The organism is Neobacillus niacini, assembly GCF_031456445.1.
Classification (GTDB): domain Bacteria; phylum Bacillota; class Bacilli; order Bacillales; family Cytobacillaceae; genus Neobacillus; species Neobacillus niacini_I.
In genome coordinates this window covers 1-42,504 of the sequence record NZ_JAVDUQ010000044.1, presented here as the reverse complement: position 1 = coordinate 42,504, position 42,504 = coordinate 1, and the positions used below count along the sequence as shown (strand labels likewise).

The following is a 42,504-nucleotide window of genomic DNA, read 5'->3' as shown; positions in this document are numbered from 1 at the left end:
GAGACATTAACGCAGGAATCAACCTTAAAAATGAAGCTATAAGACTTCTAACCGCAGGGACTGCGGGGATAGCCTAATCAATAACTGGTGGATACGCCGGTGTTCTTAGGAATCTCCTTCTTCAAACAACCAGTAAGGGTGTTAAAGAGGAGTGGTTCAAGGGGGAACAAAGTGATTATTCTACACGTCAAATCCTAGATATCAAGAGATTGCGTTTTATTTTTATATGAAAAGAATTAGCTTGGAGTTAAAAAACTTGTGGTTTGTCATTTTAAGTCGGAGAAAAAATTAACACTTTATTTTAAGAAATTTTAAAGGTAACATTACACATATCGTTATTTTTATACAAAGAGGGTTATATTTATGAAGGATCAATTAAAAAAAGAATTAGATTCGATACAGCATAGATTATGGGAAATTAGTGATCATTTATACCATCATCCGGAATTAGGAGATCAAGAGTTTGAATCAATGGAGCTCTTAGTCCGATTTCTGGAAGAGCATGGCTTTACCATTGAAAAAGGGATTGTAGGCCGTCCTACAGCCTTTAAAGCGGTGTATGACAGCAAAAAGTCTGGTCCCTCCATCGCCTATTTGTCTGAATATGATGCATTGCCAGGGATCGGACATGGATGCGGCCACAATATGATCGGAACGATGAGCGCGGGGGCTGGCGTTCTTTTAAGTAAAGTGGTCGATGAAATTGGCGGTCGCGTGGTTGTGCTCGGAACACCAGCGGAAGAAACGAACGGGGCAAAGGTTCCAATGGCTGAACAAGGAATATTCGCAGATATAGATGCAGCCATGATCCTCCACCCTGCAGATGAATCGTATGAAAGCGGGAACTCGTTGGCAATGGATGCAATCCAATTTGATTTCCGAGGAAAATCAAGCCATGCTGCGGCATCTCCGGAAAAAGGGATTAATGCCCTTGATGCGGTCATTCAATTATTTAATGGAATCAATGCCCTTCGCCAGCATGTGACTTCTGATGTGCGGATTCACGGGATTATTAAAGAAGGCGGCGTTGCGGCCAACATCGTGCCGGATAAAGCGGTAGCCCAATTCTATGTGCGTGCGGGCAACCGCAGCTATTTAAATGAAGTCGTGGAAAAGGTGAAAAATATCGCTAAGGGTGCTGCGCTAATGACGGGTGCGGAAGTCCATATCGATCATTATGAATTAAGCTATGATAATATGGTCACCAATCAAACCTTGTCACAGCTGTTTTCGCACAACCTTTTATCTGCAGGCATTAAAGAAGTGAAAAAAGCGAAGGAGTCGTATGGTTCGATTGATATGGGAAATGTCAGCCATGTGGTTCCGGCGATTCATCCTTATATCGGTTTAGATTCTCCAGGACTTGTTGCGCATACAACGGAATTTGCGGATAAAACGATTACCGATCATTCTCATCGGATTCTCGCAAGCGGTGCCTTGGCTCTAGCTTATACGGGAGTTGACTTGATTACGAATAAAGAAGCATTTGAAAAAATGAAAAGTGAATTTTTATCCAATCGTAAATAAAGTAAGTGTAAATCCAAGTACCTCTTTTTAATAGGGGTACTTTTTTTGGGTACAATATTAGTATAAAAACTTTGGGTGAATTTTAACTATATAACGTAGTTGTTTTCTGAATATTTTTATATCAGAAAAATATCTTTTCAAATACAAAATTACGTGTTAATATTCATTTTATTGGATAAAAATTCAAATTCGATCGTTATAAAATAATTAATCTTTGTAGGAGGAAACATCATGAAAAAGACTTTATTATTTGCCACGATTATTTTTACATTAGTGATTATGGCAGCTTGCGGTAAGAGCAATAATGAAGGCGCAAATCAAGGAAAAGGAAACAAAGTGTTAACAATGGCAACATCAGCTGATTTTGCTCCATTTGAATCAAGAGATACAGCAGGAAACCCTCAAGGTTTTGATATTGATTTAGCGAATATGATTGCAAAAGAATTAGGATATAAGCTTGAAATTAAGGATATGAAATTTGACGGTTTAATCGGGGCATTACAGTCAAACCGCGCGGATATGGTCCTTGCCGGTATGTCTGCTACCGAAAAACGTAAGAAAAATGTTGATTTCTCAACGGAATATAACCGTTCAGGTGAAATGTTTATTACTTTAAAGGGATCTAATATTAAAACAGTAGATGATCTAAAAGGGAATACGGTTGGTGTTCAGCTTGGAACCATTCAAGAAGAAGGGGCAAAAGCACTTCAGAAAAAGGTTAAATTCGATGTGAAGCCATTGGATAATTCAACGACTTTAATTCAAGAACTGTTATCAAAACGCATTCAGGTTGCTTATTTAGATAAAGCAGTAGCTACTGGGTATATTAAAAAACAAAACCTGGCAGGATTTGATGATCCTACGAGCAGCTCACCAGGAATGGCTGTTGCGTTTCCAAAAGGCAGCAAGCTTGTTGGTGATGTAAATAAGGTTCTAAAAAAATTGGAAGACAACGGTCAGCTTCAAAAGTTGAAAGATAAGTGGTTAAAAGACGAGCAATAATGAACAGAATATATTGAAGTGAGGTGTAAGGCATGAATTTGGATTTTAGCCAAATTGTGCCTTATATTCCTTTTATGCTAAAAGGAATATGGGTTACGCTTAAATTTGTCATTGTAGCGATAATTTTTGGTTTTGCGCTTGGGACTATTTTAGCGCTTTTTAAAATTTCTCATATAAAAGTATTAAACTGGATTGGTGGTATCTATACCTCCATTTTTCGCGGTACACCGTTAATTTTACAATTAATGATTATTTATTTTGCCGTTCCACAATTGACTGGGTATGATATTAAGCCTTTCGCATCATCTATATTAGCATTTGGCTTAAATTCAGCTGCCTATGTTTCAGAAATTATTCGGGCAGGAATACAAGCAGTAGATAAAGGGCAGACAGAGGCTGCGCAAGCACTTGGAGTACCCTATCGGCTGATGATGAAGGACATTATTCTGCCTCAGGCGATGAAAAATATTTTACCAGCACTTATGAATGAATTTGTTTCCCTTACAAAGGAATCAGCACTTGTATCCACGATTGGTTATGTAGATTTGATGAGACGTGCACAGATTGTCGGAGCGGATACCTATCGGAATTTTGAACCATTAATCTTTGTTGGTGTCATCTACTGGGTAATGGTAATGGTGCTGACAACACTTGGCAAGCAGGTTGAAAGAAGGTTGAAATACAGTGATTAAAGTAGAAAACCTTTATAAACAATTTGGCAATATGGAAGTTTTAAAAAATATTTCGACGACAATTGATCGGGGTGAGGTTGTTTCCATTATTGGACCATCCGGATCAGGTAAGTCCACCTTCCTCCGCTGTTTAAACCTGTTGGAAACACCGACAAAGGGTAAAGTGTTGGTGAATAATCAAGATATTACGGACCCAAAAACAAATATCATGAAGGTGCGGCAGCAGATTGGCATGGTATTTCAACACTTTTATTTATTCCCGCATTTGACGGTTTTAGAGAATTTGATGTATGCTCCTATGAAAGTAAAGGGAGAATCCCGTGAGATTGCCGAAACAAAGGCAAAGAAATTGCTAGCTAGCGTGGGACTGACGGAAAAAGCATCAGCCTATCCGGGTAATCTTTCCGGTGGCCAGAAACAGCGTGTGGCAATCGCCCGGGCGCTGGCAATGGAACCGGAGTTAATGTTATTTGATGAGCCAACATCGGCGCTTGACCCGGAAATGGTCAAGGAAGTTCTGAATGTTATGAAGGATCTCGCTGGGTCCGGAATGACGATGGCGATTGTTACCCACGAGATGGGTTTTGCCAAGGAAGTGGCTGACCGGGTCATCTTCCTTGATGAAGGGCAGCTTCTGGAAGAAGGCCCCCCACAAGAGTTTTTTAGTCATCCGAAAACAACGAGAGCACGGGACTTTTTAGAAAAGGTCTTATAGGGTCCCACCATGATAGGACCCCTTCATCAGAAATCAATAAATTCATAACAAAAAGCGAATAAAAAAGCAGTACCACCGCTATAAAGTGGTGGTACTGCCATATTGAGTGACAAGTGTTTTGTTAATTAGAACGTACTTGCTACTTTAACAGCCTTTTCAAGTCCTGATGCAATAATTTCTTCTGTTCTATCTGGGAATTTGTTGTGACCTTCAATCACTACTTTCTCTATATCTTTTGCACCGAAGAAGCCCATCATATTTGCTACATATTTAACAGCCATTTCCATTTCAGCTGCTGGTCCTTCAGAATATACACCGCCACTTGCGTTTAATAATGCAATTTTCTTATTTCCAATAAGACCTACTGGACCTTCTGGCGTATATTTAAATGTTTTGCCCGCGCGGTTTAAGTAATCAATATATGTGTGTAGTACAGCTGGGATTGTTAAATTCCATAACGGGAAACCAAATACAACTTTATCAGCTGCAAGGAATTGATCTAAATATTTATCACCAACAGCTACTGCTTTTGCTTCCTTTTCTGTTAAATCAAGTCCCCTACTAGCCTTAAAAGTGCCGTTAATCATGTCTACTCCTACATATGGCAATTCTTCATTATATAAATCAAGTTCTACCACTGTATCACTTAGATGTGATTCTTTATAACTCGCTAAAAAAGCCTCATATAATTTCACACTAACCGCTTGATCTGCTGGGCGGTTGTTTGCTTTTACAAATAAAACTGTTGTCATTCTCAGTTCCTCCTAGTTCTTTCAAAAACGCAAGAATATAGTCAATTTGATTGACTATATTCCATACAGTACAATAAGATTTAATTATAGTCAACTTAATTGACTTTATTTAAGGAGGTTTTATGTATGAATCATCAAGTATTTAGTGAATTAGATCTTACATCACTTTTGTCATTATCCTTTAGTGCATTGATTGATGAACTACATGACAGATTGAGTGAATTGGGGTTTGGAGATATTAGACCTGCACATGGTTTTATGTTTAAACATATCATTCCTAATGGAGCAACAGGTATAGAACTAGCTGAACACTTAGGAATTACAAAGCAAGCTGTGAGTAAAATGGTGGATTATCTTGAGAAAAGTGATTATGTAATACGGCAAACTCATCCCACTGATAAGAGAGGGAAAATTATTGTTTTGACCGAACGTGGCTGGCTAGTAATGAAAGCAAAAGAGGAGATAATAGCTGAGATAGAACAGCGCTGGATTGAAAACATAGGTACAGAACGAATGCAAAAGCTCAAAGAAGACTTAACAAAATTAGTTTATGAAGCAAATGAAGGTAACTTATCATCGAGGTTAAAACCTGTCTGGTAAATATAGAGTTTATGAAGGGATTAACCGTACGCCCATTAACTTAAGAAACAGATAATCCCCCAAACGATAAAAGTAAGCATTTTCTATCCAAATGGAAACAAAATTTTCGTTTTGGGGGTATTTAATTACTTTACCTTATAAAAAAGAAAACAACACAATTCGCGTGATTGTGTTGTTTTTTATGTTTTAAAGCCAGCCCTCATTCTTGAGCTCGCTCATATTGTGTAGACTTATTTTTTGGTAGATTGGAAAAATATTCAAATAAATGTGTAATGTACTTTGAAAGTTCAAAACCCTCTTCATTTGCAAAATCGGATAGCAACAACTTATTCTCCTCCATCACCATTTCCCCCCAATTATTGTCCTATCCTCATTCTTTCCAAACTATTATTCTCTTATACAACTGATAACTCCTACCGCTAAAGCAGTGGGGTTCTAGGGTATAGTGGCATAACTTTCCTAGTACACTTCTCAACGATACCCTTATCTTTCCTTGCGGATAGAGTTTCTACCGAAGCACTGGTGTACGTTCTCCTAGAACATTAACGGACTTGCGTATGCAAGACACTTCGCCAAGCAAGCCCGTTTGGACTCCTTGTATGTTTATCGTTCCGCTTCTCTTGGGCGTTATCACGACCAATCAGGTTTGTGTTTATGCAACAAACCAACGCAATGTTTCACTTGCTGATTCTTTTAGTCTTACAATCTCACGATTATGCAATTGAACGAAGTTATTCCAATGTTCGTTACATAAATCCACATCAACGGAGTTTAGTGTTTCAGTCGTGTTTCCGATTAAAAAAGCACTATATAAATCACGTTGGATACGAAACTTTCCAAAATTATTCCACCGTTCCGAGAGCTGTTTCTTTGTGTATGTACCGGTTAAGTGATTGAATTGGCTTGCTTTTGTAGCATAGGTATCTATTTTCTTGAGGGACCTTCCTTGATAACCAAGCTTTCGGTCAATGATGGTTAGGAGCATGGCAGGGGCATGACGAAAGATTGATTTACCAAACCGCTTCTTACGGTTAATCTTTCCATTCTTCTTGTTACGAGTGGTTTTCTTTGTTCGCTTTTGAAGTGACTGAAATCTCATCGTTTCTACTCTTACGTCAGAACCTAGTGCAAGGATATCATTTGCTAGCTTCTCATGCGAAATTTTCCTCTTGGCAGCGATTTTTCGATATAGCTCTTTGCGGATCTTTCGAAGCTTCTTGTATCGCTTGGAGTAATTCCATTCTAAGCGGCCTTTTTTAATTGTTCCATCTTCTTTAAAATTGTCGGAGTTAGTCGCTTGTTTAGAACGATCCATCGCACGCTGAAAACGTCTTAATCTGGGTTCATCGATACTACACTCTGGTGCAAGTTCACGAAGTTCAACGGTAAGGTCGCTGAAAATGGCAATGGTAGATGGACCGATGTCAAGTCCTACACGTTTGTTTTCATCGTTCGAAACTTTTCGATTTCGTTTGGTTGGCGGATACCCTTCTTGAATGAGCTGTATAAAATAGCGCACCTTTCCACGAACTTCACGCCTTAGGATACGTACATACTTTGTCTTATCCATTAAGGCTAAGTGCGCATATTCATCATTGGTTTTCGGTGCAATTGGCATACACAACCAATTCTTAGGGTTTGGACGTTTCTTTGTTGGCTTGTCGCCCCAAAGAATATGGCCGTCTATATAGCGCAAGCCCGTATGATTTGATTTGTTTTCGACGGAGATATCATCATCAAAGGCTTTGAAGTGTATTTTTCGAGCCTTGCCAAAATGAAGTTTCTCTACAGCTTGAAACGCTCTTGTCGCAAGTTTTTGTGCTTCGAAGCTCCCGATATTTCCCTTAAATTTGTGTTGAACTAATTTCACAAATTCTTGCAAACCATATTCAGAAAAGCCGTAGGCTAAACGTATCTCTGAAAGTCGATGATCACGTTCTTTGGTCTTTAGTTCCTTCAGCAAAGCACGATATTCTTTATCAATTTTCACAGACCTATGGCGTTTACGAGCTTCACCTAGACAAGAATTGTAGACCGTACGAGCAATCTTAAATTTCTTTTCTAATCGGTGTTTTTGCCAAGCAGGAATATTGAGCGGGAACTCGATTGTATAGGTGGGAGTACATTTTCTTGCCATCGTTTTCACCTCCTTTCTAGTTCCGCTTTTTCATTTTCGACGTATTGCTTAATCGTTTGACTCGAAACATTGCCAGCGGTTGATACGAAATAAGAACGAGTCCACAAACTCAGCAAGTGTTGAAGATGCGGAAATTCTTCCCGCAACTGTTTAGATGTCACTCCTTTAATTCTTGCCATAATGTTTGCAGGGCTTAGTGTTGGTAGTGAATGGAGAAACATGTGTGCATGATCTTTGCCGCACTCTAAAGCGATAACTTCAATGTTAAGCGATTCGCATATTTTATGTATCAGTTCTTTAAACCTTTTCTCTTCCTTTTAATCGAGAAAAATTTTATTTTATATCGGGGACAGAAAACAAAATGTTAGTTAATTAGTGATATGGTAGTGCTTGTTCGTCTATTCAAAGAATAACTTATAAACACATTATAGTACAAATGTTCGTATTTTTCAATTGCAAGATATAGCGATATTTTCAAATGCTTAAAGTACCACAAGCCTTTCGGTTTTAAGTGGTACTCCGCATTTGACCTCACTATCATCTCATGTCTTAAGACGGGTTATCGCCCATCATGGGCTTTCCCGTTCGGAAAATTTGTAATTTAAAAAAATAATAAAGGGTGGCGCCTGTCACTCCGCAACTAGGATGCTTTTTGTTTTACTGTGGATCGTCTCTTAGAAGGACGATTGATCAGATAGATGCTTAATAGGATAAGTGCTGCCCCTTTTAGGAGGGAGTAAGTAAAGGGTTCGTTTAAGAAAAAGGTTCCAATGGCTACGGAGATAGCGGGTACTAGAAAGGTGAAGGCTGCTACTTTGCTTGATTCACCTGTGTTCATCAGTTTGAAATAGACTGCGGTGGCTGCAGCCATTGCAAAAACGGCACTGAATAGCAGGCAAGACAAATAAGGGATATTCCAGACGATCATGGATGGATTCTCGATTCCAACACCTGTACCTGTTAAAATGAAACCTCCGATTATTCCTTGGATCGCAACCACCCATAGGCCGTGCACCCGAGTGCTGGTTTTCTTCACATACACGACACTAAGTGCCCAGCCAGTGCCGGTTACTAAGGCCAAAGAAATCCCAAGAAAGGAGATGTCCCCTGTAACACCGCCTAATGAAATGACAGCAACGCCTAGAAAACCAAGAATGAGACCAACTACTTTCATACTAGATAATGGCTCTTTCAGCCACATCCAGGAAAATACAGCAACAAGAACAGGTTGTAAATAAACAATGACTGAAAATAAGCCTTAGGGCAAATACTGAAGCCCAACCGTCTGGACCCCATTGAAGATAACGGTATTCAAAAGGGCAACCATTAAATAGATGTACCAGTTTTTCCGCCATTGAATTTATTCCACTGCGGCAATAGGACAAGTGCTAAGAGAATACCTCCTAATAGTGTGCGCATCCCTGCATATAAAAGTGGAGGCGTGTACGGTAAGGCATATTTGCTAACTGGCCAGTTCATTCCCCATATGATTACAACAAAGGAAATGGAAAGAGCGGTTTTTTTTCGGGAAGGCTTATGCATCTTTTGTGATTTCCTCCTTGTTATCTTATAATAGTAAAAGCCGTTTTTCCTGCATGAAATGAATGTAGGAAAAGCGGCTTTTGATCAGATTAAGCTTACTAGTTTTTTTAAACCACTTTTTTCATATTAGAATTAGTAGTAGGTCCGTTCTTCACAAACAAACTGCCAACGCCATATAAAATGACTGCAGTAACAAGACCAACGACTGCAACTGAAAGATGTTGTGCAAAGAAGTCACAGTATAAGGAGATAGCGGCGGACAAAATCCAAACAATAAATGCCATTGGTCTCCAGTTGACTAAATTAGCGGATTCATTCTTACGTAAGACTAAACGGTCCATAATGATGATAGCACCAATTGGCGGAATGATCACTCCAAGAAGAACAAGCCAATTGAAAAAGTGATTATAGATTCCGGATACAGCCACGACAAGCCCGACAACACCGATGATAAGAGTGATAGGTCTCATTTTTTTACCCGCCATATGTGAACAGCCGACAGCACCATTATACAAGCAGTGTGTACCTACAGATCCTAAATTGATAAAGTCAAACAGAATCGATAAAATCGTTAGCAATGAACCATGTCCGGCTAATACGGACATGAAATCTCCACCGGTTGAAGTAGGATTTGGAATAACGCCCGTTGCTACAACAATTCCCCCGACAACCTGCAATAAAGTTTCTAACTGGAAAAGCGAAAATAGTGGATAATAGCCCTTGACGGCCATTTTTCGCCTAACGAGTAAAATCGGCTGTCATGGTGCCGGAGTCTGCAAATCCAGCGAAGACTAAAGTAACGGCTGCTCCAAAAGACATAGCCCCTGTGACGTGCGGATGGTAATTGAAAATATCCGAATTTCAGGATAACAAAAAGTTGAGCCTCCTTAAATAGCATAGTGTGGAACAATTTTGTGAAACAAGAAAATTCGGGTGATACCACCCGAATTTTGTCGAATTTACGCTGTTGCTTTACGCTTTTTCCCAAGTACATTCACGACGATGACGCCGGAGATGGCGATAATGCCGCCGAGGATGGTTAGAGTGCTCGGCCATTCTTTCAGCCAGATCCATGCGACGATGAGAACGACTACTGGTTCGATATAGAGCATGCTGGTAACGGAGCCGGCTTTTCCTGCTGAGAGTGCGAGGGCCCAGGTGACGTAACCGATGGCAGTAGGGAAAATCCCGATATAAATGGCTGATAAATTGGCCTCTACCGATGCTTGTTGAATGCCGTGAAAAAGACCTGGAAGGAACAATAGAAAGGGTATCGTTGCAGCCCAAGAAAAATAAGCTGTCAATTCAATCGAGCTGTACCGGCGTAATAGCGGCTTTTGAAATGCAAATAATACGGAAGTTGCTACCGCGGCCATGAGGATTAAAAAGGCACCTTTTGAAATGCTTTGGGAAGGACCGGTTGTTCCGATGGAAACCAATGCAATTCCAATAAAGCCAATGGCAAGCCCTATCCAGCCAGCAGCTCCTAGACGCTCTTTTAGGACAAAAACGGCAATAAGTGCCGTAAAAATAGGTGCAGATGCAACAAGCATTCCGGCGGTACCTGCAGAAACGGTTTGTTCACCGAATGTAACTCCTATGTGATAGATACTAATTCCAACCCATCCAAGTAATAAGATTCTTAAAAGATCTTCTTTTTTGGGCAGTCGAAATTTAACACCAGGAAGCAGCGCATAGATCGCAAATAACCCAGAGGCGATTAAATACCGAATCAGAACTAAATGACCTGCAGTATAGCCACCGTGAAGTCCGGCTCGAATGGCAGGGAATGTTGACCCCCAGATAATGACAGTAATTGAGGCTAAAATGAAAGCCCTGGTGTTCATATCTCTCTCCCCCAATACATACATAGTCACAAGGTTATCATGGAAACTGAATTGCGGCAATATTGGAGCAATGGGGGTTGGCGGGGAATTAACCATTACTGTACGGAAAAATGATAGATATGGAGAAATTATAGTAGTAGAAACGGGGATTGGAATGTCTGTTGAAGAATTAGAAAATTTCGCGTGTTTACGAGTATGTATACATGTCTACTTTTTGTAAACAATTGTAGACAAATACGTTTACTTGTTTACAAAATAGTTTACATGGCTGTTTAACGGGATGTGTACAGATTTGTCATCGTTATTTACATGATATTCATATTGTCGAAACGGTCATTGAAGCAATGGACTGGTGAATATCTCCTTTAAGTCCTACATCCTTCTTTGGGAGGAGAAAAATAGTGAATACTAAAACAATAAGTTTTAAAAAGAAGATGTGTGAGACTGTCTTTTTACAATGAGAGATTCATATGTTTACAAAAATGTTTACAAGTTTACTAAATGTAAACAATTGTATACGAATTTGTAAACATGTAAACAAATACGTAAACATGGCTATTTAACAGCATGTATACGTATTTGTCATCGTTGTTTACGAAAATGTATACAAATAGGATGAAGTTTACGGGATGTTTACAGGTTTACAGTTTTGTTTCTTTTCTAGGGATGCCATTGAAGAATCTATTAATCCTCGGTACCCTTAAAGTAGGCAAACCTGAAATACATACTATAAAATATGATTATATTCACTTAAAAGGAGAGATCGACGGATGACGAATTCTAGAATTGCGGCTGTGGATGTAGGAAATGATTCAATTAAGGCTATTTTTGGGGAAGTAGACTATCAATTAACAATTCCGAACATTATCGCCAGAGACACGGAAGACCGCCCGGTTATTGGGATTGAAGAATTAGATACTAAAAACCCTCTTGATGGGATTCATATCAAGGTTCATTCCCCTGCTTTAAAAGAGAATAATGCCATTTATCGAATCGGCAATTTAGCAACGAAAAGCAATAACGCTGCAGAACTAGATCCAGGCAGCAGTAAATCAGAAGAGGACCAAACATTAGTCATGCTGTTTGCTACTCTTGCTTTAGATGCGGTAAGAGCGGAAAATGAAAAGTTTTTCCCACGCATGAAAAATGTGATTGACGCAAACTACACTCTTGGAACAGGTCTCCCCCTTCGCGAGGTGAAAGAAGGCAAGGATGTGGGCTACCGCTCGAAATTGATTGGTTCCGTCCATCAAGTAGAATTCTTGGTTACACCTAAATATCAGGGCTTAAAGGTAAATATTAAATTTAATGAAGTAAAGGTTTATCCTGAAGGCTTTGCTGCCTTTATTAACCTTGTCATGGATAATAATTTAAAAATTATCAATAAGGATTTAATTGATAAACGAATCTTAATCCAAGATATCGGGGGATTATCGACAGATATCGCTGTGATCAAGAACCGCAATGTCGATGATGATAAGGCACAGGGCTTTAACCTCGGTGTGTCGGAATCATTAGAGGCGATTCGCGAGGAAATTCGGACGAAACATGGCGTGGAGTTAGACAGTCGCCGTGATGTGGTTGAAATTATTACAAGAAAAAATGACCGCAACCACATTATGGTAAAGGGAAGCAGGACAAGTGTTCATGATATCACAGACCGCATCCTTGTCGAATTAGCGAAAAAGCAATACCGCTTATTGCGCAACGTATGGCAAAGGAATTCCCAAACCGAAATCTGTTATTTTGTTGGTGGCGGATCGATTGTTTTAAAGGAATATATTAAAACCTTAAATAATCATTTGGATGGCTATAATATTGAATTTTTTGAAGATGAGAAAGAAAGCATTTGGATGATGGCGAATGCTTATTATAAGCTAATCACTGATTTCGTGAAAAAAACTGAAAAGCCAAAAGTGGTTCAAGAACCTGTTAAAAAAGGCTGAAATAGGGTGATCCTATGAATAAGTCCTCCTCAAGTGAAATTAAGCGGGGCCAGGCAATCTCTTTTCGTCTTCCTTCTGACACACCCGACCATTTAGTAAAGCAGCTGCAATTACTAAAGGAAACTGAGAGAAGAAATTTTTCTAGTAAAATTGCTGATTTTGTTATGCAGGGTGTTGCAAGCGCATATGCAAGGGAGAAGGAAACCATTACGATTCCCCTTCCCCATAAATTGAGTAAATCACAGCGGGATTGGCTGAAGCATGAGCATTCGCTTGCATTGCTGGGAAGTATCCTCCATCATTTGTTGTCCGACCCAGTGCGGTCAACTGCATTGCTTGCTTCGTTAAATAGCAGTTCACTGGATATTGATGAGGCGTTGTATCTGCAAGAAGAACCTGAAGAGGCTCCTTTCCCTGTCATCTCAGAGCTTGGAGCAATGAAAGAAACAGCCGCAGCCGTAGAGGATGATCTAAGCGCATTTGAGTGGGAAACGGCATCGCAAGGCGGGCAGCGCGGCCTCGAGGAAAAACCGGAAGAAGAAACAGAAAGCAGTCTTGATGACTTGCTCGGGGATTTCCTTGCCAGCATGAATAAATAATTCGACAAAATTCCGATGGTGCCTGTCGCCATCCGAATTTTGTCAATAAATATCAATTTCCAGTTGACGTTTATTGGCATGTTCTTTATGATTATGGAAGAATTGTATACTCGTATTGGGCGAGAGAGGTTCATAGCAGAAACCCTCTATAAAAAACTATGGTTACATGACGATTAAGCCATGTCCATATGGGACATGGCTTTTTTAGGCTGATAGGAAAGTATAACCTTCCTACCAGGAGTAAGTGCAACTACGCCTCTGTCTTCGCCCTTAGGGGCTCGCCAGTCGGCGAGTTTTCTTTATATTGATATTTTTACAGGAGGTCTTTTTATGTCTGGCAGAAACCATGAAGAAGGTTTAAAGGATTTGACTTTATTAGGAAATCAGAATACACAGTATTCGTTTGAATATGCACCAGAGGTATTAGAGGCGGTTGATAATCTCCATTCCAATCGCGATTATTTTGTAAAATTTAATTGCCCGGAGTTCACGAGTCTTTGTCCATTAACAAAGCAACCCGATTTTGCAACCATGTATATTTCTTACATTCCTGATAAAAAAATTGTCGAAAGCAAATCGCTGAAGTTATATCTTTTCAGTTTCCGTAACCACGGTGATTTCCATGAGGATTGTGTCAATATTATTATGAATGACTTAATTAAGTTGCTTGATCCGCGTTATATCGAGGTTTGGGGGAAATTTACACCGCGCGGCGGCATTTCGATTGACCCATGGTGCAACTACGGTAAACCAGGAACGAAATATGAAGAAATGGCCCAGTTCCGCTTAATGAATCACGACCTTTATCCAGAGAAAGTCGATAATCGATAAGAGCAGCCATTCATTTTTACGATGAACTGCATATAGCAGCAATATCCTAAATCAACAAAAGCCTTGGCAATTGAAACTGCCAGGGCTTTTGTTTTTTTAAAAGCTCATTTCTAATAGGTTGTTGCTATTTTTGATTCGCTAATAAAACCCTTCAATTCGCCAATAACGAACCTTAATTCGCTAATAACCTTATCATATTCGCTAATAAGTGTAATTTTATACTTCGAATTAGCGCTTAAAGAGTATAAAACATGGGTAAAAACAACAATGTTTACGAAAACAGCCTTTCTAAAAAGCGAAATTCATATGCAATTATTGTCTCTGCCATTTTTATTGGAATTGTTGTTGTAAAGTATTTTATAATGGATAAATAATCTAATTAATACAAATAACAGATAAAATCAATGCTGATTTGAGATGAACGGTGGTTAGTACTGTGGAATTAAGGCAAATACAATATTTTATCGAGGTGGCAAAGCGTGAACATGTGACAGAGGCTGCACAGAATTTAAATGTCGCACAGTCCGCGATAAGCCGGCAAATTGTTAATTTAGAATCGGAGCTTGGAGTGGACTTATTTTTCCGTGAAGGCAGGAGTGTACGATTAACGCCAATCGGGAAAATCTTTCTTGACCATATGGAACAGGCAGTAAAGGTCATTGAAAATGGACTGAGAGAGGTTGAAGAGTATCTTGATCCGGAACACGGGGTCATTCGAATTGGTTTTCCTAGCAGCCTTGCTGCCCATACACTTCCAACCGCTATTTCGGCTTTTCGTGAACGCTATCCACAAGTGAAATTTCACCTGCGGCAAGGCTCCTACCATTCTTTAATTAGTGGGGTGATAAAAGGAGATTTTGATATGGCATTGATTGGTCCGGTGCCGAAACTGGAGACGAAGGTGCAAGGAAGTATTTTATTCATGGATAGTATTGTGGCCTTGCTGCCAAATGATCATCATCTTGCAAAGCAGCGCACACTGAAGCTAAGTCAACTAAGAGAAGAACCGTTTATTTTGTTTCCACAGGGTTTTATTTTACATGAGATTATCGTCAATGCCTGCAAGCAACTTGGCTTTGAGCCAAAGGTGTCGTTTGAAGGAGAGGATATTGATGCGATTAAAGGCTTAGTTGCTGCAGGCTTGGGAGTGACGATGATTCCTGAAATCACACTGGTGGACAGCCTGCCGCGCGGGACCGTTAAAATTCCTGTGATTGAGCCGACTGTGACGCGTACCGTTGGGGTTATCATTCCCCGTGACCGCGAATTACTTCCTACAGAGAAGTTGTTTTATGAGTTTTTAAAAGAATTTTTCTCAATGCTTGAAGGGTATCAAAACTAAAAAGGACCCAGACCAAAATTTTGGCCAGGATCCCTTCAACTTATATAAGCTGGTGCTTTGTTTCTTTTGTTTTCCCTCCATTAGTGGACGATAAGCGGTTTCTTCCGAGCTGTTTGGACTGAAGCAGCAATTGATCGGCATGCACATATCCTTTTTCCATTGATACCCTTTCATTTACTTTAAAAAAGTACAGTCCGAAAGAGGAAGTATAGTGAATCGTGGCCGTTTCTCCTTTAAACTCAACATGAACTGCACTAGTTTCAAGGCTCTGCAGGATGGTTTCAATTAAAGCGGCACATTGTTCAAAATGCCGGTGCCGTAGAAACAGCGTAAATTCTTCTCCCCCGCTTCGAAACAAATAATCATCCATCAATAGATAGCTTTTTAAAGTGGCTGCAAAATGCTGGATGACCTGGTCACCAACAGCATGGTTATAGTTATCATTAATTTGTTTAAACTTATCAATATCGGCGACAACAATTCCGAGGTATTCCCCGGTTTGATTCAATTCTTCCATTTTCTTATCCATAAAAGCCCGGTTATTCACTCCGGTTAAAAAGTCGGTATAGGCCATTTGCTCAAATTTATCCCGTTCAATCTTATTTTGAATATGCTGCGATTTTGAAACGAAGGAATGGCTGACAAGATAATTAAGAATAAACAGGCTGATCAGCATCTCCCATTTTTGTTCCTGAAGAAAAAGATATAATAGACCGTTTGTGAACGATAATTTCCCCATATCCAACACACTTCGGCTTTTTATAAAATCAATTGCTTCCTTACGGGTTTTTATATCTCCCAGGTAATAGAAGATTAAAATAAGATAAAGATCAGACAGCACTGAGGTAACCGTCACCAGTAAAAACATCAAAATCCAAAAGCCAAAAGGGATTCCTTGAAATTTTGGATATAAATAATGAAACAAATAAAAGGCAATCGAGTTGTTTAATGCAAAAGCACCGATATTGTAAAATGTATGGGTGAACTCCCTGGGATCGGCTGTTTTGTTCATTTTTTTATTGAAAAAGACAATAAAACGGTAAAGGGTCTCAAAAATAAATAAGCCTAATGGGCCAGTAAATAATCCAATCGATAAGCTATAGGAAATTCCATAATCAACGGATGTACTCCCATTTTTGCTTGTAATCCGCAGGCGGTAATAGAGACAGGAAAATAACAAATATAAAAGGCAAGCTTTCATATAGAGATTATTTTCGATCCTAATAGGACCAGAACCATAAGCGAGAGCTAGTGAAGCAAGAAAAAGTAAAAACGTAAAGATATTGGCTTTTAACATTGTCATTTGCTTCCCCTTCCCCAGACTATATCTATCATTTTATCTTAAATCTCCTAATGATGCATAAATATTTTCTGATAAATCAAACTTGCAATATATGGAATATATCCAAAAGCCATTCATATACATTGACGGTGCGCTCACTTCAGAATATTGTGCATTATTTATTTTAAAGGGTTTTCCTAAATAATTACAATTCCATTTTGGTTAAATTACTTTATAATAATGAAGTATCATCATATAATATAGATGCTAAATTTTTCGAGCGTTTTGTAAAAAGAATCTTATAATCTACCTCCAGATAGAGTTGATATAGATCGAATATTGTAGAATGTGAGAGCGGACCAGGGAATGAGGAGATGGAAAAGTGAGTAATAAGGCAGTTATTTTAGGATGTAACTATTATATCGGGTTAAGTGTCATCCGCTGCTTAGGTATGAATGGAATTCATACGGTAGCGGTCGATTATTCAGAGGAAAATACGTACGGAGCGAAATCAAAATATACTTCTGAGCGGATGATTGCTCCGCACTATAAAAATGAATCGGAAAAATTCATTCAGTTTTTAATTGATTATGCCAAAAAGCAAACGGCGAAACCGCTGTTAATGCCATGTCATGACTCTTATTTGGAAGTCATCGATGAATACTTGGATGAAATCAGAAAATACTACTTAATTCCGCAAACGGAACAAGGTTTATATACGAAAGCCATGAATAAAGAAGTCCTGCACCGAATTGCCATGGAAAAAGGTGTGAATGTCCCGGAAACGGTTCGGGTACATGAAGAAAATCTTTATGAAAAAGTGGAAAGCATTTTAAAATACCCTTGTATTGTTAAACCAACTGATTCTCCGACTTTTGTGGCTAAATTTAGAAGGAAACTTTTTAAGGTTAATAATCGTCAAGAATTACAGGAAGCATTGGCTAAAGCAGAAGAAGCAGGTCTAGAAGTTATTATACAAAGAATTATTCCCGGCTTCGATGATCATATGCACACCTTTGATGCTTATTTAAACCAGGATTCGAAGGTGACCCACTGGGCAACCTTCCAAAAGTTCCGCCAGTATCCAATCAATTTTGGCGCTTCTGTTTATACCGGCCAAAAATATATTCCGGAGTTGTTTGAAATCGGCAGTAAATTTTTAGAAGAAATTGGCTGGAAGGGATTTGCCGAAATTGAATTTAAGAAGGATGCCAATACAGGCAAGTTTTATTTAATTGAAATCAACGCACGGACAACAAACTTTAACACGTTAATTAATAAAATTGGCTTGAATATGCCTTATATCGCTTATCGCGAGTTAACCGGCAATCCATTGCCGCCAAAGGCAATCAAAGAAAATACCGGTCAGGTTTTCTGGTATGGCTATGAAGATATGCTTGCCGTAAAAGATTATATTAAAACAGGCCAATTAACGGTGCCACAGGTAGTGAAATCATTATTTAAAAAACATGCCTATGCGATCTGGGATTGGACGGATCCAAAACCGGGGCTTTCCTATGCCGGAATTATTGCCGGTAAAGTGGCAAAGAAATTTTTAAAATAAGATATACATTCGAGAATTCCAGCTCAGCGCCCCAGCGGCTTCATTTCGCCGCTGACCGGGCGCTTGCGCATTTCTCACTAGAACAAAAATGGAGTGGATTACATGTTATTAACGGATGTTGTTAGAGACCTTGAATTTGAACCGATTAAGGGAGATTTAGACAGGGAAGTAAACTCCATTGCTTATGATTCTAGGGAAGTAGTGGAAAATGGCCTCTTTGTGGCAATTTCAGGATTTAAAGTCGATGGGCACCAGTTCATTGAAAAAGCGATTGAAATGGGTGCGACGACCATCATTGTTGAAAAGGATATCTGGGTTGAAGACTATGTAACGATCCTAAAGGTCACCGACTCCCGAAAGGCATTAGCTCGCGTTTCGGCTAACTTTTACAATAACCCAACAGAAAAATTAAATTTAATTGGGATTACGGGGACGAACGGAAAAACTTCGATTACCTATTTTCTTAAATCGATTTTTGAAGAAGCCGAGAAATCAGTGGGGCTTATCGGGACCATTGGAACCGTTATTGACAATAAACTCATGAAAAACCAAAATACAACACCGGAGTCGTTAAACCTGCAAAAAATCTTTACCGATATGGTTGCGGCTGGCACGGATGATTGCATTATGGAGGTTTCCTCCCATGCGCTCAGCCTAAACAGGGTTGCCTATAGCAACTTTAATACGGGGATTTTCACTAATCTCACTCCTGATCATTTAGAGCTGCACCACAATATGGAGGATTATTTCCAAGCAAAAGCCCTATTATTTGATATGACACAGGATTACAATATTATCAACAACGATGATCCATACGGAAAGCGGCTAATTGATAAAATAAAAGATTATGATACTACCTTGATTACGTATGGAATGGATTCCGATGCCGATATCTATGCATCCGATATTCGCTATTTTGGCGATTATACTCTTTATACCGCGAATACTCCGAGAGGAAACATCGAAGTAAGAGTGAACATCCCCGGGGATATTTATGTGTATAACAGCTTAGCTGCGATTGCATGTGCGTACTGTCACAATATCGACCTGCAAGTGATCCAAAAAGGAATCTGCGGTCTGGAAGGCATTAAAGGCCGGATGGAAGTGGTCTTTAAGGACAAGGACTATAAAATCGTGATCGATTTTGCTCATACAGAGGACGGATTGGAAAAGGCCCTCACATCCCTTAGACCTTACACAAAAGGCAAATTAATCGTGGTCTTTGGTGTCTATGCACCTGATAGTGAGATCGGCCGATTGAAGCGCCAGGCGATGGGTAAAACAGCAGCCAAATTTGCTGATTTAGCCATTGTCACCTCCGACAATCCAAAGGATTTAGATCCAAACTTCATTATTGACGAAATTGTTGAAGCAGTCGAAGAAGAGAATGGAAACTATAAGGTTTTTGTCGACCGCTTAGAAGCCATTCAATATGCGATTCATGTAAGCACCGAAGAAGATACGATTTTAATTGCCGGTAAGGGGCATGAAACGGCACAAATTGTCGGTAAAAAGGAAATTCCTTTTAATGAAGCGGAAATTGTAAAGGAAACGTTAAAGAATCGTAAACTATTAGTGTTTTAATAGAATGGATAAAATATTTTTACCATAATCCATAATTATTCAATGCAGAACGAAAGGTGATAATGAAATATGTGTGGTTTTGTAGGCTTTGCCGATACAAGCACGAAAATAGATAAAGTAACGACCGTGAATAATATGATGGACACCATCATCCACCGCGGACCGGACAGCGGCGGTGTGTTTACCGATGATCGTGTAGCCTTTGGTTTTAGAAGACTATCAATTATCGACTTATCTGATGAAGCAAGTCAGCCAATGTACAATGAAGACAACAGCGTGGTGCTAATTTTTAACGGGGAAATTTATAACTTTGAAGAAATTCGCAAGGACCTCGTGGCAAAAGGGCACCAATTTAGAAGCCATACGGACAGTGAAGTCATTCTTCATGGCTATGAAGAATATGGCGTCGATTTACTGCAAAAAGTGAGAGGAATGTTTGCCTTCTCGATCTGGGATCAGAAAAAACAAACCATGTTCTTAGCGCGCGATTTCTTTGGAATCAAGCCCCTTTATTATACTCAGAACACAACAGACAACTCGTTTATTTTCGGTTCAGAAATTAAAGCATTTTTAAAACACCCATCCTTTAAAAAAGAATTAAACAAGGATGCCCTTAAGCCATACCTTACCTTCCAATATTCTGTGCTTGATGAGACCTTCTTTAAAGGTGTATTCAAATTAAAGCCTGGTCATTACATGATTTATAAGGACGGTAAGACCGAAGTCAAGCCTTATTGGGATGTTAATTTTGATGAAAAAGGAAACAGCTTAGAGCATTTTGTGGAAAAAATAAAAACCACAGTAGAGGAATCCGTGAAGTACCATAAGATTAGTGATGTGAAGGTCGGCTCATTTTTATCCGGCGGGATTGATTCCAGCTATATTACTTCCCTGTTAAAGCCGAACAAAACTTTCTCTGTTGGCTTCCAGGACCATGAGGGAATCTTCAACGAAACCAATCTAGCTAAAGATTTATCAGATATTCTTGGAATTGAAAACCATAAAACCGTTATTAATGCAGATGAATGCTTTGAGAAACTGCCAACCATCCAATACCATATGGATGAGCCGCAATCCAATCCATCCTCTGTTCCGTTATATTTCTTAGCAGAGCTAGCAAGCAAGCATGTTACAGTTGTGTTATCGGGTGAAGGCGCCGATGAAATTTTCGGCGGATATGAGTGGTACCGCCCAACCCCAGCAATGGCGAAATATGAAAAAATTCCATTTGCCCTCCGCCGCGCGGCTTCCAATGTTGCAAAGGCACTGCCGCAGAACCGCATTACAGGCTTCCTAGTTAAAGGCGGCCAAACGGTTGAGGAAACCTTCATTGGCGAAGCCAAGGTATGGGATGAAAATGATGCGTTAAAAGTATTGAAGGATGATTTTAAAAAGGGTCCTTCCGTTCTGAGCATTACGAAAAAGGTCTATGACCGCGTGAAAAATAAAGATGATGTAACGAAAAAGCAATATCTTGACTTGAAGCTATGGCTGCCTGGAGATATTCTCTTAAAAGCGGATAAAATGAGCTGTGCGCACTCCATTGAGCTCCGCGTTCCGTTCTTGGATAAGGTAGTGATGGGGATGGCTTCAGCGATTCCTACTCCGCTTCGTGTAAATCAGGAAAATACGAAATACGCACTGCGAACCGCAGCGAAGGAAGTATTGCCGGAAGAATGGGCCAATCGTCCAAAAGTTGGCTTCCCTGTGCCAATCCGCTATTGGCTGCGCGAAGAGAAATATTATAATTTAGTGAAAGAAATGTTTGTATCTGATATTGCCAAGGAATTCTTTGATACCGATGAATTGGTGAAATTTTTGGACGACCATTATCATAACAGACATAATTATGCCCGTTATATTTGGACCGTATATGTTTTCCTAGTTTGGTATAAAAAGTTTTTCATAGAATTAGAAGGCGAAGCGCCTTCCCAGAGCGCAAAACATACCGACGAGTTGGTCACAGTTTAACCTCTTGTCAGATTAGCTTGAGACCAGGTTTTCTGGAAAAAACCCGTTTAGCGGCTTGTTCGTCGCCGGGTGTTTTCCAAATGTAGCAAATTTTTTAGAAATGGAAGGTGGTAGAATGAAAAGTTTGGGTGTAATCGGTGGAATGGGTCCCAAGGCAACCTCTGTATTTTTCGATAAGGTGGTTGAAAATACTGTCGCTGATCGGGATCAAGACCATATCGATATGATGATCCTGAATCACGCCACCTTACCGGACCGAACAGATGCCATTTTAAATGGACAGGAAGAGTTATTTTTAGAGGCTGTAAAAAAGGACTTCAAGCTGTTGGAGTTTGCCGGTGTTTCTCATATTGCGATTCCTTGTAATACTTCGCATTATTTTTACGACCAAATGCAGGCATTGACGGGTATTCCGATTATTCATATGGTCGATGAAACGTTGAAAGTGATTTATCAAAAATACGGCGAGAACGCCAAGATTGGCCTGTTAGCGACAAAGGGAACCATCAGCAGCGGTATTTACGAAAAAGAATCGGGCAAATACAATATGCAGATCTATGTTCCGAATGAAACCATCCAAAAGCAAACGATGGACATCATTTACAGCATTAAAGCGGATAAAATGATTAACCCGCTGAAGCTGGAAGAGATTATCCATCAGCTTATTTTTGAGGAAGGCTGTCACTGTGTCATTCTTGCTTGCACAGAGTTGTCTTGTGTGAAAATTAGTGATGAGGCAGCGCAGTACTGCGTGGATGCGATGGAGGTACTAGTTGAACAGTCGATTGCCCTTTCAGGAGGCACCTCAAAGAAACAAAAAAGCGCGGCAGTGTATTCTTAAAATTTTGTGAGATTTGGAGCGGAAGGCGGGATATCCATGGCACCAACTGAACTAGAAAGATTTAAGACGTTTTTGGAAGAGTCATTTTCGGACGGAGTAAGCTATCGAGAATTACGATTATCAGACGAGGAAGTAGATTATCTACTTAAGCGGTATCCAAACGCCAGTATTTTAAAAAGCCCCGCTTTGGAGAGCCAGGACGATAAAGCCTGGTATGAAATTAACCTTTTGCCCGCTCCTGATGTTGATTCGAAGTTTGAGGATATTCAAAGGGAAAATCAACGGTTAAAGCAGGAATTGGATGCATTGAAAAAAGCATTGGTTACACAGGGATAATTTGATTAAAAAACACCTAGCCAGGCTAGGTGTTTTTTATCGGACCCAGAGGTTTTTAAAATCAGCAAAGGCATATCTGTGAAAGAGTGAAATAAATATAATATGAAGTTATCTATTCAAAAAAAGCATTGATCCTTCCTTTTCTACGTTAATACGATGCGGAAATGATGTCGTGATTAGCCATTTGAATATTCAAAATGGAGGGTGAGAAAAGGATGATTTTTAAAGAAATGGAGAAGTTTGAAGAGTTTTTATCAAAATCTTTTGCGGACGGAATCAATTTTCGAGAATTAAGGCTTTCGCAGGATGAAGTTTCAATCGTTAAAAAAAGATATCCTAAAGCAAATGTTAGGCAGTGTCAGACCATGGAATCTAAAGATGGAAAGACTTGGTATGAAATCAATCTTTTATTCCCTCTCGCTCTGAAGGACGAAACAGAGATTGAAGCTGTCCAAAGGGAAAACCGAAAGCTGCGTCAAGAACTTGAGACGTTGAAAAAATCAGTAGCTCTTTTTTAAAGCACTATAATGGAGGATATATGAATCCTTTAAAAAATATGGTTCTGCCAAATGGGATGTTAAACAGTGAAAAAATCCTTAAGGCGGAGCCCCTGTATCAAGGGATGAATGGCAAATTTGTTGAGCGTTTTTATCTGTCTGAAGCGGAAAGCTATATTTTCAAGCCATTGACGAATAACGGCCAGTTGGGAAAAGAGGTTTGGGTGTATGAACATGTTCTCCCCTCCCTCCCGGAAATTTATCCAAAATTGCTGGCCTATTCTGTTGCTGCGGAGGCTGATGAGAATTGGATGATTTTTGAGGATCTTGGTTCACTCCGTCATGATTTTAGTGAGGATACTATTTTAGAAGTAATCAAGCTGATGGCGGGATGGCACTCCCTCCCTGTTGAAGGAATTGTCGGGCTTCCGGTGACAGGGCTTAAGCCGAAAATGGAGGAAATCCTTTTGGAGATTTCCGGAGAAAAGTCAGCGTTGCCGGATTTAGGGGTGGAGGAGATTTTTCCTCTTCTTGAGGGGGTTAATTTTTCGAAAAAGCTCGTATTATCGCACGGGGACCTTCATATTGGCAATATTGCAAGAGTTGACCGGAAAGTGGTTGTTTTGGATTGGGAGCATGCCCATTTGAATACACCGTATTGGGATTTGTATCATCTCCTTGATCTCGCTCACCCGGTATTTCCAAAGTCGGTACCCCGTCAGTTTAGAGAGCGGGCCTTGAAAGCTTATTGTGAGCATGCTGGGTTAGTGGGTGATGGCTTTATAAGGGAATATTATCTGTTCTCCGCTGCGTTTTCGATTTGGATGTTGCAGTTGATCCGGAGTGATCTGGATTCGGGGCAAAGAAAGTGGTCGAGGGAGAAACTGGAAGCACAGATGGATGAGACCGTTTCCACCTTAAAGGATTGTGTGGATGTACTTTTGAAATGAAAAAAGCTAACCATAGTGGTTAGCTTTTTTTCCTATTTACGCTTTTTTTTCAAAGCTTTGAGCGATTCCAACGATTACATTTACGGATTTTTCCATGTTGTCGACGGAAATAAATTCATATTTCCCATGGAAGTTTTCGCCGCCGGTAAAGATATTAGGTGTTGGCAGACCCATATAGGAAAGTTGTGAACCGTCTGTACCGCCACGAATTGGTTTAATCAGCGGCTTGATGTCGAGCGACTCCATTACCTCTTGAGCAATGTCGACAATTTGCTTAACTGGCTTAATTTTTTCACCCATGTTGTAATATTGGTCATTCAGTTCAAGAAGGACATTGTCTTCGCCATATTTTGCTTTGATGTCATTAACAATGTTGGTAATGATTGTTTTGCGTTCGTTGAATTTTTCGCGGTCATGGTCGCGGATGATGTAGTACAGCTTGGTTTGTTCAACATCACCATTGATCGAAATCAAGTGATAGAAGCCTTCGTATCCCTCGGTATATTCTGGTGCCTCTTTTTCTGGGAGCTTACTGTGGAGCTCCATCGCAATTTTCGCAGAGTTGATCATTTTGCCTTTTGCGGAGCCTGGGTGAATGTTGGTTCCTTTAATGGTAATCTTCGCTGCGGCTGCATTAAAGCTTTCGTATTCTAATTCGCCTAGTGGACCGCCGTCAACGGTGTAGGCATATTTAGCGTTAAAGCGGGCAACATCAAATTTATGCGGTCCCCTGCCAATTTCCTCATCTGGGGTGAACGCAACGCGGACCTTACCGTGTTTGATTTCCGGGTGTTTGATTAAGTATGCCATTGCGGTCATGATTTCTGCCACGCCGGCCTTGTTGTCGGCGCCAAGCAAGGTTGTACCATCGGTGGTGATTAAGGTATGGCCTTTATAATCTGGGAGGCTTGGGAAGTCTTTTGGTGATAGGACAACTTTTAAGGCCTCGTTTAATGTGATGTCGCTGCCGTCGTAGTTTTCGTGGATTTGCGGTTTGACGTTTTTGCCGGTGAAGTCTGTCGCCGTGTCAACGTGGGCCAGGAATCCGATGGTCGGCACGTCTTTTTCTGTGTTGGATGGAAGCGTTGCCATTAAATAGCCGTTTTCATCGATGCTGACTTCTTGCATGCCGATCGACTTTAATTCCTCTTCAAGCATATGGAGTAGGGTCCACTGCCCTGGCGTTGATGGACAAGTGCTGCTGCTCTCGTCTGACTGGGTATCAATTTTTACATAGGAAGTAAATCTTTCAATGATTTCATTTTTCATGCTTGTTTGCACTCCCTTTTCTCATATGTACATCACTATCATATCACTTTCAATGTTGGTCTACACGTTTTTAGAATAGAGGGCGGGGGTCAGTGTTGTAGGGAGTGCTCGCAACTAGCGTAAGGGCGGGTCCAACTGGCGTAAGCAAATCTAACTAGCGAAAAAGAGTCTGCAACTAGCGCAAGGACAGGTCCAACTAGCGTAAAGAGCCCTCCAACTGGCGCAAGCAAATCCAACTAGCGAAAAAGAGTCTGCAACTAGCGCAAGGACAGGTCCAACTGGCGTAAAAAGGTCTCCAACTAGCGTAAAGAGCCCTCCAACTGGCGCAAGCAAATCCAACTAGCGAAAAAGAGTCTGCAACTAGCGCAAGGACAGGTCCAACTGGCGTAAAAAGGTCTCCAACTAGCGTAAAGAGCCCTCCAACTGGCGTTAGCAAATCTAACTAGCGAAAAAGAGCCTGCAACTAGCGTAAGGACAGGTCCAACTGGCGGGAAAAGGCTTCCAACTAGCGTAAAGAGCCCTCCAACTAGCGCAAGCAAATCTAACTAGCGAAAAAGAGCCTGTAACTAGCGCAAGGACAGGTCCAACTGGCGGAAAAAGGTCTCCAACTAGCGTAAAGAGGTCTCCAACTGGCGTAAAGAGCCCTCCAACTGGCGCAAGCAAATCTAACTAGCGAAAAAGAGCCTGCAACTAGCGATTCGCTTTGCCCAACTACCGGATACTAAATTTTAGATAAGTCCATTATATAGGTTCGGTATCTGAATGCCCCTTTCCTGGCCATGTTCATATTAAGCAAAACCCGTTTTGCCGTGTCGATATCATCAATCCCCAGAAACTCCCTACACTCTCGATTCGTGATTTCCCTTTTAAATAGTAAAAACCACTCCTGTAAAGTCCTAACATGAGCTATGGGATCAACCGCCCCACAATGAGGACAAAACCAAGTCCTGCGGTGCTTCACCATCCCAATCCGATCGCACACCCTACAAATTACCCCAGGGCGAATATCCCCAAATGGAATTTGATATGTCTCACAAATGGGTTTGGGAATAAAACGGCGATGACTTTTTAAAAGCTCAGCAGAGAGCCATTCAAACGTAACTTGATCCAACTTCTTTGATTGTTGCGGAATACTATTGATAAAAGCGGGAATCGAGCTGGGGAATAAGATCTTTGCCTTCGAAGGCGGGACTTCGACAATTTGTTTTGGGTAAGCAAGGACAACTGCACCATAAATAGGAATATAAATGTTGTGGGACCTTAGCCAGGCACTTAATAATTCACGATTACGTTCCAATTGGACGACAGGACTTTCAAATCCATCCTTTTGAACGTTTTCCCTTGTACGGATTAATTGAGGCGGGTTTTCCCTGAACTCTAAACTTCCGCCAATATTCTTCGTTTCTAAAACTAACCCATACGAAGGTGTCATAAAATAGGTATCCATTTGGAATTTCTCATCTGAGCTGGGGGATAAATCGTGGAAAATGTGGTGCTCGAATGGAAACGAATGTCTCCGGAAAATTTCTGCTACTTTTTCTTCTCCGCCAATTCCTGCTTCTACTGATGCTTGTTTACTAGATAAAACGGGCAGCATCGGCTGGGTAACAATCAATCGATTTTGAGCAGAAATGAAACCAGCAAGAGTCAGTGACGGGTCTCTTTCTTTTAAAGTAAAAATATCGTTCACCTCCATAAAGTCAACCTCGTATGTATCTTAGCACACCCCTCAAACCGATACTAAGCACATAAAGAAATGTTCTAAAATTTGTAAAAAAATAGCCACTTACCCCTATTGACCTAAGTGGTCAATGGAGTTACAATGTCATTGACTGATGTGGTCAACGCAGTACCGACAACGCCAATCAACACCACAAAGGTCTACGCAATAAAGAAAGAGGGCTGCCAGAATGTTTTCTAAATTTCTCAACCTAGATCAGGAAAAACAAGACCGTATAATCAACGCAGCAATAAAGGAATTTGCCCAGAAGGGATATGATAACGCCTCGACAAATGAAATCGTCAAAGAAGCCGGTATATCAAAGGGTCTCTTGTTCCATTACTTTGGCAATAAAAAGAAAATGTATTTGTTTGTATTTGACCATTTCTATGAAATCATTGTTGATGAATTTTACAAAAAGATTAACCTGCAAGAACGGGATATTTTTAAAAGAGTTCGCCAAGCTGTCAGCGTGAAAATGGAATTGCTCAACAAATATCCGGATCTGTTTAATTTTTTAAGTGCAGCAGTAATGGAAGATTCGAAGGAAGTGAAACTCGAATTAGACCAAAGAATAAAGCAATTGGCGAAAAACAATATTGGGAAACTGTATGAGGACATTGATTTATCCCTTTTCAGGGACGATATTGATGTCCAAAAGGCACTGAAAATTATCTTTTGGACCTTCGAACAATTTAGTGATGAATTGATTCAACGAGCAAAGCTAACACCGACTCATGAAATTAATTATGACGAGGCAATAAAAGAAACCGAAGAGTATTATGAAGTTTTAATGAAAGCTTTTTATAAATAAGGGGGCGCGCGTGATGAATGTGATTGAACTGAATAACCTAACAAAGACATATGGCAATGCGAGAGGAATTACGGATATCAGCTTTCATGTCGAAGAAGGAGAAGTCTTCGGGTTTATCGGACCGAATGGTGCCGGAAAGTCGACGACCATCCGCACACTTCTCTCCCTCATCTACCCTACGAGCGGCAGTGCCACGATTTTTGGCAAGGACAGCGTGAAGTTTGCACCGGAAATTAAAAAGGAAATTGGCTATTTGCCATCAGAAGTCTTTTATTACGACAACATGAAGGTCAAAGACCTCCTCAAGTATTCAGCCAGTTTTTATAAAAAGGATTGTAGTAAACGAATGAAAGAATTAGCAGAGATCATGGACCTTGACCTTAATAAAAAAATCGACGACCTGTCGTTTGGGAACAAAAAGAAAGTCGGAATTGTCCAGGGACTCCTGCACGATCCAAAGTTGATTATCCTTGATGAGCCGACAAGCGGTCTCGATCCGTTAATGCAGCAAAAATTCTTTGATTTATTAAAAGAAGAAAATAACAAAGGGAAGACGATTTTGTTTTCCTCCCATATTTTGAGTGAAGTACAAAAAATGTGCGACCGCGTGGCGATTATTAAAGAAGGCAAACTTGTCAAAGTGGAGAAAATCAGTACTTTGCGGGAAAACAACCATAAGAAGTTCAAGCTCGAAACTAAGGCTTCCATCCAAAATCTATCCATCGATGGAGTCACGAATCTTGAAGTGAAAGACAATATTACTAGTTTCCTATATAGCGGCGATATCAATTTGATTTTGAAAAAACTCTCGGAGCTTGAGCTGGAAAACCTTTGGATTGACGAACCGGATCTTGAGGAAATCTTTATGCACTATTATGAAAAGGAGAATTAAACCATGAATATCTTTCTCCATGAACTAAAGGCCTATCGGAAATCGACGATGATTTGGACCGTTTCCTTGGCAGCGTTAATCGTTTTCTTCCTATCTATGTTCCCTGGTTTAACACAGGATGCGGATCAGTTTAAAAAGCTGCTTGAAAATTACCCGGAAGCTGTAAGGAAAGCATTGGGCGTTTCACTTGATAGCATTACTTCCTTATTGGGGTTTTATTCCTATGGTTTTACCTATGTGATTCTATGTGGTTCCATTCAGGCTATGAATCTAGGAACCTCGATTTTATCAAAAGAAGTTCGTGAAAAAACAGCCGATTTCCTACTGACAAAGCCTGTTACCCGTAAGCAAATTGTCACAGCCAAACTACTCGCGGTGATTATTTCCTTGGTGATTACGAATGTCATCTATATGGCCATTGCAGTCATTACCGCGTCAGTCGTGAGTGAAAAATCATTTGATATGAATACATTTTTATTGATTTCCTTAACCGCTTTCCTTGTGGAAATGATGTTTGTTGCACTAGGAATCCTCATTTCTGCTGCAGCGTCAAAAATTAAATCGGTTTTGCCGATTTCAATTGGTACTGTATTCGGTTTTTACATCTTAAATATGTTAGGTTCAGTGATCGGTGAAAAGGCGATTTGCTACCTAACCCCATTTAAGTATTATGAAACAAGCTATATTATCAAACACTCAAGCTATCAAGTTTCTTTTGTCTTTATTGAAATCGTCTTAATCATCGCAGCTATTGCTGCGAGTTACGTAATTTATTCGAAAAAGGATATTCATGCGGTATAAGGGGGTGTGGTTATGAATTTATTTTTACGAGAAATGAAGGCGAATCGAAAATCATTGATTATTTGGTGTTTTGGGATTTTGTTTATGGTTGTAGCCGGGATGGGCAAATATGAAGGATATTCTTCATCATCAGGCCAGTCGATTAACGAATTGATGTCAAGTATGCCTAAATCCTTACAGGCGATGATGGGCGTAGGAGAGTTGGATTTTTCAACCCCAATAGGATTTTACGGGATGTTATTTGCCTATCTGATCTTAATGGCTGCATTTCATGCGTTAATGATTGGTGCTAATATCATCGCAAAAGAAGAGCGGGACAAAACAACAGAATTTTTAATGGCAAAACCCATCTCGCGCGGCAGAATTGTAACGGCTAAACTAGTAGCAGCGTTTGTAAATGTAGTGATCTTCAATCTTGTGACCTTAGGTCTCTCGGTTGCCATGGTAACCAAATTTAATAAAGCAGGCGATCCGATCGATGTGATCTATACACTAATGGCAGGAATGTTGATCTTGCAGCTAATTTTTCTTGTGTTAGGTTCGGCAATGGCGGCACAGCTTAAGAAACCGAAACGCGCGGCCTCGATTGGAACGGCTATTCTTTTAATCATGTATATTTTATCGATCGCCATCGATTTGAATAAAAAAATAAGCGGATTAAAATACGTGACCCCTTTTAAGTACTTTGAAGCAAAAAGGGTAATAACAGATGGAACGCTTGACCCGGTCTTTTCTAGTATCTCCCTTGTAGCCATAGTTGGATTATTAGTGGGAACTTATATTTTTTACCGAAAAAGAGATTTAAATACGTAGAAAAAAGGCAGGTTTTTTCCAACCTGTCTTTTTCCTGAGCCCTTCCGCTATTTTTCATTCGCCATCTTAATCAGCCTAATCCTATCGAATTAGTTGTGGAAGATTTAATATTTGCCTTAGTACCATCAATAAGTGCCAGTGAGGCAGGATTAGTAAGAGAACGATAAGTTGATTAAGGGCGCAAACTTTTCTTATGATTTCAATAATGATAAAATGGAAAAATAATCTATGAAAGGAGGAAATGATTATGACTGAAAATAATACTTTACCACCAAAGAAAGGCCCGGTTGAACGCTTGGTAACGGTTGAAGAAGATGTAAAAAAGGTTCTTTCAGGAGAGAAAACTGCAACACGGCGCAATGAGCGCTATGCTGACCCAGGTGAAATTATGACACTTGAGGGACGTCAATTTGTTGTTGAAAAGGTCTATCAGCAGTCCCTAGGAGAGTTAACCGATGATGATGCACGCCGCGAGGGCTTCAATTCCTTGGAAGATTATAAGCAATCGATTCTTTCCATGCATCCGGGAATGCCATGGCTTCCGCAAATGCGCGTCTGGGTCCATGAATTCCGCCCTGTAGAATAAGTATATACTTAAAAAATGAAGCAACACTCCTTTATTTAGAGGGGTGTTGTTTTTTTGGTTAATAGGAAAGTATAAGTGCAACTACGCCTCTGTCTTCGCCCTTAGAGGCTCGCCAATCGGCGAGTTTTCTTTAAAAAAACTAACACAACGATAGTGCTAAAATTTGTTCAACCACCAGCGGCCTCATTATAATAAACTTATCTCAATTTGATACTTCCTACTTTTTCAACAATTAGAGGTGAACGATGTCGTGAAATTTTTAGGCAAATATACAAGGAAGTATTGGAAACTTTTTTTCACAGCCGTAATATTTTTAACCTTTGAAGCGATATGTGACCTGCTGCAGCCGACCATCATGTCAAAAATCATTGATGTTGGCGTTGCCGGACGGGATATCCATTACGTGTTAAAAATGGGCGGCATAATGCTGCTAGTGACTGCTTTCGGAGCAGTATCCGCCTCAACGAGAAGCATTGTTGCCAGTACGGTTTCGCAAAATTTTGGTGCCGAACTCAGGTCCGATTTATTTAAGAAAATCCAATCGCTTTCCTTTAAAAATATCGACCGCTTTGACCGCGCGTCGTTAATCACTAGGCTGACCAATGACGTGAACCAAGTCCAAATCTTTGTAAATGGAATGATGCGGATGTTTGTTAAAGCGCCCCTGCTCGCCATTGGCGGATTGATTATGGCCTCACGATTAAACCTGCGCCTTGCGGTGGTCCTCGCGGTTGTGGTTCCGATTGTCGCCTTGCTCATTATTTTAAATATGAGGTTGGGTTTCCCGCTTTTTACAAAGGTGCAAAAAGCATTAGACCGGGTCAATGGGGTGATTAGGGAATATTTGTCCGGTGTCCGAGTAGTCAAGGCGTTTAACCGGATGGATGTAGAAATTGCAAAATTCACCAAGGAAAATCAACTTTTTCAAGATCAATCCATTTCCGCTACAAGGTTAATGTCCATTTTTAGTCCAGCCATCATGCTGACTGTAAATTTAGGAATTGTCGCTGTCCTCTGGCTTGGAGGGCTAGGAGTGGAATCGGGCCATATTCAAGTCGGCCATATTATTGCATTTACCAACTATATGACGCAAATTTTATTTTCCCTCATGATGATTTCAATGGTGTTTAATATGTTTGTTCGGGCCAGGGCTTCTGCCGGAAGGATTGGCGAGGTCTTTGAACAGGAAGACTTCCAGACTTGGAAGGACGAAGTGAACGAAAATCAAGGAGAAAAAGGCAGAATTGACTTTGAAAATGTCTCGTTTTCCTATGAAGGGACGAGTGGCGAACCGATTTTGAAAAAGATCAATCTTACGTTACACCCCGGTGAAACTGTTGGGATTATTGGCTCCACTGGATCAGGAAAAAGCACCCTTGTCAGCCTTATCCCTCGCTTTTATGATGCGGACGCCGGGACAATCAAGGTCGATGGTGAAGATGTTAAAAACGTTGAACCGAAAAGATTAAGAGAAAAAATTGCGATGGTTCCCCAGAAGACGATTCTTTTTACTGGTAGTGTTGCCGAAAATATTAAGTGGGGTAAAGAGGATGCCAGTGCCGAGGAAATGGAAGCGGCGGCAATGATTGCCGGTGCCCACGATTTTATTTCTGCCTCACCTGAAGGCTATCAAACCAAAATCGGCCAAGGCGGTGTGAATTTTTCCGGCGGACAAAAACAGCGGATTTCGATTGCCAGGGCATTAATTAAGAAACCTGAAATCCTCATTTTGGATGACAGCACAAGTGCCGTCGATGTCGCAACAGAGGCAAAGATCAAGGAATCTTTGAAAAAATATGCAAAGGGCCTTACTTGTTTATTAATTGCCCAGCGGATTACTTCTATCATTGATGCCGATAAAATCGTCGTCATGGACCAAGGAGAAGTAGTCGGGGTGGGAACCCATGAAGAACTGATTCATGAATGCAAGGTTTATCAGGAAATCTTCCAGTCTCAGATTGGCAAGGAGGTGCTGTAGATGGCGAAGGAAACAGAACAAGCACGTACTGCCCCTCCGCTTCCCGGTCCAGGTGGCAGACCTGGCGGATTTGGCGGTGCCCATCGCAGAGGCCCTGTTGTGAAACCCAAGAGTTTTAAGGGAACAATGAAACGGCTATGGGATTATGTTGGCAAAGAGAGAAAAATGCTTTCCTTCCTATTTTTATTTATTGTCATTGATTCCGTTCTTACTTTGCTTGCCCCTTACTTAATCGGAAAAGCGGTCGATGCGATGAGCCTCCATAACAAGGTAGACTTCGGATTATTGGAAAGGACGATTCTCATTCTTGCCTCCGCCTATATCGCTGATGCCCTTCTGACCTTTTTACAAGGCTGGCTGATGGCCGGTGTCTCACAGCGAATTGTCAAAAGCTTAAGGGATTCGCTTTTTAAAAAGCTGCAAAAGCTTCCGGTTGCGTTTTTTGATACCCGAACACATGGGGAGTTAATGAGCAGATTATCCAATGATGTAGATAATGTCAGCAACACCATTTCCCAGTCTACAACCCAGCTAATGTCCGGCCTGATTGTCATTATTGGCTCATTAGTAATGATGCTGATTTTAAGCCCAATTTTAACATTGGTTAGTCTATTGACGGTGCCGTTAGTTTTTTTACTCACTAAAACGATTGCCAAAAAAACAAGTGTGTTATTTAAAGACCAGCAGGTTCAACTTGGGAAATTAAACGGTCATATTGAGGAGACCATTACCGGACTCCATGTCGTAAAAGCGTTTAATCATGAAGAAAAAGTGAATGAAGAATTCGATGAGGTCAATACAATGCTGCGTGAGGTTGGCCTTAAGGCGCAAATTTGGTCGGGTTTCTTGATGCCGATTATGAATGTGATTGGTAACCTCAGCTTTGCACTGGTGGCAGTCGTCGGAGGGATTTTAGCGGTGAAGAGCATGATCACCATCGGGGCAATTGCCAGCTTTATCACATATTCCCGGCAATTTGTCCGTCCGCTTAACGACCTCGCCAATATTTTTAATGTCCTGCAATCAGGTGTCGCGGGCGCCGAGCGGGTTTTTGAAGTTCTTGATGAACAGGAGGAATCGGAGGATGTACCAGGGGCAGTGGAGTTAGTCAATCCAAAGGGGCATGTTGTCTTTGAAGATGTCAGCTTTGGTTATCGCCCGGATGTGCCCATCTTGAAAAATATTCATTTTGATTCTCCTGCGGGCAGTAGTACGGCACTGGTCGGACCGACGGGCGCCGGAAAAACAACGGTGGTAAATCTGTTAACGCGGTTTTATGATGTGACAAGCGGGAGGATTCTATTAGATGGCCGCGATATCCGTGAATATACAAGGGATAGCTTGCGCAGATGCTTTGGTTTTGTGCTCCAGGATACCTATTTGTTTTCCGGTACGATTAAGGAAAATATTATGTATGGAAAGCCGGGTGCGAGTGATGATGAGGTGGTGGCTGCGGCACGGATGGCCAATGCCGATGCTTTTATTAGACGGCTTCCAAACCAATATAAAACAGAGCTTGCGGAGAATGGCGGCAACTTAAGCCAAGGTCAGCGCCAACTGCTGGCGATTGCCAGGGTCATTTTAGCAAAACCCTCGCTGTTGATTTTGGATGAGGCAACCTCGAGCATTGATACCCGGACCGAGCTTCATATTCAGGAAGCGCTGCTCACATTAATGGAGGACCGCACGAGCTTCATCATCGCCCACCGCTTGAATACGATTCGCGATGCCGACTCCATCATGGTCATTGACCAAGGTCAGATTATCGAAAAAGGCAGCCACGACGACTTAATAAAGCAAAACGGAAGATACTATCATATGTTTTTCAATCAATTTAAAAATATCGAAGGAGCACTGGACTAACAGTGCTCCTTTTTGGACCTGAATGGCTTTTGGAGCTGTCTGGGTTATTTTAAATGGGCTGATTAGAGGTTAGCTTTTGGGAATCCCGATTTTTAAAGGACAATTTAATCAGCTATGCTACCGAGGACGGGATACTTCCCTTGAAACGGTCGCATAGAACCTAGCTACGCTACCGAGGACGGGATTTTTCCCTTGAAACGGTCGCATAGACCACGGCTACGCTACCGAGGACGGGATTCCTCCCTTGAAACGGTCGCATAGAACCAGGCTACGCTACCGTGAACGGGATACTTCTCAGGAAACGGTCGCATAGAACATGGCTATGCTACCGAGGACGGGATACTTCCCTTGAAACGGTCGCATAGAACCAGGCTACGCTACCGAGGACGGGATACTTCTCAGGAAACGGTCGCATAGAACACGGCTATGCTACCGAGGACGGGATACTTCCCTTGAAACGGTCGTATAGAACCTTGCTACGCTACCAAAGACGGATTTCTTTTCTGGATTCGATCACATAGAACCGTACATTTGAATTGGGTTTTGTCCCAAACCAATTTAAAGGACATTTCACCGGTACCTTGTCTCCTTTTTGTCCCAAAACTGAAAAAACGGCCGCAGTGAGTTTGTTTCCATTGAAGCAATTTAATTTTTCAAAAAATGTAGTGACTGATGTAAAGACACCTGTTAAAATACAGTTGACTTATTAAAAGAACAAGGTATTGGAAATAGTATAAATAATGTTTCGAACAGGAGGGTCCAAATGATTAACGAGCAGGATGTTTTTAATAGAGGAACTGCGAAGAAAAAAAAGGATGTCTCCAGCGGAAAATTGCTGACCATTGCAGGTACGGGCTGGATGTTTGATGCAATGGATGTGGGGATGCTTTCCTTCATCATCGCTGCCCTAAAAGTCGAATGGAATTTATCCGCCGAGCAAATGGGCTGGATTGGCAGTGTCAACTCCATCGGTATGGCAGTCGGTGCCCTTATTTTTGGCTTAATGGCGGACCGGGTGGGCCGGAAAAATATTTTTATTATCACGCTATTATTATTTTCAATTGGAAGTGGTGCCTCCGCCTTTACCACAACGATCACCATGTTTTTAGTATTGAGGTTTTTCATTGGGATGGGGCTTGGCGGCGAGCTTCCGGTGGCCGCCACCCTTGTTTCGGAAAGTGTCCCGGTTGAAAAGCGCGGAAGAATCGTTGTACTGCTTGAAAGCTTCTGGGCAGTCGGCTGGCTGGTGGCTGCGGTCATTTCCTATTTTGTCATTCCGAAGTTTGGCTGGCAGGTAGCATTACTGATTAGTGCAATTCCTGCTATCTATACTCTCTATTTACGTATGGGCTTACCGGATTCTCCACGTTTCACCGAAGTGAAAAAACAAGAAAAAATTTCAGTATTTCAAAGCCTGGCAAAATTATTTTCCAAGGAATATGGCCGCCAAACCACGATGCTCTGGGTTGTGTGGTTCTGTGTCGTATTCTCCTATTATGGAATTTTCCTTTGGCTCCCAAGTGTGATGGTCATGAAAGGCTTCAGTCTAATTAAAAGCTTCGAATATGTGTTGATTATGACACTAGCCCAGCTTCCCGGTTATTTTACCGCCGCCTGGTTTATTGAAAAATTTGGCAGGAAATTTGTATTGGCTGTCTATTTAACAGGAACGGCGATCAGTGCTTATTTCTTTGGAACGGCGGATACAACTTCCTTATTAATGATAGCGGGAATTCTGTTGTCCTTCTTTAATTTAGGTGCATGGGGTGGACTTTACGCTTACACACCTGAACAATATCCAACGGTGATCCGCGGTACTGGTACAGGAATGGCGGCATCCTTTGGCCGAATTGGCGGGGTGCTCGGACCGCTGTTGGTTGGTTACCTGGTGGCGGGAAAAACATCCATATCAATAATTTTTACTATTTTTTGTATTACCGTTTTAGTAGGGGCGGCTGCGGTATTGATTCTTGGAAAAGAAACGAAAAGTAAAGTATTAGAATAACTTTTTCACAAAAAGAGAATTCCATTTCAGGAGTTCTCTTTTTTATCTCTCGTTTTTTTGAAAAATATTTTAGAAATAACTTACTTTTGAACTCAAAACAAAATTTAGCGCTTCACAGTGTAAAAACCCAATAGAGTTAAAGGAAAATGGTGAATATTTATTATTTTAAAAATTATTTTAAAATAACGGACAATAGTACTAGACGAAAAGAAAATAATTTTGTACAATATTTTCAGAATATTAATTGTTTTAGAAACAGTAAGAAAACTATTGGAAAAATTATCTAGCAGGGGGAATACCATGAGAAAAAGAAAAGTAGCAGGTGTAGTTGCATCCTTTTTGGTTGCAGCAAGTGTTATGGCAGGCTGCAGTAGCAGCTCAACAACTGGTGGGAATGCTAGCAGTGACAGTAAAACGATTAAAATTGGGGCAAACCTTGAATTATCCGGCGGTGTTGCTTCCTACGGTCAGTCGATTAAAGAAGGTATTGATCTCGCTATCAGCGAAATCAACAAAAAAGGGATTGACGGCAAGAAATTACAATTAGTAAGTGTTGATAACAAATCAGATGCTGCTGAAGCAACAAGCGGGGCAATCAAATTAATCACTCAAGATAAAGTATCAGCTGTTATTGGTGCAGCAACAAGTACCGACACCCTTGCACAAGTGCAAATTGCCGATGATAATAAAGTTCCTATTTTGACCCCAACAGGAACAAACCCTACCGTTACTGTTAAAGATGGAAAATTAAATGACTATGTATTCCGTACATGTTTCATTGACCCATTCCAAGGTACAGTATCAGCTAACTTTGCTTCCAATGAGTTAAAAGTGAAGAAAGCAGCTGTCTTAATCGATAGCTCAAGTGATTATGCAAAAGGTTTAGCTGCATCTTTCAAAGATTTCTTCAAGAAAAATGGCGGAAATGTTGTATCTGAAGAAGCTTATGTTGCGAAGGATACTGATTTCCATGCAACATTAACCCGTATCAAAGCGAAAAACCCTGACTTTGTATTCATCCCTGGATACTATGAAGAAGTAGGCTTAATCGTGAAGCAAGCTCGTGAAATTGGCCTGAATGTACCAATGATGGGTGCTGACGGCTGGGATTCTCCTAAACTAGTAGAAATCGCTGGTGCAAAGGCATTAAATAACACGTATATCACAAACCACTACTCTTCTGGTGACTCTGATGCAAAAGTACAAGATTTCGTTAAAGCATTCGAAGCAAAGTACAGTGGAAAAACTCCAGATGCTTTCAACGCATTAGGTTATGACTCAGCATACTTTATCGCAGATGCAATCAAGCGTGCCGGTTCAAGTGACCCGCAAAAGATCCAAAAGGCTCTTGTTGGAACAGATGGTCTATCACTTGTAACAGGAACAATGAAGCTTGACAAAAACCATGACCCAATCAAGTCAGCTGTTATTCTTGAGTACAAAGATGGTAAGCAAACATTTAAATCAAAAGTAAACCCTCAATAGAAAAGCGGATATTCCTTTTTACAATCATTAAACAAAAATGAATAGGGAGATTCTTGTCTCCCTATTCCAATTTAATAGACTTGAAATTGATAGATTCACCACTCAAATGTGTTTTTGAAGTTGAAAGTCCTTTTAAAAGGAGTGTAATAGATGGAAATAATACAGCAGCTAGTCAACGGCATTTCCTTGGGCAGTATCTATGCTTTAATTGCCTTAGGGTATACAATGGTTTACGGTATTGTAAAATTAATTAACTTCGCCCATGGTGACGTCTTCATGGTGGGAGCTTTTATCGGTTTTTATTCAATCACATTTCTTCACATGAATTTTTTCCTTGCTTTGATTATATCAATGGCAGTATGTGCGATATTTGGAGTTCTAATTGAAAGAATCGCTTATAAACCATTACGAAACGCAACAAGAATTGCCGCTCTTATTACGGCAATCGGGGTATCACTATTTATCGAATACGGAATGATTTATGTTCGTGGTGCGCAGCCAGCTGCCTATCCGGACAACCTTGTTCCATTTAAAGAAATCAGCCTTTTTGGTGTAGAAATCAGCGGTCAGTCCTTACTGATTTTAGCGACATCAATTTTCTTAATGATCTTACTACAATTTATCGTTCACAAAACTAAAATCGGGAAAGCAATGCGTGCGGTATCACATGATATGGATGCAGCACGGTTAATGGGTATAAATGTAAACAACACAATTTCTGCAACATTCGCAATCGGGTCTGCACTTGCAGGCGCAGCGGGTGTAATCTTTGGAATGTACTATACAAAAATTGAACCATTGATGGGAATTATCCCAGGTCTGAAAGCATTCGTAGCCGCTGTATTAGGCGGAATTGGAATCATCCCGGGTGCAATGGCCGGCGGTCTTGTACTGGGTGTAATCGAATCACTTGTCAGTGCCCTTGGTTTCTCTTTATGGCGTGACGGTGTGGCCTTCATTGTTCTAATTTTAATTTTGATCTTCCGTCCGGCAGGGCTATTTGGTAAAAATGTCAGAGAAAAGGTATAGGGGGTGGCTAAGCGTTGAATACAATTAAACATACTAAAGGATTCTGGAGTTCAATCGTTTTAGCCGTTGTTTTTTCAGTAATCGTACAATTTTTAATAAATGGAGGAACACTTAATCAGTTTTATGTAAACACCTTGTTCTTCATTGGAATTAATATTATTTTAGCAGCTAGCCTGCATTTAATCATCGGGGTTACCGGACAGTTTTCGATTGGACATGCCGGGTTCCTTGCAGTCGGTGCATATGCATCCGCGATTGTGACGATGAAATTAGGTCTTCCCTTCCCGGTAGCCATTTTGGCGGCAGGAATTGTTGCTGCGATTACAGGTCTAATTATTGGTATTCCAACCCTAAGACTTAAGGGAGATTATTTAGCGATTGCGACACTTGGCTTTGGGGAAATTGTCAGGATTGTCTTATTAAATATCGACTATGTCGGGGGCGCAAGTGGGATGACCGTATCCCATTTCACCACTTGGCCATGGCTTGTGGGCTGTGTCATTTTAACCATTGTTGTGATTGTAAACTTTACGAATTCAACCCATGGACGTGCCTGTATTTCCATTCGCGAAAATGAAATTGCTGCAGATGCGATGGGAATTAATACGACGTACTATAAGGTTGCAGCTTTTGCGATCGGTGCCTTTTTTGCAGGGATTGCCGGTGCATTATATGCGCATAACTTCTATATTATCCAACCGACAAACTTTGGTTTCTTAAAATCATTTGATATCTTGATTTTCGTTGTACTTGGCGGATTGGGAAGTATGTCCGGTGCAGTCATCGCGGCAGTCCTTCTCACGATTATTTCGACATTCTTACAGGGCTTCCCTGAGGTTCGGATGATTGTTTACAGCTTAGTGCTTGTGATTATGATGCTTTACCGTCCACAAGGATTGTTAGGAACGAAAGAAATAACCTCATTCTTTAAAGGTGGTAAATCCGTTAAAGGAGGAGTAAAAGATGGAAACAAACACACCGCTGCTTAAAGTAGATCAGGCCGGAATCCGATTCGGCGGCTTAAAGGCCGTTTCCGATGTCAACCTTGAGTTAAAGCAAGGTGAACTTGTCGGTTTAATTGGACCAAATGGCGCTGGTAAAACAACATTCTTTAACCTTTTAACAGGGGTTTACGTGCCAACGGAAGGAAGTATTTCATTAGACGGGGAAAAATTAAATGGTTTGGCACCTTATAAAATTACCAAAAAGGGAATCAGCCGTACCTTCCAAAATATTCGTTTATTTAGTGAATTATCTGTACTTGATAATGTTAAGGTAGCGTACCACTCGCTGTCCAAGCATTCGATGTTAAGCTCAATCTTCCGTCTACCTACCCATTTTTCCGGTGAGAAGGAAATGGAGGAAAAGGCGATTGAATTCCTAAAGATTTTTAACCTTGAAGGATTTATACATGAAAAGGCGAAAAATCTCCCTTATGGCCAGCAGCGCCGCCTGGAGATTGCCCGTGCCCTTGCAGCAAACCCGAAACTTTTGCTTTTGGATGAGCCGGCAGCCGGGATGAATCCTCAAGAAACGGAAGAATTAATGAATTTGATTGCGTTAATTCGCGAGCGGTTCTCGTTAACGATTTTACTGATTGAACACGATATGGGGCTGGTAATGGGCGTATGTGAACGAATCTATGTACTTGATTCCGGCCAGCTCATTGCTGAAGGTACTCCTGAGGAAATCAGAAATAATCCAAAAGTCATCAAAGCATACCTCGGCGAGGAGGTCATTTCATAATGTTAAAGATAAATGATATTAATGTATACTATGGAAATATTCATGCCTTGAAGGGCGTCTCTCTTGAAATTAACCAGGGTGAAATTGTTACTTTGATTGGGGCAAATGGTGCCGGGAAAAGTACGCTGTTAAAAACAATTTCGGGATTGCTAAAGCCGAAGAATGGTGAAATCCTATTTGAAGGAAAGCCGATTGGCGGTAAAGTGGCCCAGTCGATTGTAAAAATGGGACTCTCCCATGTTCCGGAAGGCCGCCGCGTTTTTGCTAATATGTCGGTGGAGGAAAACCTTGAATTAGGTGCGTACCTTCGAAATGATAAAAAAGGGATTCAAGAGGATTTCGATAAAGTATATCAGTTATTCCCGCGTCTTCATGAGCGCCGCAAGCAATTATCCGGAACATTATCCGGCGGTGAGCAGCAAATGCTGGCAATGGGGCGTGCGTTAATGGCTCGTCCGAAGCTGTTGTTATTGGATGAACCATCAATGGGACTTGCACCGCTTTTAGTCAAAACGATTTTTAATATTATCGGGGAAATAAATAAAACAGGCACGACCATTCTTTTGATTGAACAAAATGCCAATATGGCGCTATCAATCGCTGACCGCGCCTATGTTATCGAAACAGGAAAAATTGTTGCATCAGGTTCTGCAGAGGAACTCAATGCAAGTGACCAAATTAAAATGGCCTACTTGGGCGGGCATTAAAAACGAAAAGCGGAAGCGCCTTGATCAGCCCCGACAAGCGCTGGAGGGCCTGACGGTGAAGTCGTTCTTTGACTTCATCGGCAGGACCGAAGCGACCTAGAGGGGCTAGGCGCTGGAGCTAGACAAAGAAAGGTATTGGGGGAACTAAAATGTACCCTTTGTAAAGGACATTTAAAAAAAGGTTAGGCAGTCTTAAGAAGATGATTTCTGTATTGAACAGGGGTCATCTTTTTTAGGTT

The 42,504-nt window shown here is 40.8% G+C and carries 37 protein-coding genes and 2 pseudogenes; 29 read left to right on the top strand and 10 right to left on the bottom strand.

The features are described 5' to 3' along the window. The first annotated feature begins 363 nt into the window (after window positions 1-363). From J2Y67_RS24880 to J2Y67_RS24865, 4 genes are all read left to right on the top strand, one after another. Window positions 364-1,527, top strand: coding sequence for a M20 family metallopeptidase (locus J2Y67_RS24880; RefSeq protein ID WP_310178400.1), 1,164 nt, complete (start codon window positions 364-366; stop codon window positions 1,525-1,527). A gap of 231 nt (window positions 1,528-1,758) precedes the next feature. After that, window positions 1,759-2,529, top strand: coding sequence for an ABC transporter substrate-binding protein (locus tag J2Y67_RS24875; RefSeq protein ID WP_310178399.1), 771 nt, complete (start codon window positions 1,759-1,761; stop codon window positions 2,527-2,529). 32 nt (window positions 2,530-2,561) lie between these two features. Further along, window positions 2,562-3,221: an amino acid ABC transporter permease gene (locus J2Y67_RS24870; protein WP_310178398.1), complete on the top strand. Its 660-nt coding sequence runs from the start codon at window positions 2,562-2,564 to the stop codon at window positions 3,219-3,221. Then, on the top strand, window positions 3,214-3,936 hold the full coding sequence (locus J2Y67_RS24865) for an amino acid ABC transporter ATP-binding protein (RefSeq protein WP_310178397.1): 723 nt from the start codon (window positions 3,214-3,216) through the stop codon (window positions 3,934-3,936). The genes J2Y67_RS24870 and J2Y67_RS24865 overlap by 8 nt, the downstream gene beginning before the upstream one ends. A gap of 125 nt (window positions 3,937-4,061) precedes the next feature. On the opposite strand, the gene J2Y67_RS24860 is transcribed toward J2Y67_RS24865, so the two are convergent. Beyond that, window positions 4,062-4,688 (bottom strand): FMN-dependent NADH-azoreductase, encoded by a 627-nt coding sequence (locus tag J2Y67_RS24860; RefSeq protein ID WP_310178395.1) that lies wholly within the window; start codon window positions 4,686-4,688, stop codon window positions 4,062-4,064. Window positions 4,689-4,814: 126 nt separating this feature from the next. On the opposite strand from J2Y67_RS24860, the gene J2Y67_RS24855 reads away from it, so the two are divergent. After that, entirely contained in the window at window positions 4,815-5,288 is a 474-nt protein-coding gene (locus J2Y67_RS24855) for a MarR family winged helix-turn-helix transcriptional regulator (RefSeq protein WP_310178393.1), read from the top strand. Between the two features lie 199 nt (window positions 5,289-5,487). Here the strand turns inward: J2Y67_RS24855 and J2Y67_RS24850 are convergent, their stop codons facing one another. The 6 genes and pseudogenes from J2Y67_RS24850 to J2Y67_RS24825 all read right to left on the bottom strand — a co-directional run bounded on the left by J2Y67_RS24850 (window position 5,488) and on the right by J2Y67_RS24825 (window position 10,814). Then, complete coding sequence (locus tag J2Y67_RS24850) at window positions 5,488-5,628, bottom strand: hypothetical protein (RefSeq protein ID WP_310178392.1); 141 nt, start codon at window positions 5,626-5,628, stop codon at window positions 5,488-5,490. A 312-nt stretch (window positions 5,629-5,940) separates the two neighbouring features. After that, window positions 5,941-7,425: a transposase gene (locus tag J2Y67_RS24845; protein ID WP_310178390.1), complete on the bottom strand. Its 1,485-nt coding sequence runs from the start codon at window positions 7,423-7,425 to the stop codon at window positions 5,941-5,943. Window positions 7,426-7,430: 5 nt separating this feature from the next. Then, window positions 7,431-7,831 (bottom strand): annotated as a pseudogene (gene tnpA, locus J2Y67_RS24840) (IS200/IS605 family transposase). 234 nt (window positions 7,832-8,065) lie between these two features. Further along, a pseudogene (locus tag J2Y67_RS24835) lies at window positions 8,066-8,967 on the bottom strand (DMT family transporter). A gap of 107 nt (window positions 8,968-9,074) precedes the next feature. Beyond that, the gene (locus tag J2Y67_RS24830; RefSeq protein ID WP_310178388.1) at window positions 9,075-9,698 is read right to left on the bottom strand and encodes an SLC5/6 family protein; all 624 of its coding nucleotides are present in this window, start codon (window positions 9,696-9,698) and stop codon (window positions 9,075-9,077) included. 228 nt (window positions 9,699-9,926) lie between these two features. Further along, window positions 9,927-10,814: a DMT family transporter gene (locus J2Y67_RS24825; protein WP_310178385.1), complete on the bottom strand. Its 888-nt coding sequence runs from the start codon at window positions 10,812-10,814 to the stop codon at window positions 9,927-9,929. A 770-nt stretch (window positions 10,815-11,584) separates the two neighbouring features. Between J2Y67_RS24825 and J2Y67_RS24820 the strand changes: the two genes are divergently transcribed. The 4 genes from J2Y67_RS24820 to J2Y67_RS24805 all read left to right on the top strand — a co-directional run bounded on the left by J2Y67_RS24820 (window position 11,585) and on the right by J2Y67_RS24805 (window position 15,532). Further along, complete coding sequence (locus J2Y67_RS24820) at window positions 11,585-12,760, top strand: ParM/StbA family protein (RefSeq protein ID WP_310178382.1); 1,176 nt, start codon at window positions 11,585-11,587, stop codon at window positions 12,758-12,760. Between the two features lie 14 nt (window positions 12,761-12,774). Next, window positions 12,775-13,359, top strand: a complete 585-nt coding sequence (locus J2Y67_RS24815; protein WP_310178381.1) for a hypothetical protein — start codon at window positions 12,775-12,777, stop codon at window positions 13,357-13,359. 330 nt (window positions 13,360-13,689) lie between these two features. Then, window positions 13,690-14,190, top strand: a complete 501-nt coding sequence (gene queF / locus J2Y67_RS24810) for a preQ(1) synthase (protein WP_310178380.1) — start codon at window positions 13,690-13,692, stop codon at window positions 14,188-14,190. A 436-nt stretch (window positions 14,191-14,626) separates the two neighbouring features. Further along, on the top strand, window positions 14,627-15,532 hold the full coding sequence (locus J2Y67_RS24805) for a LysR family transcriptional regulator (RefSeq protein ID WP_310178379.1): 906 nt from the start codon (window positions 14,627-14,629) through the stop codon (window positions 15,530-15,532). Between the two features lie 40 nt (window positions 15,533-15,572). Here J2Y67_RS24805 and J2Y67_RS24800 read toward each other — a convergent pair whose 3' ends face one another. Next, window positions 15,573-16,829 (bottom strand): GGDEF domain-containing protein, encoded by a 1,257-nt coding sequence (locus J2Y67_RS24800; protein WP_310178402.1) that lies wholly within the window; start codon window positions 16,827-16,829, stop codon window positions 15,573-15,575. Between the two features lie 367 nt (window positions 16,830-17,196). Between J2Y67_RS24800 and J2Y67_RS24795 the strand changes: the two genes are divergently transcribed. The 7 genes from J2Y67_RS24795 to J2Y67_RS24765 all read left to right on the top strand — a co-directional run bounded on the left by J2Y67_RS24795 (window position 17,197) and on the right by J2Y67_RS24765 (window position 24,557). Further along, the gene (locus J2Y67_RS24795) at window positions 17,197-18,378 is read left to right on the top strand and encodes a carboxylate--amine ligase (protein WP_310178376.1); all 1,182 of its coding nucleotides are present in this window, start codon (window positions 17,197-17,199) and stop codon (window positions 18,376-18,378) included. A gap of 102 nt (window positions 18,379-18,480) precedes the next feature. After that, window positions 18,481-19,962 (top strand): UDP-N-acetylmuramoyl-L-alanyl-D-glutamate--2,6-diaminopimelate ligase, encoded by a 1,482-nt coding sequence (locus J2Y67_RS24790; RefSeq protein ID WP_310178375.1) that lies wholly within the window; start codon window positions 18,481-18,483, stop codon window positions 19,960-19,962. 69 nt (window positions 19,963-20,031) lie between these two features. Further along, window positions 20,032-21,933 (top strand): asparagine synthase (glutamine-hydrolyzing), encoded by a 1,902-nt coding sequence (gene asnB, locus J2Y67_RS24785; RefSeq protein WP_310178373.1) that lies wholly within the window; start codon window positions 20,032-20,034, stop codon window positions 21,931-21,933. A gap of 115 nt (window positions 21,934-22,048) precedes the next feature. Continuing rightward, on the top strand, window positions 22,049-22,774 hold the full coding sequence (gene cuyB, locus J2Y67_RS24780) for a cysteate racemase (protein ID WP_310178371.1): 726 nt from the start codon (window positions 22,049-22,051) through the stop codon (window positions 22,772-22,774). Window positions 22,775-22,810: 36 nt separating this feature from the next. Continuing rightward, complete coding sequence (locus tag J2Y67_RS24775) at window positions 22,811-23,110, top strand: hypothetical protein (RefSeq protein ID WP_310178369.1); 300 nt, start codon at window positions 22,811-22,813, stop codon at window positions 23,108-23,110. 215 nt (window positions 23,111-23,325) lie between these two features. Continuing rightward, entirely contained in the window at window positions 23,326-23,628 is a 303-nt protein-coding gene (locus J2Y67_RS24770) for a hypothetical protein (RefSeq protein ID WP_310178366.1), read from the top strand. A 20-nt stretch (window positions 23,629-23,648) separates the two neighbouring features. After that, window positions 23,649-24,557: a phosphotransferase gene (locus tag J2Y67_RS24765; RefSeq protein WP_310178365.1), complete on the top strand. Its 909-nt coding sequence runs from the start codon at window positions 23,649-23,651 to the stop codon at window positions 24,555-24,557. A 36-nt stretch (window positions 24,558-24,593) separates the two neighbouring features. On the opposite strand, the gene pepT is transcribed toward J2Y67_RS24765, so the two are convergent. Continuing rightward, window positions 24,594-25,826, bottom strand: a complete 1,233-nt coding sequence (gene pepT / locus J2Y67_RS24760) for a peptidase T (RefSeq protein ID WP_310178364.1) — start codon at window positions 25,824-25,826, stop codon at window positions 24,594-24,596. Between the two features lie 721 nt (window positions 25,827-26,547). After that, window positions 26,548-27,522 carry a nuclease-related domain-containing protein gene (locus tag J2Y67_RS24755; protein ID WP_310178361.1) on the bottom strand — a complete coding sequence of 325 codons (975 nt, stop codon included), beginning with the start codon at window positions 27,520-27,522 and terminating at the stop codon, window positions 26,548-26,550. Between the two features lie 214 nt (window positions 27,523-27,736). On the opposite strand from J2Y67_RS24755, the gene J2Y67_RS24750 reads away from it, so the two are divergent. From J2Y67_RS24750 to J2Y67_RS24690, 13 genes are all read left to right on the top strand, one after another. Next, entirely contained in the window at window positions 27,737-28,360 is a 624-nt protein-coding gene (locus J2Y67_RS24750; RefSeq protein ID WP_310178359.1) for a TetR/AcrR family transcriptional regulator, read from the top strand. Window positions 28,361-28,373: 13 nt separating this feature from the next. Continuing rightward, on the top strand, window positions 28,374-29,252 hold the full coding sequence (locus tag J2Y67_RS24745) for an ABC transporter ATP-binding protein (protein WP_310178357.1): 879 nt from the start codon (window positions 28,374-28,376) through the stop codon (window positions 29,250-29,252). A gap of 3 nt (window positions 29,253-29,255) precedes the next feature. After that, complete coding sequence (locus J2Y67_RS24740) at window positions 29,256-30,053, top strand: ABC transporter permease subunit (protein WP_310178353.1); 798 nt, start codon at window positions 29,256-29,258, stop codon at window positions 30,051-30,053. A gap of 12 nt (window positions 30,054-30,065) precedes the next feature. Further along, on the top strand, window positions 30,066-30,866 hold the full coding sequence (locus tag J2Y67_RS24735; protein WP_310178349.1) for an ABC transporter permease subunit: 801 nt from the start codon (window positions 30,066-30,068) through the stop codon (window positions 30,864-30,866). A gap of 247 nt (window positions 30,867-31,113) precedes the next feature. Then, window positions 31,114-31,452: an ASCH domain-containing protein gene (locus tag J2Y67_RS24730; protein ID WP_310178347.1), complete on the top strand. Its 339-nt coding sequence runs from the start codon at window positions 31,114-31,116 to the stop codon at window positions 31,450-31,452. Between the two features lie 250 nt (window positions 31,453-31,702). Beyond that, complete coding sequence (locus J2Y67_RS24725) at window positions 31,703-33,430, top strand: ABC transporter ATP-binding protein (RefSeq protein ID WP_310178345.1); 1,728 nt, start codon at window positions 31,703-31,705, stop codon at window positions 33,428-33,430. After that, entirely contained in the window at window positions 33,431-35,293 is a 1,863-nt protein-coding gene (locus J2Y67_RS24720) for an ABC transporter ATP-binding protein (protein ID WP_310178344.1), read from the top strand. Between the two features lie 763 nt (window positions 35,294-36,056). Then, window positions 36,057-37,298 carry an MFS transporter gene (locus J2Y67_RS24715; protein ID WP_310178343.1) on the top strand — a complete coding sequence of 414 codons (1,242 nt, stop codon included), beginning with the start codon at window positions 36,057-36,059 and terminating at the stop codon, window positions 37,296-37,298. 300 nt (window positions 37,299-37,598) lie between these two features. Further along, window positions 37,599-38,783: an ABC transporter substrate-binding protein gene (locus J2Y67_RS24710; RefSeq protein WP_310178342.1), complete on the top strand. Its 1,185-nt coding sequence runs from the start codon at window positions 37,599-37,601 to the stop codon at window positions 38,781-38,783. 150 nt (window positions 38,784-38,933) lie between these two features. Then, window positions 38,934-39,812, top strand: coding sequence for a branched-chain amino acid ABC transporter permease (locus tag J2Y67_RS24705; RefSeq protein WP_310178340.1), 879 nt, complete (start codon window positions 38,934-38,936; stop codon window positions 39,810-39,812). Between the two features lie 14 nt (window positions 39,813-39,826). After that, window positions 39,827-40,801 (top strand): branched-chain amino acid ABC transporter permease, encoded by a 975-nt coding sequence (locus J2Y67_RS24700; protein ID WP_310178337.1) that lies wholly within the window; start codon window positions 39,827-39,829, stop codon window positions 40,799-40,801. After that, entirely contained in the window at window positions 40,776-41,558 is a 783-nt protein-coding gene (locus J2Y67_RS24695) for an ABC transporter ATP-binding protein (RefSeq protein ID WP_310178333.1), read from the top strand. Before J2Y67_RS24700 ends, J2Y67_RS24695 begins: the two co-directional genes overlap by 26 nt. After that, window positions 41,558-42,265, top strand: coding sequence for an ABC transporter ATP-binding protein (locus tag J2Y67_RS24690; protein ID WP_310178331.1), 708 nt, complete (start codon window positions 41,558-41,560; stop codon window positions 42,263-42,265). The genes J2Y67_RS24695 and J2Y67_RS24690 overlap by 1 nt, the downstream gene beginning before the upstream one ends. Window positions 42,266-42,504: the final 239 nt, after the last annotated feature.

Excerpts from the sequence above, each read along its gene's own strand:
- J2Y67_RS24800 (WP_310178402.1), bottom strand. The coding sequence starts at position 16,829 with ATGTTAAAAGCCAATATCTTTACGTTTTTACTTTTTCTTGCTTCACTA.
- pepT (WP_310178364.1), bottom strand. The coding sequence starts at position 25,826 with ATGAAAAATGAAATCATTGAAAGATTTACTTCCTATGTAAAAATTGAT.
- J2Y67_RS24715 (WP_310178343.1), top strand. The coding sequence starts at position 36,057 with ATGATTAACGAGCAGGATGTTTTTAATAGAGGAACTGCGAAGAAAAAA.
- J2Y67_RS24745 (WP_310178357.1), top strand. The coding sequence starts at position 28,374 with ATGAATGTGATTGAACTGAATAACCTAACAAAGACATATGGCAATGCG.
- J2Y67_RS24830 (WP_310178388.1), bottom strand. The coding sequence starts at position 9,698 with ATGGCCGTCAAGGGCTATTATCCACTATTTTCGCTTTTCCAGTTAGAA.
- J2Y67_RS24740 (WP_310178353.1), top strand. The coding sequence starts at position 29,256 with ATGAATATCTTTCTCCATGAACTAAAGGCCTATCGGAAATCGACGATG.
- J2Y67_RS24855 (WP_310178393.1), top strand. The coding sequence starts at position 4,815 with ATGAATCATCAAGTATTTAGTGAATTAGATCTTACATCACTTTTGTCA.
- J2Y67_RS24875 (WP_310178399.1), top strand. The coding sequence starts at position 1,759 with ATGAAAAAGACTTTATTATTTGCCACGATTATTTTTACATTAGTGATT.
- J2Y67_RS24770 (WP_310178366.1), top strand. The coding sequence starts at position 23,326 with ATGATTTTTAAAGAAATGGAGAAGTTTGAAGAGTTTTTATCAAAATCT.
- asnB (WP_310178373.1), top strand. The coding sequence starts at position 20,032 with ATGTGTGGTTTTGTAGGCTTTGCCGATACAAGCACGAAAATAGATAAA.
- J2Y67_RS24870 (WP_310178398.1), top strand. The coding sequence starts at position 2,562 with ATGAATTTGGATTTTAGCCAAATTGTGCCTTATATTCCTTTTATGCTA.
- J2Y67_RS24815 (WP_310178381.1), top strand. The coding sequence starts at position 12,775 with ATGAATAAGTCCTCCTCAAGTGAAATTAAGCGGGGCCAGGCAATCTCT.
- J2Y67_RS24825 (WP_310178385.1), bottom strand. The coding sequence starts at position 10,814 with ATGAACACCAGGGCTTTCATTTTAGCCTCAATTACTGTCATTATCTGG.
- J2Y67_RS24705 (WP_310178340.1), top strand. The coding sequence starts at position 38,934 with ATGGAAATAATACAGCAGCTAGTCAACGGCATTTCCTTGGGCAGTATC.
- J2Y67_RS24790 (WP_310178375.1), top strand. The coding sequence starts at position 18,481 with ATGTTATTAACGGATGTTGTTAGAGACCTTGAATTTGAACCGATTAAG.
- J2Y67_RS24735 (WP_310178349.1), top strand. The coding sequence starts at position 30,066 with ATGAATTTATTTTTACGAGAAATGAAGGCGAATCGAAAATCATTGATT.
- queF (WP_310178380.1), top strand. The coding sequence starts at position 13,690 with ATGTCTGGCAGAAACCATGAAGAAGGTTTAAAGGATTTGACTTTATTA.
- J2Y67_RS24880 (WP_310178400.1), top strand. The coding sequence starts at position 364 with ATGAAGGATCAATTAAAAAAAGAATTAGATTCGATACAGCATAGATTA.
- J2Y67_RS24775 (WP_310178369.1), top strand. The coding sequence starts at position 22,811 with ATGGCACCAACTGAACTAGAAAGATTTAAGACGTTTTTGGAAGAGTCA.
- J2Y67_RS24710 (WP_310178342.1), top strand. The coding sequence starts at position 37,599 with ATGAGAAAAAGAAAAGTAGCAGGTGTAGTTGCATCCTTTTTGGTTGCA.
- J2Y67_RS24730 (WP_310178347.1), top strand. The coding sequence starts at position 31,114 with ATGACTGAAAATAATACTTTACCACCAAAGAAAGGCCCGGTTGAACGC.
- J2Y67_RS24850 (WP_310178392.1), bottom strand. The coding sequence starts at position 5,628 with ATGGAGGAGAATAAGTTGTTGCTATCCGATTTTGCAAATGAAGAGGGT.
- J2Y67_RS24755 (WP_310178361.1), bottom strand. The coding sequence starts at position 27,522 with ATGGAGGTGAACGATATTTTTACTTTAAAAGAAAGAGACCCGTCACTG.
- J2Y67_RS24690 (WP_310178331.1), top strand. The coding sequence starts at position 41,558 with ATGTTAAAGATAAATGATATTAATGTATACTATGGAAATATTCATGCC.
- J2Y67_RS24765 (WP_310178365.1), top strand. The coding sequence starts at position 23,649 with ATGAATCCTTTAAAAAATATGGTTCTGCCAAATGGGATGTTAAACAGT.
- cuyB (WP_310178371.1), top strand. The coding sequence starts at position 22,049 with ATGAAAAGTTTGGGTGTAATCGGTGGAATGGGTCCCAAGGCAACCTCT.
- J2Y67_RS24695 (WP_310178333.1), top strand. The coding sequence starts at position 40,776 with ATGGAAACAAACACACCGCTGCTTAAAGTAGATCAGGCCGGAATCCGA.
- J2Y67_RS24750 (WP_310178359.1), top strand. The coding sequence starts at position 27,737 with ATGTTTTCTAAATTTCTCAACCTAGATCAGGAAAAACAAGACCGTATA.
- J2Y67_RS24720 (WP_310178344.1), top strand. The coding sequence starts at position 33,431 with ATGGCGAAGGAAACAGAACAAGCACGTACTGCCCCTCCGCTTCCCGGT.
- J2Y67_RS24860 (WP_310178395.1), bottom strand. The coding sequence starts at position 4,688 with ATGACAACAGTTTTATTTGTAAAAGCAAACAACCGCCCAGCAGATCAA.
- J2Y67_RS24845 (WP_310178390.1), bottom strand. The coding sequence starts at position 7,425 with ATGGCAAGAAAATGTACTCCCACCTATACAATCGAGTTCCCGCTCAAT.
- J2Y67_RS24820 (WP_310178382.1), top strand. The coding sequence starts at position 11,585 with ATGACGAATTCTAGAATTGCGGCTGTGGATGTAGGAAATGATTCAATT.